Origin of the sequence: Adlercreutzia shanghongiae (assembly GCF_035830635.1) — a bacterium.
Taxonomy (GTDB): Bacteria; Actinomycetota; Coriobacteriia; order Coriobacteriales; family Eggerthellaceae; genus Adlercreutzia; species Adlercreutzia shanghongiae.
This window is the reverse complement of sequence record NZ_JAYMFI010000003.1, coordinates 230,686-288,356: the sequence shown is the minus strand read 5'-3', so window position 1 is coordinate 288,356 and position 57,671 is coordinate 230,686. Positions and strand designations below refer to the sequence as shown.

At 62.0% G+C, this 57,671-nt stretch carries 50 protein-coding genes and 1 tRNA gene (2 of these 51 only partly in view); 14 read left to right on the top strand and 37 right to left on the bottom strand.

Annotated features, from left to right (window positions below):
• Positions 1-601 carry the 3' portion of a response regulator transcription factor gene (locus VJ923_RS03245; protein ID WP_326438476.1) on the top strand. It extends 371 nt beyond the left edge of the window, so 601 of the gene's 972 nt are visible here — the last part of the coding sequence; the start codon falls outside the window, past its left edge; the stop codon is at positions 599-601.
• Between the two features lie 51 nt (positions 602-652).
• Here VJ923_RS03245 and VJ923_RS03240 read toward each other — a convergent pair whose 3' ends face one another.
• From VJ923_RS03240 to purE, 19 genes are all read right to left on the bottom strand, one after another.
• Positions 653-2,077, bottom strand: coding sequence for an amidophosphoribosyltransferase (locus VJ923_RS03240; RefSeq protein ID WP_326438474.1), 1,425 nt, complete (start codon positions 2,075-2,077; stop codon positions 653-655).
• A 99-nt stretch (positions 2,078-2,176) separates the two neighbouring features.
• On the bottom strand, positions 2,177-4,900 hold the full coding sequence (locus VJ923_RS03235) for an AMP-binding protein (RefSeq protein WP_326438472.1): 2,724 nt from the start codon (positions 4,898-4,900) through the stop codon (positions 2,177-2,179).
• A 13-nt stretch (positions 4,901-4,913) separates the two neighbouring features.
• Positions 4,914-5,753, bottom strand: coding sequence for a 1,4-dihydroxy-2-naphthoyl-CoA synthase (gene menB, locus VJ923_RS03230; RefSeq protein ID WP_326438470.1), 840 nt, complete (start codon positions 5,751-5,753; stop codon positions 4,914-4,916).
• 42 nt (positions 5,754-5,795) lie between these two features.
• Entirely contained in the window at positions 5,796-6,869 is a 1,074-nt protein-coding gene (locus tag VJ923_RS03225; protein WP_326438468.1) for a type IV pilus twitching motility protein PilT, read from the bottom strand.
• A 21-nt stretch (positions 6,870-6,890) separates the two neighbouring features.
• Positions 6,891-7,451, bottom strand: a complete 561-nt coding sequence (locus tag VJ923_RS03220; RefSeq protein WP_326438465.1) for a S4A5 electrogenic sodium bicarbonate cotransporter 4 — start codon at positions 7,449-7,451, stop codon at positions 6,891-6,893.
• Positions 7,452-8,111 (bottom strand): hypothetical protein, encoded by a 660-nt coding sequence (locus VJ923_RS03215; protein ID WP_326438463.1) that lies wholly within the window; start codon positions 8,109-8,111, stop codon positions 7,452-7,454.
• Complete coding sequence (locus VJ923_RS03210; RefSeq protein ID WP_326438461.1) at positions 8,111-8,737, bottom strand: DUF4860 domain-containing protein; 627 nt, start codon at positions 8,735-8,737, stop codon at positions 8,111-8,113. The genes VJ923_RS03215 and VJ923_RS03210 overlap by 1 nt, the downstream gene beginning before the upstream one ends.
• Positions 8,734-9,057, bottom strand: coding sequence for a hypothetical protein (locus VJ923_RS03205; RefSeq protein WP_326438459.1), 324 nt, complete (start codon positions 9,055-9,057; stop codon positions 8,734-8,736). Before VJ923_RS03205 ends, VJ923_RS03210 begins: the two co-directional genes overlap by 4 nt.
• Positions 9,058-9,062: 5 nt before the next feature.
• Positions 9,063-10,115: a type II secretion system F family protein gene (locus tag VJ923_RS03200; protein WP_326438457.1), complete on the bottom strand. Its 1,053-nt coding sequence runs from the start codon at positions 10,113-10,115 to the stop codon at positions 9,063-9,065.
• Between the two features lie 19 nt (positions 10,116-10,134).
• On the bottom strand, positions 10,135-11,109 hold the full coding sequence (locus VJ923_RS03195; RefSeq protein WP_326438455.1) for a transglutaminase-like domain-containing protein: 975 nt from the start codon (positions 11,107-11,109) through the stop codon (positions 10,135-10,137).
• Positions 11,110-11,113: 4 nt separating this feature from the next.
• Entirely contained in the window at positions 11,114-14,095 is a 2,982-nt protein-coding gene (locus tag VJ923_RS03190; RefSeq protein WP_326438453.1) for a hybrid sensor histidine kinase/response regulator, read from the bottom strand.
• Between the two features lie 78 nt (positions 14,096-14,173).
• Positions 14,174-14,536: an Hpt domain-containing protein gene (locus VJ923_RS03185; RefSeq protein ID WP_326438451.1), complete on the bottom strand. Its 363-nt coding sequence runs from the start codon at positions 14,534-14,536 to the stop codon at positions 14,174-14,176.
• Between the two features lie 30 nt (positions 14,537-14,566).
• Positions 14,567-16,642 (bottom strand): GGDEF/HDGYP domain-containing response regulator, encoded by a 2,076-nt coding sequence (locus tag VJ923_RS03180; RefSeq protein ID WP_326438695.1) that lies wholly within the window; start codon positions 16,640-16,642, stop codon positions 14,567-14,569.
• 79 nt (positions 16,643-16,721) lie between these two features.
• Positions 16,722-17,957 (bottom strand): phenylacetate--CoA ligase family protein, encoded by a 1,236-nt coding sequence (locus VJ923_RS03175; protein WP_326438449.1) that lies wholly within the window; start codon positions 17,955-17,957, stop codon positions 16,722-16,724.
• Between the two features lie 316 nt (positions 17,958-18,273).
• Complete coding sequence (locus VJ923_RS03170) at positions 18,274-18,585, bottom strand: type II toxin-antitoxin system RelE/ParE family toxin (RefSeq protein WP_326438447.1); 312 nt, start codon at positions 18,583-18,585, stop codon at positions 18,274-18,276.
• Entirely contained in the window at positions 18,578-18,883 is a 306-nt protein-coding gene (locus VJ923_RS03165; protein WP_326438445.1) for a type II toxin-antitoxin system Phd/YefM family antitoxin, read from the bottom strand. Before VJ923_RS03165 ends, VJ923_RS03170 begins: the two co-directional genes overlap by 8 nt.
• A gap of 326 nt (positions 18,884-19,209) precedes the next feature.
• The gene (locus VJ923_RS03160; RefSeq protein ID WP_326438443.1) at positions 19,210-19,911 is read right to left on the bottom strand and encodes a 2-oxoacid:acceptor oxidoreductase family protein; all 702 of its coding nucleotides are present in this window, start codon (positions 19,909-19,911) and stop codon (positions 19,210-19,212) included.
• The gene (locus tag VJ923_RS03155) at positions 19,908-22,253 is read right to left on the bottom strand and encodes a thiamine pyrophosphate-dependent enzyme (RefSeq protein ID WP_326438441.1); all 2,346 of its coding nucleotides are present in this window, start codon (positions 22,251-22,253) and stop codon (positions 19,908-19,910) included. Before VJ923_RS03155 ends, VJ923_RS03160 begins: the two co-directional genes overlap by 4 nt.
• 265 nt (positions 22,254-22,518) lie before the next feature.
• Positions 22,519-22,986 carry a 5-(carboxyamino)imidazole ribonucleotide mutase gene (gene purE / locus VJ923_RS03150; protein WP_455423867.1) on the bottom strand — a complete coding sequence of 156 codons (468 nt, stop codon included), beginning with the start codon at positions 22,984-22,986 and terminating at the stop codon, positions 22,519-22,521.
• Between the two features lie 163 nt (positions 22,987-23,149).
• Between purE and VJ923_RS03145 the strand changes: the two genes are divergently transcribed.
• A complete protein-coding gene (locus VJ923_RS03145) occupies positions 23,150-23,380 on the top strand; it encodes a hypothetical protein (protein WP_326438437.1) in 231 nt (76 codons plus the stop codon).
• Positions 23,381-23,463: 83 nt separating this feature from the next.
• Positions 23,464-23,550: transfer RNA gene (locus tag VJ923_RS03140), tRNA-Leu, on the top strand.
• A gap of 870 nt (positions 23,551-24,420) precedes the next feature.
• Here VJ923_RS03140 and VJ923_RS03135 read toward each other — a convergent pair.
• The 7 genes from VJ923_RS03135 to VJ923_RS03105 all read right to left on the bottom strand — a co-directional run bounded on the left by VJ923_RS03135 (position 24,421) and on the right by VJ923_RS03105 (position 32,334).
• On the bottom strand, positions 24,421-25,497 hold the full coding sequence (locus tag VJ923_RS03135) for a hypothetical protein (RefSeq protein ID WP_326438435.1): 1,077 nt from the start codon (positions 25,495-25,497) through the stop codon (positions 24,421-24,423).
• Positions 25,498-26,414: 917 nt separating this feature from the next.
• Positions 26,415-27,020 carry an AAA family ATPase gene (locus tag VJ923_RS03130; protein ID WP_326438433.1) on the bottom strand — a complete coding sequence of 202 codons (606 nt, stop codon included), beginning with the start codon at positions 27,018-27,020 and terminating at the stop codon, positions 26,415-26,417.
• A complete protein-coding gene (locus VJ923_RS03125) occupies positions 27,020-27,430 on the bottom strand; it encodes a helix-turn-helix domain-containing protein (RefSeq protein ID WP_326438431.1) in 411 nt (136 codons plus the stop codon). Before VJ923_RS03125 ends, VJ923_RS03130 begins: the two co-directional genes overlap by 1 nt.
• Positions 27,431-27,582: 152 nt before the next feature.
• On the bottom strand, positions 27,583-28,266 hold the full coding sequence (locus tag VJ923_RS03120; RefSeq protein ID WP_326438429.1) for a PspA/IM30 family protein: 684 nt from the start codon (positions 28,264-28,266) through the stop codon (positions 27,583-27,585).
• 109 nt (positions 28,267-28,375) lie between these two features.
• Positions 28,376-29,575 (bottom strand): hypothetical protein, encoded by a 1,200-nt coding sequence (locus tag VJ923_RS03115; RefSeq protein WP_326438427.1) that lies wholly within the window; start codon positions 29,573-29,575, stop codon positions 28,376-28,378.
• A 408-nt stretch (positions 29,576-29,983) separates the two neighbouring features.
• Positions 29,984-30,454 (bottom strand): universal stress protein, encoded by a 471-nt coding sequence (locus VJ923_RS03110; RefSeq protein ID WP_326438425.1) that lies wholly within the window; start codon positions 30,452-30,454, stop codon positions 29,984-29,986.
• Positions 30,455-30,681: 227 nt separating this feature from the next.
• On the bottom strand, positions 30,682-32,334 hold the full coding sequence (locus tag VJ923_RS03105) for an ABC1 kinase family protein (protein ID WP_326438423.1): 1,653 nt from the start codon (positions 32,332-32,334) through the stop codon (positions 30,682-30,684).
• A gap of 223 nt (positions 32,335-32,557) precedes the next feature.
• On the opposite strand from VJ923_RS03105, the gene VJ923_RS03100 reads away from it, so the two are divergent.
• The 5 genes from VJ923_RS03100 (at position 32,558) to pknB (ending at position 39,941) form a co-directional block, all read left to right on the top strand.
• A complete protein-coding gene (locus tag VJ923_RS03100; RefSeq protein WP_326438421.1) occupies positions 32,558-33,400 on the top strand; it encodes a DUF3662 and FHA domain-containing protein in 843 nt (280 codons plus the stop codon).
• A gap of 39 nt (positions 33,401-33,439) precedes the next feature.
• On the top strand, positions 33,440-33,853 hold the full coding sequence (locus VJ923_RS03095) for an FHA domain-containing protein (protein WP_326438419.1): 414 nt from the start codon (positions 33,440-33,442) through the stop codon (positions 33,851-33,853).
• Positions 33,853-35,163, top strand: a complete 1,311-nt coding sequence (locus tag VJ923_RS03090; protein ID WP_326438418.1) for a Stp1/IreP family PP2C-type Ser/Thr phosphatase — start codon at positions 33,853-33,855, stop codon at positions 35,161-35,163. The genes VJ923_RS03095 and VJ923_RS03090 overlap by 1 nt, the downstream gene beginning before the upstream one ends.
• Positions 35,160-37,943: an FtsW/RodA/SpoVE family cell cycle protein gene (locus tag VJ923_RS03085; protein ID WP_326438416.1), complete on the top strand. Its 2,784-nt coding sequence runs from the start codon at positions 35,160-35,162 to the stop codon at positions 37,941-37,943. The genes VJ923_RS03090 and VJ923_RS03085 overlap by 4 nt, the downstream gene beginning before the upstream one ends.
• A gap of 96 nt (positions 37,944-38,039) precedes the next feature.
• A complete protein-coding gene (pknB, locus tag VJ923_RS03080; protein ID WP_456049072.1) occupies positions 38,040-39,941 on the top strand; it encodes a Stk1 family PASTA domain-containing Ser/Thr kinase in 1,902 nt (633 codons plus the stop codon).
• Between the two features lie 412 nt (positions 39,942-40,353).
• On the opposite strand, the gene VJ923_RS03075 is transcribed toward pknB, so the two are convergent.
• The 3 genes from VJ923_RS03075 to VJ923_RS03065 all read right to left on the bottom strand — a co-directional run bounded on the left by VJ923_RS03075 (position 40,354) and on the right by VJ923_RS03065 (position 44,528).
• Positions 40,354-41,868, bottom strand: a complete 1,515-nt coding sequence (locus VJ923_RS03075) for an alanine/glycine:cation symporter family protein (protein WP_326438412.1) — start codon at positions 41,866-41,868, stop codon at positions 40,354-40,356.
• Positions 41,869-42,128: 260 nt separating this feature from the next.
• On the bottom strand, positions 42,129-43,223 hold the full coding sequence (locus VJ923_RS03070; RefSeq protein WP_326438410.1) for an ATP-binding protein: 1,095 nt from the start codon (positions 43,221-43,223) through the stop codon (positions 42,129-42,131).
• Positions 43,224-43,436: 213 nt separating this feature from the next.
• Positions 43,437-44,528 (bottom strand): FAD-binding protein, encoded by a 1,092-nt coding sequence (locus tag VJ923_RS03065; RefSeq protein ID WP_326438408.1) that lies wholly within the window; start codon positions 44,526-44,528, stop codon positions 43,437-43,439.
• A gap of 5 nt (positions 44,529-44,533) precedes the next feature.
• Between VJ923_RS03065 and VJ923_RS03060 the strand changes: the two genes are divergently transcribed.
• On the top strand, positions 44,534-44,965 hold the full coding sequence (locus VJ923_RS03060) for a hypothetical protein (RefSeq protein ID WP_326438406.1): 432 nt from the start codon (positions 44,534-44,536) through the stop codon (positions 44,963-44,965).
• Here VJ923_RS03060 and VJ923_RS03055 read toward each other — a convergent pair.
• The 8 genes from VJ923_RS03055 to VJ923_RS03020 all read right to left on the bottom strand — a co-directional run bounded on the left by VJ923_RS03055 (position 44,878) and on the right by VJ923_RS03020 (position 53,124).
• The gene (locus VJ923_RS03055) at positions 44,878-45,405 is read right to left on the bottom strand and encodes a shikimate kinase (protein WP_326438404.1); all 528 of its coding nucleotides are present in this window, start codon (positions 45,403-45,405) and stop codon (positions 44,878-44,880) included. The genes VJ923_RS03060 and VJ923_RS03055 overlap by 88 nt on opposite strands.
• A gap of 35 nt (positions 45,406-45,440) precedes the next feature.
• Positions 45,441-47,192 carry a DUF2207 family protein gene (locus VJ923_RS03050; protein WP_326438402.1) on the bottom strand — a complete coding sequence of 584 codons (1,752 nt, stop codon included), beginning with the start codon at positions 47,190-47,192 and terminating at the stop codon, positions 45,441-45,443.
• Between the two features lie 149 nt (positions 47,193-47,341).
• Complete coding sequence (locus VJ923_RS03045; protein ID WP_326438400.1) at positions 47,342-48,013, bottom strand: potassium channel family protein; 672 nt, start codon at positions 48,011-48,013, stop codon at positions 47,342-47,344.
• 9 nt (positions 48,014-48,022) lie between these two features.
• Positions 48,023-48,685 carry a potassium channel family protein gene (locus VJ923_RS03040; protein WP_326438398.1) on the bottom strand — a complete coding sequence of 221 codons (663 nt, stop codon included), beginning with the start codon at positions 48,683-48,685 and terminating at the stop codon, positions 48,023-48,025.
• Between the two features lie 164 nt (positions 48,686-48,849).
• Positions 48,850-49,620: a CMP-2-keto-3-deoxyoctulosonic acid synthetase gene (locus VJ923_RS03035; RefSeq protein WP_326438396.1), complete on the bottom strand. Its 771-nt coding sequence runs from the start codon at positions 49,618-49,620 to the stop codon at positions 48,850-48,852.
• Between the two features lie 281 nt (positions 49,621-49,901).
• The gene (locus VJ923_RS03030) at positions 49,902-50,753 is read right to left on the bottom strand and encodes a hemolysin family protein (RefSeq protein WP_326438394.1); all 852 of its coding nucleotides are present in this window, start codon (positions 50,751-50,753) and stop codon (positions 49,902-49,904) included.
• A gap of 22 nt (positions 50,754-50,775) precedes the next feature.
• Positions 50,776-52,632 (bottom strand): PH domain-containing protein, encoded by a 1,857-nt coding sequence (locus tag VJ923_RS03025; RefSeq protein WP_326438393.1) that lies wholly within the window; start codon positions 52,630-52,632, stop codon positions 50,776-50,778.
• The gene (locus VJ923_RS03020; protein ID WP_326438391.1) at positions 52,633-53,124 is read right to left on the bottom strand and encodes a PH domain-containing protein; all 492 of its coding nucleotides are present in this window, start codon (positions 53,122-53,124) and stop codon (positions 52,633-52,635) included.
• A gap of 229 nt (positions 53,125-53,353) precedes the next feature.
• On the opposite strand from VJ923_RS03020, the gene VJ923_RS03015 reads away from it, so the two are divergent.
• From VJ923_RS03015 to VJ923_RS03000, 5 genes are all read left to right on the top strand, one after another.
• Positions 53,354-54,028 (top strand): response regulator transcription factor, encoded by a 675-nt coding sequence (locus VJ923_RS03015; RefSeq protein ID WP_326438389.1) that lies wholly within the window; start codon positions 53,354-53,356, stop codon positions 54,026-54,028.
• Entirely contained in the window at positions 54,025-55,173 is a 1,149-nt protein-coding gene (locus tag VJ923_RS03010; RefSeq protein WP_326438387.1) for a sensor histidine kinase, read from the top strand. Before VJ923_RS03015 ends, VJ923_RS03010 begins: the two co-directional genes overlap by 4 nt.
• A 262-nt stretch (positions 55,174-55,435) precedes the next feature.
• A complete protein-coding gene (locus tag VJ923_RS12260; RefSeq protein ID WP_407651364.1) occupies positions 55,436-55,693 on the top strand; it encodes an AlbA family DNA-binding domain-containing protein in 258 nt (85 codons plus the stop codon).
• Positions 55,581-56,756: an ATP-binding protein gene (locus VJ923_RS03005; RefSeq protein WP_326438385.1), complete on the top strand. Its 1,176-nt coding sequence runs from the start codon at positions 55,581-55,583 to the stop codon at positions 56,754-56,756. Before VJ923_RS12260 ends, VJ923_RS03005 begins: the two co-directional genes overlap by 113 nt.
• A gap of 739 nt (positions 56,757-57,495) precedes the next feature.
• A protein-coding gene (locus tag VJ923_RS03000; protein ID WP_326438693.1) for an ABC transporter ATP-binding protein crosses the window boundary here: on the top strand, positions 57,496-57,671 show its 5' end (the start). It continues 583 nt past the right edge of the window; 176 of the gene's 759 nt are visible here — the first part of the coding sequence; it begins with the start codon at positions 57,496-57,498; its stop codon lies beyond the right edge, outside the window.

Below are 57,671 nucleotides of genomic sequence, written 5' to 3'. Positions count from 1 at the left end.
CTCTTTTCTATCCTCTTTCGTCAGCTTTGTTGTTCTTTGTACCTTATTTCTCCCATCTCAGCATTTCTCGCTTGCCGGGCTCATGTTTGCAAGTGCCTGGTTCCTTCTTGTTTACACCATAGCGTCATCAATATGGCTCGGAGGCTTGCACTCTGCCAACCCTTCTGTCTTTGCCTGCGCCATAATTGGGTGGTTTTTCTTCCTGACTGAGGCGACGGCATACTTTACAAAATTTTTCCCCATGCACGACACAAGCCTCTTGATAATCGCCGTCGTTCTACTAATGATATCGCTTGCTCTCATGATGATTGCGAGCAATCTGCAAGCTACCCGCTCCGACAATAGCGGCACAGCCTCCTCATTGAAAAGCCCTGAGGAAACTGACATTATCGAACACTGTCGAGCAATCGCCGGCCAGTATGGCCTCACCGAGCGAGAGTATGATGTCCTTACCCTGCTAGCAAAAGGCAATTCCCTTAAGAGTATTGCAGAGAAACTAATCGTGTCAGAGAATACGGTGAAGTCTCATCGACGGCATGTTTACCAAAAATTGGGAATCAACTCCCGGCAGAGCCTTATCGATATGATCGAAAGAAACTAAAAGGCGAGCCGACCAATCGACTCGCCTTTCGAAAGCGTTCCAAAACTGCACCTACTCCCGGCCGTCCCAACAGTAGGTGCAGATCTTCTCCGGGTCGATGCCGATGGCCTCGATCATGCCCTGGAGGCTCTGGTAGCTCAGGGAGTCGAAGCCCATGTCCTCGCAGATGGTCTTCAGCAGGCACTGGCCGCGCTCGGTGTTCGCGTCGGCGTACTCGGCCAGATGATCCAGGCCCTCGTCGCCCTCAAGCTGATCCACCACGCGGCGGGCGATGAGGTCCATGTCCGACTTGCTGGACGAGAAGCTTAAGTACTTGCAGCTGTACATGATGGGCGGGCACGCGCTGCGCATGTGCACCTCGGCGGCACCCGAGTCGTACAGGAAGTTCACCGTCTCGCGCAGCTGCGTGCCACGCACGATGGAGTCGTCCACGAACAACAGCTTCTTGTCGCGGATGAGCTCGGGCACGGGCACCTGCTTCATGTTCGCGATCTTGTTGCGCAAATCCTGGTTGGCCGGCATGAACGAGCGCGGCCAGGTGGGCGTGTACTTGATGAACGGACGGCCGAAGGGCATGCCGCTTTCCGTGGAGTAGCCGATGGCGTGCGGCACACCCGAATCGGGCACGCCGGCCACGTAATCCACCTCGGGGCAAGCGCCGCGGGCGGCCTCGTTGCGAGCCATGACGGCGCCATTGCGATAGCGCATCACCTCCACGTTCACACCCTCGTAGTTGGAGTTGGGGTAGCCGTAGTACACCCACATGAAGGCGCACATCTTCATCTCGTCGCGCGCCGGCGAGAGCACCTCGATGGCGTCGGGCGTGAGCCGCACGATTTCCGCCGGGCCCAGCTCGTACTCGTCGTGGTAGCCCAGCTTGTGATAGGCGAACGACTCGAAGGCCACGCAATGGCCGTTGTCGTCGGCGCCCACCAGCACGGGCAGACGTCCCATGAAGTCGCGCGCGGCAATAAGGTCACCGTCTTCGGTCATGATGAGCAGCGTGAGCGAGCCGTCAATCTTCGACTGGGCGTACTGAATGCCGGAAACCAGGTCGTCCTTCTGGTTGATGAGCGCGGCCACCAGCTCGGTGGAATTCACCGCGCCGGAACTGAGGGCCATGAACTGGCTGTTGGCCTGGGCAAAATATTCGCTCACCAGGTCCTCGGCATTGTTGATGGCGCCGATGGTGGTAATGGCGAAGGTGCCCAAATGGGAGCGCACCAGCAGCGGCTGCGGGTCGGCGTCCGAGATGCAGCCGATGGCGCTCGTGCCGTGGAAGCGCACGATGTCGTCCTCGAACTTCGTGCGGAAGGGCGTGTTCTCGATGGAGTGAATCTGCCGCTGGAAGCCGTCCTCGCGATCGCGCACGATCATGCCCGCCCGGCGCGTGCCGAGGTGAGAGTGGTAATCGACTCCGAAGAAAACGTCCAGCACCACGTCGCGCTTGGAAACTGCACCGAAAAAGCCGCCCATGAAGTCCTCCGTCTTCGCGTTTCAACGATGAATGAAAGTATATATGGTGCACCTGCCCGAATGTTGCCCGATGGTTAAAAGGGCAAAGAAAATGGTGAGTTACTCGATAACGTATCGACGCTGGCGCACAGCGGCCAGCGTCGCGGAATCCAGCGCACAGCCCAGACCGCTCTCGTGGCCGGGGGCATTCAGCGTGATGATGCCGTCGGGGGCCGTGTAGGCGGGCACCGTGAGATTGGCGTCGAAATAACGGGCCGTGGCGCCCAAATCGCCGGGAATGACCACGCCGGGCAGCGTTTGGAAAGCGGCGTGGGCGAAGCGGGACACGCCCGTGTCGTACATGCCGCTCATGCAGACCTCGCGTCCCTCGGCCAGCGCCCGATGCACGAAGGCGAGGGACCGCTCGATACCGCCGAACTTCCCGATCTTCACCATGGCACAGCGCAGCTCGGGATGCTCGAAGAGCCCCGCGGCCTCTTCGGCGCTGGTGAACGACTCGTCTAGGCAAAGGGGCATGGCCAACGTGTGCTGGAACGACGCCAACCGCGCAAACGGATCGCGCTTCGCTCGCTCGCCGCCGGCCGCCGCCAGGTTGAGCGGCTCTTCGATCCAGCCGATATCCAGCTCGTCGTAGGCCCGCAGCTCGGCGAGGTTGTGCAGCCCGAAGCTCTGGTTCGCATCCAGCGTGATGAGCAGGCGGGGGAAGGCCCGGCGCACGGCGCGCACCGCAGGCAACCCCTTGCCCGGCGCCACCTTCAGCTTGATGCGCTGGTAGCCCGCGTCCACGCATTCGCGCACCTCGGCCACGGTTTGGGACGGCGTGCCGAGGCCCACCACCGCGCCGCTGTACACCTTGCGCGTGGCACCGCGGCGCTCGCTCGGGCGCGCCCAGCCCACGGCGGGCTCTTCGCCCTCGAGCGCGGATGCCGCCCGAGTCATGCGGTCGAACTCCTCGCCGAGCAGCTTCCACAGCGGCTTGTCGGCAATCTTTCCGTACAAGTCCCAGCAGGCCATCTCAAGAGCGCTCACCGCCATGGGGAAGTCCTGCGCCCCCTCAAGGGCAAGCAGGTCGGCGGCCACTTCGCGCGGATGCAGGTACGTGGCGGCAATGACGCGCGGACCTAGCACCTCGCGCATGACGTGCACATCATCGCCGAGCGTTTCGGGTAAATACCAATCGGTGTCGAAGGCGGTGCACTCCCCCAAACCCACACGGCCCTTGCGGTCAATCACCTCAACGATGACCGTGTCGCGGTAGGTGAGCGTCTCCTTCGGTGTTTTGAAGGGCTTGGAAAACGGCAGGCGCACATGGTGCAGCACCACGCGCTTGATGTTGATATTCTGGCTGAATAGCGCCTCGCAAGCCGCGCGATCGATCTTGCCGATGCCGGTGCGGGGCAGCTCGTCGACAATGGAAATCTGCTCGGGAACGTACAGCTTCGAAAGACGCCGGGCCAGCGTGTCGCGCAAACGCCGCGTGCTGATCAGCGGCGCGTCGGGGGTGAGCTCCACCACCGCGGCGGGACGACGCCCCCAGCGGGCGTCGGGCAGGCCGAACACGTAGGCATCGGCCACGCCGGGAATGCGCACGAGGGCGTCCACGATCTCGGCCGGGTACACGTTCTCGCCGCCGGAGATGAACATGTCGCTCGTGCGCTCGCGCACGTAGAGGCAGCCCTCGTGCAAAGCCGCCGTATCGCCGGTGAGGAAGTACCCGTCCACCGTGAAGGCCGCTCGCGCGTTCGCATAACCGCCGAACACACCGGGGCCGCGCAGGGCAAGTCGGCCAAAGCCCTGGGAGTCGGGCTCCACGATACGGGCCGAATAGCCGGCTAAAAGCCGCATGCCGCCGGTGAACTGCGCCGTAATGGGCGAATTCGCCACCTGACTCGAGGTTTCGGTCATGCCGTAGCTCGCAAAGAGGCGCGCTTTGACCTCGAGGGCCCGCGCCACCGTCTTCGCATTCAGCGGGCCGCCGCCGAGAAGAATGCACTCGTACTGGGCCAGGGCGCCAGGGCGCACGTTCAGCATGTCCTGCAGCATCTTGTCCACAACCGAAATATGGGAAGCGTGCATAACCTCGGCATCGCGCAGCACGGTTTTCGCGTCGAAGCGCTCGTAGAGGCGCAAGGGCCAGCGACTGCAAACGCTACGCACGATTACCTGAAAGCCGCCGACATGGAAAAAAGGCAGCACCGCCTGCCACAGCCCGCGCCCGCGCACGCGTCCGGAAAGCACGCGATTCGATGCTTTCGACGCCTCTATCAGGTTGTTCCACGTAAGCTCGGCCGCCTTAGGCTTGCCCGTGGTGCCGGACGTGAACATGATGAGGGCCCGTTGACCGGAGTCGAAAATATGGGCCGCGCGCTCGGCGAAGTGGATGGCGTCCTCCACCGAACCGCCGAGAGAGTCGTCCACGCGTCCGGCGCGCTCGTCGCGCAGAAGCGAGTTGGTCACCGCCTCGAAGAGCTTGGGCTCCCCGGCCTCATCCACCGTGTAGGCCACGCGCACACCGGCCCGCTCTAACTCGAGCAGCCGCGTGAGCTTTTCTGCATCGGAGAGCCGATGGTTAAGCGCCACCAAACCGAATCCGCCGTAGGCCGCAGCCAGGGCGAGGAACACGTACATGGGGCAATTCGGCAAATCCACCGCCACCATGTCGCCCGGGAACACGCCCTTGTCGCGCAAACGCCGCGCCAACTGGGAGGCCACGAGCCGCACCTGACGATAGGTGTAGGCCGTCTCGTTCCCCCGCCTGTCGACATAGCTGAAGAACACGGCATCGGGCCGCAGCTGCGCAGTGCTTTCAAAAATGTCGATCATGGGCGATTAGATCCTACGGAAACTTCGGGAACTGGGTGAAGTCGGGGGCACGATGCTCCTTGAAGGCGTCGCGACCCTCCTTGGCCTCATCGGTGGTGTAGTACAGAAGCGTGGCATCGCCGGCCAGCTGCTGGATGCCCGCGAGCCCATCGGTGGCAGCGTTGAAGGAGGCTTTCATGAAGCGCAGGGCAGTCGGCGAGAACTGCATCATCTCGGCCGCCCAGCTCATGCACTCGTTTTCCAGCTCATCGAAGGGCACGACTTTGTTCACAAGCCCCATCTCCAGGGCTTCGGCAGCCGTGTACTGGCGGCAGAGGTACCAAATCTCGCGCGCCTTCTTCTGGCCCACGATAGCAGCCAGATACCCCGCGCCGTAACCGGCGTCGAAGGAGCCCACCTTGGGACCGGTCTGGCCGAACTTCGCCGTATCGGCGGCGATGGTGAGATCGCACAGAATTGAGAGCACGTGTCCGCCGCCGATGGCATACCCGTTCACCATGGCGATAACGGGCTTGGGCACCACGCGGATGAGCCGCTGCAGGTCGAGCACGTTCAGGCGCGGAATGTTGTCCTCGCCCACGTATCCGCCGTTGCCGCGAATCTTCTGGTCGCCGCCGGAGCAGAACGCCTCGTCCTCATGACGGCCGCCGTGGTTCACGCCCGTCAGCAAGATAACGCCCACCGACGCGTCGTCGCGCGCCTCGGAGAACGCATCGTACATCTCTGTCACCGTCAGCGGTGTGAACGCGTTGCGGCGCTCGGGCCTATTGATGGAAATCTTCGCCACACCATCGCACAGCTCGTAGCGAATCTCCTTGTACTCCTTGCCGCACTTCCACTCGTAGTTGCTCAAGACTGATACTCCTCTATCGTGTCAATCGCTCAGGGCGATTACTTACATGCCTTCGGATTCGAAGCGCTTCTTCAGGGCTTCCTGGTGAATGGCATGCTGCAGGGCCACTTCCTTGCTTACGATGCCTTCCTTCACCAGGCGGTGCAGGCTCTGATCCATGGTGCGCATGCCGGCGCCGGCGGAACTGGCGATGACCGAATCGATCTGATGGGTCTTCTCCTCGCGGATGAGGTTGCGAATAGCCGGCGTGGCGGTCATGATCTCGAAGACGGGCACGATGCCGCCATCAACCGTGGGCACGAGCTGCTGGGACACCACGGCCTGAAGCACGAGCGACAGCTGCATGCGAATCTGGCGCTGCTGGTTTGCCGGGAAGGCATCGATGATGCGGTCGACCGTGGAAGAGGCACCCGTGGTGTGCAGGGTGGAGAAGAGCAGCTGGGCCATCTCGGCAGCGGTCATAGCCGTACCGATGGTCTCCGAATCGCGCATCTCGCCGAGCAGAATGACGTCCGGCGCCTCGCGCATGGCGCTGCGCAGGGCCTCGGCGTAGGTGGCCACATCCGAGGGAATCTCACGCTGGGTGACGATGCAGCCCTCGTGGCGGTGCACATACTCGATGGGATCCTCCATGGTGATGATATGCCCCGTGCGCGCCTTGTTCAGCTTGTCGATGATGCAGGCAAGCGTCGTGGACTTGCCAGCGCCGGCCGGTCCGGTCACCAGTACCAAGCCCTTTTGGAAGTCGGCGCAAGCCATGACGTCGGCGGGAATGTGATAGTCCTCGGGGTTGGGCAGCGCGAAGGGAATGACGCGGATGACAGCACCCAAGCTTCCGCGCTGACGAAACACATTCACGCGAAAACGCCCCATGCCGGCCACGGCAAAGGAGAAGTCGTCGTCGTGGTTGTGGCCGTTCATGAACACCATGACATCGCGGCCGGACAGCTCGTAGATGGCCTCCACCAAACCGCGGGTATCGTCGGGCATAAGCGGGGCCATGTCCATGCGGTTCTGACGGCCGTCGGCGGTGTAGGTGAGCGGCAGGCCCGCGACGATGAAGACGTCCGACGCCTTCTTGTCAATCATTTCCTGCAACAGTGCCTTCAGTTTCATAGAAGCTCTCTCCTTGTCTTTCTAGCCGAGCCACAGGTTCTCGCCTGTGCCGTCGTCGGTCCATTCTGTTGTGACTTTCCACTGCTCAATGGTGTAGGTTGCGTTGTCGTTCAGGCGCAGCACGATATTCAGTGTACGGCCGCTTTCCACCGAGAACGTGACGGCGACTTCGTCGCCCGAGCGCTGGCCGAAGGAGGCGACCGGCGCGCCTTCGCCCTCCGCCAGGGAAATCTCGACGCTTTCGGTTGCCGCCTCGCCGGACAGGGACTCGTCTTCGATAATGAGCTCTTCAGTCGCGGCGGCTTCAGAGGATTCGGACCCCTGAATTCCGTAGCGCGCAAGCACGTCGTCTACTGCGGCATCGCCTTGAGCGAGAGCAGCATCCACGTTAGCCACGAACTGCTGACCCACGTCTTCAAGCTGATAGGTTTCGGTCGTGGTAGCCGCTTGGCGCTCGGTAGTGGAAAGCTCGGCCAGCGAGGTGGTCACGGAAAGCACCGCGAGCACCGCCAGGCACAGCACGATGATAAGCGTGAACAGGCTGATAGGGCCGATACGCACCGATCCGTGGGGTTTCGCCACTTAGCTCACCTCCCCGTCGCGCGCCGCGCCGCCTACCGGCGTGCTGGCCAAAGGCGTGCCCGCAGGCTCCGCCACAACATCGCCGCTCACGTAGGCCGCCGTTTCCACCTGATAGATTGGCTCGGCGCTCTCGTCAGCCAGCGTCACCTCATAGGAGGCGGCGTTGGCGTTCGGAGCAGAGATGCTGCTCACTGCATCCTGGTCCCACACGGTGATGACCGCCCGGTACATCACGCCGGCCCCGGTGGGCTCGGCCGTCACGTCGCGCACGAGCACCAGATCGCCCTCGTAGCACAGGTTCGCATCGGTGTCTTCGGCATCCAGAGTCTGGGCGCCCGTCACGGCCGCCGGGTCGGCCGCGAATTCCTCGGCGGAATTCGACGCCATCACAAGGGCGTTCATAAGATGCGCCGACTCGCGGCCGATGCGGTCGGATTCGGCGTTCAGGTTCATGAGCACCGCCAGCGAGCCCGTGAGAAACACGAGCAGCAGCAGGGCCTCCACGATGAAGGCCGCACCGGGCCACACAGCGCGCTCCTTGCGTACCCGGCCCAAGCGGTCGTTGTAGCGGTCCAGGCGCGCGTCGGCCACGTTGGCCTCGCGATGGGTCGCAACGGAATAATCCGCCATAGAGCGGCGGCTTGCAGATCCACCGGCCATCAGGCATCACCTCCCGCGCAGCGCAGGGCCACCACAGCCTCGCCGGCGTCGGTTTTCAGCGTGAGCAGCCCGCCTGTGTAAGAGAAATCGAAGATGGAAGACTTCACGATGGGCGTGGCCTTCTCGGGATCGTAGGGAGCGCCCTCCATGGCGTACTCCTCCATGATGGTGCCGTCGTAGCGGTACAGGCGCGTCTCGTACACGCCGGAGGGCAGCGTCTCGCGCAGCACCAGGGCCGGCCCCTGAAGCAGGCTTCTCGCCTCGGTGCTGTTCTCGTCGGCCATGGCCGGCTGGCCCAGGTCCTCGTCGCCCTCGGCGATGACCATATCCACGCCCTCGGCAGTCACCCAAGCGCGGGCCACCGCATCAACTTGGTCGTTGGCCCTCACGTCGTTGGCGAGCAGCGTGAGCGAAAGACGCTGGTCGTCGGCGAGAGCGCTCTCGCGATTCAATCCGCGGTACACATCGGTGCCCGCGAGGATGGCCATAAGGAGCGTCACCACGAACAGCGCGAACAAAAGCCCCGTGAACACGCGGCCAAAATCGCGTTCGCGATGACGCGGGCGGCCACCGTAGGCCTTGCCGGACTGGGCGAGCTGGGTCGTGCCCGCTTGCTTCATGCTCATCGCGGCACCACCACCACGCTGGGAGGCACGTTCGAAGCGAAGGCCTCGTAGGTGACGGCGTAATCCTCGTGGTTCACGATGAGCCCGTAGTGCTCTTCCAGATAGCTGAGCCGCGCAGGATAGGCGCCTTCCACGGCCGCGCACTGCATGGCCGCATCCAGCACCGCCGTGCGCACCGAAGCGGCGGACTGCGCCTCAGTTTCGATGTTCACCGTATCCCAGGTGAACCACAGCAGCACCGCCAGCACTACGGCGACGATGATGGCAACCACCCGCCGCGTGCGGCGCCGCTGCATGTGGGCTGTCTTACCGTGAATCATGGCTCTTACCCGATAGATCCCATGATGCCGATAAGCGGCAGCATAACCGAAATGAGCGTGGCGCCCACAGCAATGGTGAGGAAGGCGGCCAGCGCCGGCTCAATGTTGTCGATAGCCGAGTCAATCTGCAGAATAGCGTCGTCGAAGAAGTTCGCGGAAAGGCGGTCGAGCGCCGCATCCAACGAGCCAGAGCGCGTGCCGATGGTGAGCAGGCGCGCGTGAATCTGCTCGAACACCTCGGCCTCGCTGATGGCCTGGGCCAGCGAGCGGGGGTGGGCCGCGTCGATCATGAGCGCATAGGCGCTTTGGGCCTTGGCCTTAAGCCCCTCGTGCTCCACAATTTCCATGGCCCGCTGCATGGCCTCATCGGTATTGATGCCCGAGGCGGTATAGGCCGCCAAAGCCGAGGTGAAGCGGGACACCGCCAGCTGCTCCATGGCGGGGCGAGTGGCCGGGAACTTCTCCATGAGGTGCATGACCGAGATGCGGCCCGATTCGGAGCGGCAGGCAAGGGCGCCGGCCACCGCCACAATGGCGCAGACGAGCGTGATGCCTAAGGCCACCCAGCCAATGCCGACAGAAAGACCCACGGCGCCGGACGAGCCGCCCGTAAGCGAGCCGGCCATCGAGACGTAGACGTCTTCGAACACCGGCAGAATGATGACGACCGTGAAGGCCAAGATGATGCTCATGATGCACAGAAGGGCCGCCGGATAGCCCACCGACGAGCGAATCTTCGCGAAGAGGCGGTCCTCCTCATCGTAGTAAACGCCCAGCGCCCGCAGCACCTCTTCCAAACGTCCCGAGGACTCGCCCACGCCCACCATATCCACGGCGTAGCGCGGGAAGGCACCCGAGGCCTTCATGGCCGTGCCCAAATTCTCGCCGGCGTTCAGGCTCTTGTAGACGTTTTCGCAGGTAGCTTGCAGGGCCACGTCTCCGATGTCCTCGGAGAGCATGCCCACTGCCTCATCGGTCTGGATGCCCGCCGCCAGCATCATGGCGACGCTCTCGCAGAAAAGGCTGATGCCCGCGCTGTCGAGTTTCGGTTTGGCCATGGCGTCCCTCGTCTTCTTCCTAATAGGTGTATCGGTCGGTATAGCTGGTACCGTCGCCAATGGTGCTCGCGGCACCACTGGCGGCGAAGGTTAAATCTACGCGCGTCCAACTGTTCGGCTTAATGCTGATCTCGACGCTTACCCATTCCCCATCAATATATACCATGTTCCACGCATGGTAGACATCGTCGGGAGAAACGTAGCCGGTGATGACCTGGCACGGAATGCCCAGGCTGCGCAGCATCGCCGCGCCCAAAGAAGCGTAATCGAAGCAGATGCCCGTGCCCGAGGCGAGCGTGGCATCGGGGTCGGGCACATAGCCGGTGGCCGAAGCGAGCTGGGCGGCCTTGTCGTGGTCGTAGGTGATGTTGTCCACCACCCACTGGTAGATGTTGCGCACCACGTCGCCCTGATTGGCAGCGCCGCTGGCCAGCTCGCGGGCCTTGGCCACCACCGCCGAGGACTCATCGTAGTTCACGAACAGATTCGGCACGAGGAAGGGCGCCGTATCGCTCGCAAGGTTCACGTTGTCGATGACGCTGAACAGCTCCACGTAGTTGTTGCCCGAGGTGTTCTGCATAACGCGGAAATTATAGGGGCCGTCCCCCATGTTGATGGGCACGATGATGGGCGTGCCGTCGCCGGGCAAGTCGTAGTTGTAGCTCATCTCGCCCTTGCTCACTTGGAACTTGAGCCGGGAGTCGCTTTTGGCCGAGGCCCCCACAAACCCCTGGGCGAGCTGAGAGGTGTCGATGGCGCAATCGTTGCCCGTCTGGGCCGCGCCCTCGTTGAACGACGAGAGGGCAAGCGACTCGGGCGCCGTATAGGCCGGGCCCGACGTGGTGCTTTCTCCCCCGCCGCCGTTCGGATCACCCGAGGCGCTGGACCCCGAGCCCTGAGAGCCGCCGCATCCCGCAAGCGCGCACGCAAGCGCGAGCAGTAAAGCCGCGCCGAGCGCAGCCGCCAGCCGGCGGTATGTCAGCAAGCGCGCCAAGCGCCTACAGCCATTCCTTCAGCGTCTTCACCAACAGGTCGATTTCCATAGGTTTGGACATGTGGGCGTTCATGCCGGCGGCGCGAGCGCGGGCCACGTCATCGGCAAAGGCGTCGGCCGTCAGCGCCACGATGGGAATCTCGCCCAAATCGGGACGCGGATCGATGGTCGTGTCATCAAGACCGCGGCCCTGCGCAGCAGCGCGAATGGCGGAGGCGGCCTCGTAGCCGTTCATCACGGGCATCTGAATGTCCATGAACACGAAGTCGTAGTGCCCCGGCTCGGCATCGAGCAGCTTCTCCACAGCAATGCGTCCGTTCTCGGCATGGTCTACCTCAAGGCCCGTCATACCCATGATGTCGAGTGCGATAGCCGCGGCGATGGAGTTGTCCTCAGTGAGCAGCACGCGATGCCCGCTGAAGTCGGTCTGCTGGAGCATCTCAAGCTCGCTGGCCGCTTCTTCCTGCTCGTCATCGAGCAAGCCCTTCATCACATGGATGAGGCGGCTGCGGAACAGCGGCTTGGAGATGAAGGCGTCCACGCCCACCGAGCGCGCCTCCTGCTCCACGGCCGTCCAGTCGTAGGCCGAAAGAATGATGATGGGCAGATCGTCGGCAACGATCTCGCGAATCTCGCGGGCCGCCTCGATACCGCTTTTGCCGGGCATCTTCCAATCCAGAATGATGGCCACGTAATCGCGGGCCTCTTCCACGGCCCGACGCACCGCCTCCACGGCCTCTTCGCCGGAAAGCACGTAATCGGGATCCATGCCGACGCTCTTCAGCACCTCGCAGGCGCCCTCGGCCGCGTCCTCTTCGTCGTCAGCCACAAGCACGCGCAGGCCCTGGAAGCTCGACAGGTCGTGGTCGTCGCCCTCGCGCAGCTTCATGTACACAGTAACGGTGAACGTGGTACCCTCGCCGAGCTTCGACTGCACGTCGATGGTGCCATTCATGAGGTTCACCACCGAGCGCACGATGGACATGCCAAGGCCCGTCCCCTCCACCTTGGTGACGCGGGAGTCGTTGGCGCGGCTGAAGGGCTCGAAGACCTTCTTTACAAAGTCCTCGGACATGCCGCAGCCGGTGTCGGAGAAGGTGAACTCGTAGCAGCCCGACCCCTTGATGCGGCTCGGCAGCTCCTTGATGCGCAAGGACACGGTGCCACCTTCGGGAGTGAACTTCACGGAGTTGCCCATGATGTTCACGAACACCTGCTGCAGGCGCATGGGGTCGCCTACCACGTGCTCGTGCTGGATGTCGGCAATCTCCACCTTCAGATCCAGATGCTTGTCGTTGATCTGGGGCGTCATGATGGAAAGGAGGCTCTCGACGGTTTCGGGCAGATCGAAATCCTCTTCGGAAAGACCTAAGTTGCCCGACTCGATCTTCGCCATATCGAGCACCTCGTTGATAAGGCCGAGCAGATGGCGGCTGGAAGTGGTGATCTTGGTGAGGCAGTCCTTCACGCGCTCCGGATCGTCCAGATACATGGTGGCGATGGCCGTAAGCCCCATGATGGAGTTCATGGGCGTGCGGATGTCGTGGGACATGGAGTTCAAGAAGTCGCTCTTGGCCTTCGAGGCGCGCTCGGCCTCGCGGAAGGCGTCTTCCAGCGCGTTGTGGTTTGCGATCTCGCGCTCCTTCACGTCGGTAACATCCTGCACCGACATGAGCACCGACTGCACCACGCCGGATGCGTCGCGCACCAGCGGAAGCATGGAAGCCTGGTTCCACGACACCTCGCCCGTCTCCGGGTCGACCAAGCGGTACTCCAGATGCAGGTAGCTCACATCCTCGGTCAGATGCGCCTGAATGTACTCGGGCGTGAGCATCTCCTTCATGCGCTCGGCCTCCTCCGGGTCGGCGAAGCGCATCTGCCAGTAGTAGCGGAACATGTTGTACTCGCCGTGGCGCGGCAGGTCGTCCTTGATGCCCTCGTCCTTCAGGTACTCGTAGGTGTTATTGGCCATGTCGATGACGGCAAAGCGCTGGAACAGAGCCAGCGACGAGTTCACGATGCCCGTCGCGTGCTCGCTCTCGCTTAAGAGCTTCTTGCGCTGGCGCATCGTCTGTACCAGGAAGAATGTGCCCACACCAGCCAGGGCAAGGCCCACCAGGCCTGCGAACACCAGGCCCGCGAAGCTGGCGCGAGACATCATGCCATCGGTAATGGAAGACGGGAATGTGCGCATGAGCATCCAGTCGTACGAGGGAAGCTGCATGACATAGGCCATGCCAGACCCGGCGTTGCCTTTGTAGTCGAACGTAATCGAGGTGCCGTTATGGAAAGCGGCCTCCAAATCGGCACGGGTGATATCGCTTGTGGTGCTCTCCTCGAAATAGAGGTCCTGGGCGTAGCCCACATCGCTGAACGAGGTGGAGGAGTGCGCCACCACCACGCCATCGCGGGCGCACAGATAGGTGGACGTCTGCTCGCCAAAGAAGTAGGTGGCCAGGAAGTTCTCCATGGAGTCTTCCCGGTACGCGCCCGTGACCACGCCGACGACCTCGCCATCGAAGTACAGCGGCGTGTAGAAAATCACAGAAAGGTCGCCGTAGAACAGCGAATCATCCGTGGCGCAGACGCCCGACTCGCCCTCGATGCCCTGAGTATAGTACTCGCGATCGGACGCGTCGCCCTCCTGGCCGCGGTCATCGTAGGTCAGGCCCCCTTTTTCCGAGAACGCCACGTAATCGAAGTTGAGGGAAGCGGCCAGCGTCATCAGGCCCTCGACGCTCGCGTCATCGGCGCTGGCAAGCGTCGCCTCGTACATAGAGGCCAAAAGCTGCACCTTGGTTTGGGAGTCGGTCATCCACTCGTCAATACGACGGGCCGACTGCTCCGTGGAACCTTGAAGGTACTTGGCGTTCTGCTCGTTGATGCGCTCGGTGTTCATGGTGAAGAACAGCACAAAGGCCAAGATGACCACCAAAATGGCGAGCATAACCGCGATAATGCGACCGCTTTTTGTCTTGTTTTCCATTCCGGTCAGGAACCTTTCCTTCTTTGGGGCCTCGCACCCCTGGCGCCGCGGGCGCCATCGCGCGCAAGTTCGTCTCAGCTAGATAATGGCGATGGAGTCAACCACAAGGGCATAGGCGTCGCGCACCTTCGGCATAAGCTCCGGCACGGCCGCCAGATTCGCCGGCGTGCCGGCGTCGTCAAGGCGCAGGGCGTCGGACAGCTCGCAGGACGCCTCGAACAGCGGCGTGAAACCCAAATCGCGGCTCACGCCCTTCAGCGTGTGGGCGCCACGGAAGGCCTCGGAGAAATCCCCTGCTTCCAGGGCGGCCTCCAGCGTCTGCATCGAGGTATCCTGCAGAAAAATCTTAGCGAACTTCTCGATGCGCTCGTCGGTGAGCAAACGGCCTCGCACCGTCTCCAAATCGCCGCCCATGGCAGCGTAGGCAATTTCCAAAGACATTCGTTACTCCTTTATATAGTGCGTTGCAGTCTACTGGTCATCATCGTCACTGTCTATGCCGGAAAGGGCCGTGTGGCCGCCTTCGAACAAAGAGCCCCGCTCCTCTTCGCTCAAATCGTCGTAGAAAACGTAGCCGCCACGTCCTGAACGCTTCATGTGATAGAGCGCCATGTCGGCCTGGCGGAACAGCTCGTCGTAGTCGCGCACGCCGTCATCGGTGGTGGCCACGCCCATGGAGACCGACAGTGGGAAACCGTCAACCTCGCCCTCGAGAGAGCCATGGATGCGCGCTACCAGCGGACGCGGGTCCGGCGGGCATTCCATGCACACGAGGAATTCGTCGCCGCCCACGCGGGCCACCACATCGGTGGTACGAACGCTTTCCTGCAGCAGGTGCGCAAAGTGCTGGAGCACTTTGTCGCCGAACTGGTGACCGTAGTTGTCGTTGGCCTGCTTGAACAGGTCCAAATCACATACCAGCATCACGAAGCGGTCATCCGACCGCTCGGCCCCGTGGTCTTCCCCGAGGCGCTCGGTGATGACCTTGCGGGCGAAAGCGCCGTTGACCACCTCGGTCAGCGGGTCGTGGTAGGCCTTGAACTGCAAATCGCGCAGCTGGGCCTGCTGGTCGTCGATGTCGATGAACTTGCCGATAGACCCCAGGTAGGCCGGCGGATTCTCGTCGGACCACAGGGCCTGGGCAATAAGGTGCAGCCAGCGCGACTCGCCGTCGACGTTGACTTCCATCTCCATGTTGACGGTCGGGCTCTCCGGCGTGGTGGCGCGCAGCATCTTATTCAGCTTATCGATGTTGGCCTGGCCGAATACGGAAAGGAACGCCTCGTCGCTGTACGGGTCCATGATAATTTCCGGCAGCCCCAGCTTACGATCGCCCCAATCGGACAACACGATGATGGAGGGCTCGGCGGTGTACTCGAACTGCACCTCGTTACTCATGCTGGCGAAGAAGTGGTACTTCATGCGCTCGTAATCGAGCAGCTCCAAGGTGCGGGACGACGCCTCGGCATCGGCGGCGAAATCGGTCACGTGAAGCGTGTCAACGTTGATCTCGCGTCCCGTGACGCCACGGTTCAAACGGCTCTTCAGCTCCTCGGCCACCTCGGTGAGGCACTGCAGAATGAGCGGGTTGAAGCTGCCACACTCGCCGTCGCGAATCATGCGCAGAGCTTCCTCGTGGCTGAACGGCGGCTTGTACACGCGCTGGCTCGTGAGGGCGTCGTACACATCGGCCAAGGCAACGACCTGGGCCGATATGGGAATCTCATCGCCGGAAAGACCATCGGGATAACCGCGGCCATCGTAGCGCTCGTGGTGCCATCGGCAAATGTCGCGAGCCACGCGCACCAGCTTCTCGTCCTTGTACAGCTCAAGGTCGTCCAGCATGTCGGCGCCCACGGCAGAGTGCGTCTTCATGACCTCGAACTCTTCGTCGGTGAAGCGGCCGGGCTTGTTCAGAATCTCCTCGGGAATGGCGATCTTGCCGATATCGTGCAAGCTGGAGGCCATGGATATGAGTGAGATGTCCTCGGGCGTCAGCTCGTACTGGTCGGTCAAGCGCACCAGATGCGTGAGAATCATCTCGGTCATGGCCTGCACGTTCAGCACGTGCATGCCGCTCTCGCCGTTACGAAACTCCACGATGTGCGACAAGATGTACACCATGAGGTTGTTCGACTTCTCGCGCTCGTACACCTGGTCGGCCACCATGCCCATGAGCGTACGCTGCTTCTGGTACAGCATGAGGGTGTTCATGACGCGGCGACGCACGATGTTCACGTCGTAGGGGCGGTTGATGAAGTCGGTCACGCCCAGCTCGTAGGCGCGCTCCACGTAGGCGGCGTCGGATTCGGCGGACACCATGATGACCGGGATGTCCTTGATCCAGCCGTTCTTGTTCATCAAATCCAGCACATCGAAGCCGTTCATATGCGGCATCACGTAATCGAGAAGCACGAGTGAAATACCCGTGCCCTCTTTCTGCAGCTGGGCAACGGCCTGCTTGCCGTCCTCGGCCTCGATGATGCGGAAGCTGTCGCCGATCATGTCGGCAAGCAGCGCTCGATTGAGCATCGAGTCGTCGACGATGAGAATCGTCTGCTTGGTGTTGTTAAAGCTCGTAGTGATGGCTCTCTCCTCCCATCTGGCGGGCTTTCGTGAATATCCTCTAGTAACGGCTGTCGAAGATGCGCTTGGTCTTCTTCTCGGAGCGCGGCAGCTCGCCCACAGGCACGCCCTTGGCCTCCGGCGTGCAGCCGAGCTTCGCCTTGAAGATGAGCGCCAGCTCCTCCTCGCAGCGGGCAAGCGCCTCGCCTTCCAACGGCGTCTCGAACAGCACGGTGAGCACGTCGTGGCCGTTCACTGCCTCGATCATCACCTGGTATTCCGAGCTGGTGCCGTCGGTGGCCTTGATGACCTCCTCCACCTGAGCCGGGAACATGTTGCAGCCCTTCACCTTGAACATGTCGTCGGTGCGGCCGGTGAGCGTGGCGATGCGCGGATGGCGGAGACCGCAGGAGCAGGTGCCGGGAACGATGCGCGTGAGGTCGTGGGTGCGGTAGCGGATGAGCGGCGCACCCTGCTTGCGCAGGGTGGTGAGCACCAGCTCGCCCTCCTGGCCGTCGGGCAGCACCTCCCCGGTTTCCGGGTCCACGATCTCGATGTAGACGAAGTCGTCCCAGATGTGCATGCCGTCATGGGCGTCACAGGAAATGCCGATACCCGGACCGTACACCTCGGTGAGGCCGTAGATGTCGTAGATTTCGATGCCCAGCTCGTCCTGGATGCGGTTGCGCATCTTCTCGCCCCAGCGCTCCGACCCGATGACGCCCTTCTTCAGGTGAATCTTGTCGCGCAGGTTGCGCTTGGTGATCTCCTCGGCGAGCAAGAGCGCGTAGGAGCTGGTGGCGCAGATGACCGTGGACTTTAGGTCCTGCATCATCTTCAGCTGCTTCTCCGTGTTGCCGGGGCCCATGGGAATGGCCATGGCGCCCAAACGCTCGGCTCCCAGCTGGAAACCGATGCCGGCCGTCCACAGGCCGTAACCCGGGGTGATCTGGATGCGGTCGAGTGGCGTGATGCCGGCCGTCTCGTAGCAGCGGGCGAACTGGATGGCCCAGTCGATGACGTCCTGCTGAGTGTAGGGGATGATGACCGGCGTGCCCGTGGTGCCCGACGAACTGTGGATGCGCACCACTTCCTCATCAGGCACGGCCTGCAAGCCCAGCGGATACACCGCGCGCAGGTCGTCCTTCTCGGAGAAGGGCAGCTTCTCGAAATCGGCCTGGCTGCGCACGTCGGCGACATCGATGCCTTCGAACTTCTTCGCGTAGAACGGCGAGCGTTCCTTGATGGTGGCCAGCTCGTGCGTGATGAGGTCAAGCTGCTCAGCGGTCATTTCCATGAGTATCGCGTCTCTCCTTTGGGCACAGTATTGCGAATTTGAACCATTCTAACAAACTGGCAACAAATGAGACACCCGTTTCACGGTAACGACGCAGGTAAATTAAGGGAAACCGCCCCCATTCGCTGACATGGAACATCAGCGTTCTCTCCCCGTTTCTCCTTTACTCAAGCGGTTAACTTACTCGTTAACTTAAAAAGGTTAATAACCTGCCCTCTCGCAAGTCCCCCGTAGGGGGCGATTTCAGTCGCCCCTCCCTACGCAAGACCATCGCACCTGAGGAGGACGGACTGAAGTCCGTCCCTGCGGAGCCTGATTAAAACTCGATGAGGCTGTAGGTATCCATATTCTGACGCTGGTGCATGACGCGATAGATTGTGAGCGTCGTGGCGTTGTAGCGGTAGTAGATGATATAGGAGCCTGCGAGGGTGGTGCGGTACTCGTGCTCGAGATGGTCATCGGTGAAATGCCCGCCCACATCAGGAAACGTGCGCGCCATATCGATGGCTGCGTCGATAGCCTTGATGGCATCGAGTGCGGCCTGAGGGGCGCGCCTCTCGTGACCAAGATAGATGGCGATAGACTCGCGGTCGAGGTGGGCGCGCGGCCTCCACGCCAAATCAAGCATAGTCGAGCCCCCACACGTTGAAGATCTCGGCCATGCGCGCATCCGATTCCTCTGCCGTGAGGGCCTGCGGTCGGTAGCGTTCCTCTATCTCCGCCTCGCGCAACGCGAGGAACATGCGGTTGCGCTGCGCCGCCGCCTCGTAAGCCGCGCAATCTTCCAGCACGTAAGCCGGCACACCGTTCTTCGTGAGAATGATGGGCTCCTGGGTTTCCGTTGCCTGAGTGCACACGTCGTTGAACTGCGTGCGCAAATCAGTAATGGGCCGAATAAGCGGTAGCGCCGCCGTTGCAGATGCCATAGTATGCCTACTTTCCTACTATGAATTATGGTAGGAATTATACTATTTATAATTTCTACTAATAGCAATTATTTTGCGTGATTCCCAGCAAACGCTTGCAAACTTAGAGAAACTTAGAAGAACTTAGAAGAACTTAGAGGCCGCCCATGGAAGAGAATCCCTTCACGCTGAGCTTTAGGGAGATTCCCCTGCATCTTGCCGGACGCTCGGAGATTGTTCGTTCGTTTTGATGCGGGCATCATCGGCCGACGCGCTCACGGCGTTGTTGGATTCGATCCGCCCTTCTTCCGCGAGTATTTAATTGAACGCTTGGAAGACGAAGGGGCCTAGCCGTAAGCTTGGGCGGCGTGGTCGATGGCCTCTAGATTCATGGCTACGTACTGGGGTTTTACGCAGGCTTCCACGGCGCTTTTCACTTCGTCCAAGGTGAGAGGCACGCGCCCCTGGGCCACAGCCACAGCCAGCAGCATCATGTTGAGCGACTTACGAGAAGCAGCACCCAGCTCGCGCATGAGGGCCTCGTCATCCACCGGCACGAACAGGGGCACCGGATAGCCCTCCACGCTCGGCGCCTGAGCATCTTGGCTATCGGTCGCTACGTTCGGGCGCGCAACCGCATCGGCCGCCTGCTCGCAGGGCGCCTGCGCCTGTAGAGCGCTCGCCAAACCCGCCACCACATCGCCGACGCGGTAGGGTACGCCCGCCAGGGCCGCCGTTACGGGCTGAATGGCCGTCGTGGCCGTTACGAGCACGCCGCCCGGAGCCAGATACGGCAGCGCGCGAGCAGCCTCGCCGGGCTCCAACGCGATGACCATATCAGCCGTGCCCGGCGTGATGAGCGGCGAGAACACCTCTTCCCCGTCCGAGCCCATGCGCACATGGCTCGTCACGTTGCCGCCGCGCTGGGCCATACCGATGGTCTCGGCCGTGCGCACCTGCCAACCGCGAGCCGCAGCAGCGCTGGCCAGCACCTTCGCGGCCAGCACCGTGCCCTGACCGCCCACGCCCGCCAGAAGAACGTTAATCATCGGGCACCCCCTTCTTCCGCCGTTTCCGTGGCTTCCGCTGCACCCAGCGCCGCACCGGGCGTCTCGAGCGGCTGGTCGGCCAGCTCCGTTTCCTGGAAATCGTTCACCTCGTCGGCCAGTACACGCGGAATCGGCCCCGTCTGGAACGGATCGGGGTCGGGCGCGTACACCGCCGGCTCCACCGGCGCCGCGCCGCCGAAGCCCGGCGCGCCCTGAATGGCGCCGAAGGGGCACACCTGGACGCACAGGCTGCAGCCGTCGCAGAGACTTGCATCCACGAATGCCTGGCCACGCTCGCCCGATTTCGGACCGCGCCGCGCCCCGTCGAAGCCGATGCCCGGGCAGCCGATGGAGGTGATGCACTTCTTGCAACCGGTGCACGCATCGGCGTCGATGACCACGGGTGCATCGGGCTTTTTCAGCTGGATGCACGGTGCGCGGAAGATGATGGCCGAGGGGCCTTCGAAGTCGATGGCCGCCCGCGCCGCTGCCACGGAGCCTTCCAAGCTGTGGGGGTTCGCGAAGCCGATATGCTGGACACCCAGGCCGTGCAGCACTTCCTCGATGACGATGGGTCGGCGCCGCTCGCCCATGAGGGTGACGCCCGTGCCCGGATGCGGCTGGCTGCCGGTCATGGCCGTGGTGGCGTTGTCCAGAATGGCGAAGGTGACGTCGTGGCCGTTGTACACGGCGTTGGCGATGCCGGTCATGGCGCTGGCGAAGAACGTGGAGTCGCCCACGAAGGCCACCTGCTTCTTACCCGGCTCCACGATGGAAAAGCCCTGGGCCATAGTGATGCCCGCGCCCATGCACAGGCAGGTGTCCACCGCATCGAGCGGGGCGGCGTTGCCGAGAGTGTAGCAGCCGATGTCGCCGCACAGCACCGCATCGCGGCCACGGAGCGCCTGCTTCACGGCGTAGAAGCTGCCGCGATGGGGGCAGCCCGCGCACAGCACCGGCGGCCGCACGGGCAGCGGACCCTCGTAGCTGAGGTGGTTCGCGCCGATGGTAGCCGCCACGAGAGCGGCAAGAGAATCCGTCTGTCCGCGAGCGGGGAGCGAGGCTCCCTCGTGCTCAAGCAATGGCTCGCTTTGTGGAACAGTCCACTGGACTGTTCCAGTCGCTGCGCAACCTGCGCGCGAGGGAGCCTCGCTCCCCGCTCGCTGCTCAACGCAGCTCGATACACTCGTGCGGCCGAAGAAGCGGCCGAGGCGACCGGCAATGCTCTCCGTGGTGTTCTCGCCGCGGTCGTTGGCGGCGCCGGTCAGCTTCCCGTGCACGCGCAGGGGCAGATGGCGCACGCCCGCGAGCTTCAGCATCTCCTCTTCCAACACCGAGTCCAATTCCTCGAACACGATGACGTCGGTCAGCCCCTCGGCGAAGGCCGCGGCCGTCTCGGCCGGGAACGGGTAGGGCGTGCCCACGGCCAGCAGGCGCCAACGCGGCACCGCCAGGCCCGCTGCGGCGGCCTCGGCTTCCATAAGCAAGAGCGCCTCGCGGGCGTAGGCCGTCGAAACGCCACCCGTCACAATGCCCACGGCGGGGGCTTCGGGCGCAGCACCTTCCGCAGCATCCCGCTCTGCCACGGCGCCTTCCACGCCACGCCGCTTGGTCGCGGCTTCCTCCCCGCCGCCTTCTACTACCTGGTTGAACTGGGCAAAGGCGGGATCGTGGTCGAAATCCCAGGCGATTTGGGCCAGCCGGCGGTTGATCTCGCCATGGCCCTCAAAGGCGCGTTTCGGGAAGATGATCCACCTCGGGTCCTTCTGGAAACCCTCCTCGGGCAGCGGCCGCCCGTGGGTTTCCTCAGCCACGTCGAAGAAGGTGGAGGCGTGGTTAATGCGCGTGGTGGGACGCACGATAACCGGCGTATGGTAGCGCTCGGACAGCTCGAAGGCCGCTTTCATCATGGCGAAGCCCTCGTCGGGCGAGCTGGGGTCCAGCACCGGCACTTTAGCGAAAGCGCCGAAACGACGCGTGTCCTGCTCGGTCTGAGACGAAATAGGGCCCGGATCGTCGGCCACGAACAGCACGCAGCCGCCGCCCGCGCCCACGTAGTTCAGCGACATAAGCGCGTCGGACGCCACGTTCAGGCCCACCTGCTTGCAGGTGAACAGCACCCGCGCACCGCAGTACGAAGCGCCGGCCAGAAGCTCTAGCGCCGCCTTCTCGTTGGTGGACCATTCCACGTGCACGTCGCGCGCCGCACCGTCGGCATGCAGTTTCGCCACGGTTTCCACCAGCTCGGACGAGGGCGTGCCGGGATACCCCGCCACCACGTTCACCCCGGCCTCTAAGGCCGCGTGCGCGAACGCCTCGTTCCCCATCAGAAGTTTCTTCATAGCACCTCTTGCTCTCTCGTCCATCCGCCGAGCCAACAATGTCGAGCATTTTTGCCTAAAAACGGCGTTTGTTTGCAGTCGCCTTCTTGCCCAAGGAGCCTATCGCTCGCTTTTCCCACGTGTTTTCCGCGATTTGCACGCCATGCGCCCTCAAATGATCAGTTTTCGTAATTTCTTCCAGGAGCGCTCAAGCAGCAAGTGCAAACAAACGCGCTTTTTGAGCAAAAAATAGCCTAAAAAGTCATCTGGGCGAAAGCCAAAATGCCTAGCGGGCCATATCCGCCTTCAGGTCGGCCACCTTCTGCAGCATGGCCGCATCATTCGTGCCCATCATCTGCACGGCCAAAATGGCGGCGTTCTTCGCGCCGTTGATGGCCACGCAGGCCACCGGCACGCCCGAGGGCATCTGCACCATGGACAGCAGCGAGTCCAGACCGCCCAAATCGCTCGTCTTCATAGGCACGGCGATGACCGGCAGCGGCGTGAAGGCGGCCACCACGCCGCCCAGGTGCGCAGCCTTGCCCGCTGCGGCGATGATGACCTTGATGCCGCGCGCGACGGCAGTTTCGGCCCACTCGTGCACCACAGCCGGCTTGCGGTGGGCGCTGGCCACCTTCACCTCGTAGGGCACGCCCATGGCGTCCAGCTGGGCCATGCACGGCTCCATGGCCGGCATGTCCGATTCCGATCCCATAATGATGCCGACCACCGGCGTCGCGTCGCTCATGCGCAGGTCCTTTCCCCACAGGGCCGCGCGGGCTTTCCGCTGCGGCCGGAAACAATGCCCTCCATTATAGAACCGTCGCGTTGCAAAACGCCTACGAATGGCCGCGACGGGTCGCGCGGGGCAGGCGCTGGTCTAAGGTTGGGGAACACATCCGATGGAAGGAGCCACCATGAGCACCGAGACGCTGAAGCAGCACGAAAAACAGCAGGAGAAGCACGTCGAAGATCACGAGCGCGAGGAAAAGCACACTGAGAAGGAGCACGAGTACCGCGAGGATCACGGCATGCACGACTACATCGGTCGCGAGATTGCCCACGAGGAGCGCGCCGAGCGCCGCCAGCAGGACGAGACCAACGCCGCCCTGACGGAAACTGCCGACACAATTTTGCGCGAAGGGTAGCTTTCCCGAAAAAACTCCTTGCACCGATGCTACAAGTCGGGTATTATCAACTACGCTCTTTTGGCGCAGCCGAAACAGCACCTGCGGGCGTGGCGGAATTGGCAGACGCGTACGGTTCAGGTCCGTATGGGGGCAACCCCATGGAGGTTCAAGTCCTCTCGCCCGCACCATTTTGAAACAAACGCCCTCCTCGGAGGGCGTTTTTGCTGTCACGACATGCACCGGGGCAATCAAGCAGACGGGCCGACATGGACTGGGTATCTAGCATGCGTAAATCTATAGGGATTTGACGTACGGAAAACTACTGGCACGGTGGCCCTCCAACAACACGGCCAACCCGTGCTATAATGCAAAGCAATCGGTGCCCCGCCGAGCCGGGCAGCATCGGTTGTTAGATCAAGCCGGGTTTACCTTTGCGCAGGGCCCGGCTTCTTCTTTGCCAACACTGTCCGTCACTCCCTTCTCACCAGGACGAGCCCGATGATTCCGATCACCACAAGCAAGAGGTCGCACAGGGCGGTTACTGTCTGGGTATCCAAAGGCAAGCTCCTTTCGTGAAGCTGCCCGGACGTGACGGAGCACCTGCCGATACTGTAGTGCACAGAAACAGATATACGGCGGCGCATTGAAAAAGCGCGAGCTCCTCGCAACAAGGAGTTCTCTGCTTCGAAAAGCAGCGACAAGGACGGAAACACAGCATTCAACCGGGGGCCAAGTGCGGCAGCCTTCGGCTTGAGCCCGCACCCAGACACGCCGGGAATTATATATCTCGATTGCTCAATCCAAGAGCGCATCATTTTGAGCGTCGCTCTGGATCAAGCGAACAAGTTTGCGACAGTACCAAATTCAGGAAATACTGCGATGATCGTTATTTGAAGTGAGACAAGTTCGACATAATCTGTTGGCAGTTTCTAGAATACTTTGGCTAAAGGACGCCTCTACCGCATGGCTTTTCAAAAGGCGTGATCGAAAAACCCGACGATTAGGAGGGTCGCCAGAAGCGAGAAGGCTGCTTTACGCGCAAGATGCCCAATACAAGCCTACCCATAAACCACACTCTCGACCATCTCTATGAAGTCGCTGTAGTATCTCGAGGCATCCTGCCCCTGCGAGTAATCAAGATACTGGAAGGAATATCCAAAACCGTTCTCGAAGCTCATGAGGAAAGTTGCCGAAACAGGCAATGCGAATTCCTCTTGCACGTTGATTCCCGTACCGGTAATCATCCAATAATCGGTTCCCCCAATGTTCACCCGCTCGACAGCCTCGTCCTGGCAGTCTTCTAGGATCTCGGAGATAATGCCTTCGAAGTCCTCGGCTACTAAATCGTCTGGATCAACCTCTTCCGCTAACGAAGCACCGTAGGTAATCCCCGCTGTTGCGTTGTCGTTGGGGTAGGCTTTCCACCTGATAAAGTGCCGCTCCTTCATCAGGTCTGCTCCGTGCCACCCCTTGGGAACCACGAAAGAAACTCCAGCAGCCGTGTCGACAAGCCTGTCTCCTTCATCACTTTGGGACATTGATGGCGAGGCCCCCTTGATGGAATACGACTCTACTTCGTCATAGTCGCTGGCTAAGTTGGCTTCAGGCATTGACGCATCAACGAGATAAGGGACGTACATGGCCAGATAAAAAACCAAAACGATGACCTGCAGGACAACCATGACAATATGAGACACGCCCTTTTCGGGCCGCTCTATCAAGTGACTCCTCTTTAGATTGCTGTTCCAGCACCAGCCGAAAACGACACCGCCGAGCAGGTAGTTCAGGAAGGAGATTGCCCTGCTCGACTTGAGCGGCGGTTTCTCCTTGTAGTAGGACGGGTAGAACAGCAGGGCATACACGGCGACGATTGCAACCTGAAAGACAAGGGCCGCAACAAGCCCCAACATGTATGACCGGTCATCTGAGCCAAGCGCGAGGCTACTTGCGAAGATGCAAAGCAGGGCAAGGAAGCGCCAGACGAACAACCAGCATAGAGCGCCTAGGGCAGAGAATACCGGCGCAGGTTTCCAGTTTTTCAGAACAGGAATGCCCTCTATCTTAGATTCCTCTAACTGTTGTACGGATATCTCCTGGGAATTCGCTGGAACCTCTACGGTGATAGCGTCAGCCAAGTCATTGCCCATTGCCGCAACCTCCATGTTCAAATATCGATTTCCTGGATGTCGCGCTCTGGCGATAGCGAAGGAGGACATCCACCCTTGTCGCCAGACAACCCTGTGAATACGCAACCACGTATTAGAGGACGGATAGATGTCCTCCTCAACCGTGGTTGGCGCAAAGCTAACTGATCTTATTAGGTTGTCTGGCATGTTCCAGTGTAACATAGCCACTCGCGCACCAACCTCAAACCTCTATGAGAAGCGGAAACAAGCAGACAGGCCGACATGGATTGGGTATCTAGCATGCGTAAATCTATAAGAATTTGACGTACGGAAAACTACTGGCACGGTGGCCCTCCAACAACATGGCCGACCCGTGCTATGATGCAAACCGATCGATGCCCCGCCGAACTGGGCAGCATCGGTTGTCAGATTAAGCCGGGTTTACCTTCGCGTGGGGCCCGGCTTCTTCTTTGCCAACACCGTCCGTCACTCCTTCCTCACCAGCACGAGGCCGACGACTCCGATGAACACAAGCATGAGGTCGCAAAGCGCAATCATAGTTTGTGTATCCATGGGTAGCTCCTTTCTCGAAGCTGCCCGGGCGTGACGGAGCACCTGCCGTCATTATAACGGGAGCTGATAGCCTCACCCTTACAGTTTGCTGAGTGCCCCCAAGTCTTGTGCTTGCTACAAGCCCAATCCTCAAGCGCAAAACATCTTATGGCGGCCGTGTCCCACGAACTTATCGCAACGTTGACGGATAGTCTCAGCAATGGGAACTTGGTCGTTGCCTGACGTACCATGGAGGCTGCGCAGGCGAACGTGGGCGGCCGCATCAATGCGTAAGGAGCACCTATGAACCGCATCTCTTCTGCCGCCTTTTGGAATGGAGCATATGGGGACGAGCAGCCGAAACACTGCGCCCTCTACGCCCTCCAGAGACTTTCGTCGCGCACCGCGTCCATCAGCCACGTCCCGTGCTTCGCGACGTTTCCCACCCAAGAGAGAACGCCGGCCCTCCAACGGGCAATGGCGACGAACTCAACGGTGTTGTCCAGCACCGTCACCTCGTCGCACACATCGAGCGCGTGGGAGAAATTTCGCAGCGAGGCGCGATAGCGACGGCGCACCGCCGCGTCATCGATGTCATGGCCGCCCACTGCCACGCGGTGCGCGATACGGTCGATGGCCACGGCGGGAGCGTCAACGCCGATGTAGTACAGCACGACCCGATAGCCCGCATCGCGGGCGCGGCGCATGTTGCGCAGCACCGCGTGGCCCGTCAGCGTGGTCTCCTGGTTGAAGCTGCGCCCGCGTGAAAAGTGCTCCTCGATAAGGCGAACGGCCTCGCGGCCTGCGCGCAGCTGATCGGAGCTCGAAGCCGGATCGCCGCCTTGGGCCACGACGATCTCGTCCGAGTTCACGCGCGCCATCGAAGTCGGCATGCTCTCCTCGCGCCACAAGCCCGTCCGGTAGAACGTCGATTTCCCCGCTCCGTTCACCCCCGCGAACACCGCGTAAACAGGCCGCATCAGAAAACCCCCTGCTTTACCAGCTCCCGCTGCCGCTGCTGCAGGAAGAAATCGAACGCAGCCATATAGAAGGACGCCTCCTCCCTGGTGCGCGCCGCGGCCATCAGCTCCTCGGAGGGAAGATGGGCGAACATGCGCCGACACTCGTCGTAGAGCTCATGGGCGCGGTCGGCCCGCTCCGCGGACGGCACCCCGCCCTCCTCCTGCCGTCGGAGCAACCGAGGTCCTGTGCCGGCGCGGCGCGGGCGCCCCGCGCGGGGAGCTTCCATCAGACGCGCCAGCACATCCTCCTCGCGCAGCACCCATTCGCGGCCGTTCTTCGCAGCAGAGAGCCGTCCGTCCTTGATAAGCGCCCGTACGCGCGCAGGAGTTACCCCCAGCTGCCGTGCAGCCTCCTCCACTGAAAGCATGGCCGGCTCCTTCCCTTAATTATTGCGTTGACGCAATAATATCATAGCCGCGCGAGAAACGTCCTTCTGCCTGCTTGCGAAAAATGCGAAAGGGCGACCTCCTCTCGGAGGCCGCCCGGGCATTTTGGGACTATCACGCGAAACGGTAGATTCTACTCCAGGCCCATTTCCTTCTTGAGGCGGGCCAGGTCGTCGTCTACGGCGGCGGTGGCGCCGGCCTCGGCATACTTCTTGGCCAAGTCCTCGGTGGGGTCGGCCGGCTTCTCAGACAGCTCGGCCACGGCGTTGGCGCGGTCGAGCATCTCGTCGGCCTTGGCCTCCATGCGGTCGAAGGCACTGCGGGCGCCCTCGGCGCGGTCGCCGGCCGAGGTCATCTCGTTCACCTTGCTCTGGGTCTTCGCCACCGCAGCCTTGGCCTTGATGGCGGCCTTGCGGGCATTCAGCTCCTCGATGTCGGAAACCAGCTTGTCGTGCATCTGGCGCATCTTGTCGGCGTTGGCCTTGGCGCCCTCGTAGGCCACCACAAGCCCCTCGGTGCGGCCGGCCAGCTCCTGCTTCTTCGCCAGGAACACACGCGCGTCGGCCTCGTTGCCCGCGGTCAGGGCCTTGCGGGCCAGTTCCTCGTACTTCTCCGCTTCGGCCTTGTTCTCGTCCACCAGCTTCTTGCAGCGCTTCTCTTCGGCCATGACGCCGGCGGTGGCCTCGCGCACCTCGGCCAGCGACTCGGTCATCTCGCGCAGGTACTGGTCGACCATCTTCTCCGGGTCTTCCGCCTTGTCGAGCAGCTCATTGATGTTAGCCTTCACGATAGAGGTGAAGCGATCGAGAATACCCATGGTGGGCGCTCCCTTCTGGCCTTAAGGCCCCGTTCGTGGCCCCACGGGGCCGGGTCAACTTCGCAGGTAGCGAAGAGGTTTCCTTGCAGGTGCCGCGCAATCCGTTGCGCTACGAGCGCTGAATCGGGTCGTCGGAAATCAGCTTCGCGGAGGTCACCGGCGGCGCGGACGAAGCATCGGCGTACTTCTTTTCCAAATCCGCGAGGCTCGAGTCCCCGAAGGTTTCCAGCGGCGTGTTCAAAATCTGCTCCATCCGCTCGGCTTCGCGCTGCTGGGCCAAACGCCGATTGCGCACGACAACGAACGCGATTGCGGCAACGATGAGCACGGTACCGCATATGGCCAGCGGAACCACAGGCGACGGCGTAACTGTCATGATACGGTCAGCCGTGTCGCTGAAGGCATCGGCGAACACGCCCTCATCGGTAGAGGCGTTATCATAGGCAAGCCGGAAATTCGCCATGAGAATCTGGAAGGCTTCCTCATCCATTACGCTTCCACCGAGGTTGCCCAGGGTGTAGGCAGCATTGAATCGTCCGTTGCCCGTGTCGCAAAACACCACAAGCAGATGGGCCTCGTCGGTAAAGAGCTTGTCGTACTGCTCGTCGGCAATCTTTTGCAGCTGCTCATAGGACGTCGTCTGACCGTTGGGCAGGATGTAGACGTAAGGCTGAATGCCCGTTTCCTCGTAAAAGTGACGCATGCCCTTTTCGAGGATGGCGGGATTATGAATCCAGTCACCGTCGGCATCGGTGTAGTACCCGGTCAAGTTGACAGAGCCCGCAGGCAAAGGCTCGCGGTCGACCGTGGACGCCGGCACCGATGACGCTGAGCAACCGCCGCTCCCTAACGCCACTACCAGCAATACCACTAGAAAGAATGCCGCCACGATGATGAAAACGGTGCCGCAGCCGCTGCCAGGCGCCTTGCCCTGCTGACTGCCTGATGACGCATTATTCGGCTGGTGGGATCCGCCAGGCCCCGGCTGCAGCGGCCCGCCCGACCCCGGCTGTTGAGGGCTTTGGGGCATTTGCGGTGGCACCGAACCACCTCCGCCACTGCGGCTAGAACCCATGAGCCCACCCAGGAATCCTCCCCAGAAGCTTCCACCTCCGAAGCCGCCACCGTAGTAGCCCCCGGGGTACCCGCCGAAGCCACCCGAGCGCGGGCCCGATCCCGGACCGCCGCTGCGCCCTCCGCCGAAGCCCGAGCCGCCAGAAAATCCACCGGTTATGCGACCGCCGCCGCTTCCAAAGCCTCCGCCGGAACGACCGCCGCCGCTAAATCCGCCGCCACCTGATCGTCCCATAAGCTATCCCTTCTGCGTTCACGCTGCATATGAACTTGCAACGGAAATTTCGCGGGCGGAAACGCCGCCGTTCCCGACCGCTAATGCCTTTGCGTTCGTTCCGTGGGCGGAAACGAGGCCGTTCCCGCCCAAACCGCGGCTTTTCTTGCCCGGCGGGGCGGAAACGAGGCCGTTCCCGCCCCGCTAATGCCCTTGCGCCCATTCCGTGGGCGGAAACGAGGCCGTTCCCGCCCAAACCGCGGCTTTTCTTGCCCGGCGGGGCGGAAACGAGGCCGTTCCCGCCCCGCTAATGCCCTTGCGCCCATTCCGTGGGCGGAAACGAGGCCGTTCCCGCCCAAACCGCGGCTTACCTTATGCGTATGGGCAGAAACGAGGCCGTTCCCGCCCGCCTTCCACAGCTCTCTCGCTTTATTTCACGATGAGCACAGGGATGTTGGTCTTGTGCAGCACCGAGTAGCAGACACTGCCGAGCATGCCGCGCACAGCGCCCAGGCCGCGATGGCCCATGACAATGCAGTCGTAGTCTCCCTCATCGGCGTACGCGGTGATGGAGTCGTGGGGAGAGCCGTTCACGACAGCGATGCCCACGCCGTCCACGTCGCCCACCAAAGGCTCGATGTTCTCGGCGATGGCGTCCATGTCAGCCTTGATGGCCTCGCTCTCCACCTCGGAGATGACCTCCATATCCATGGTGTCGCCCATGACGCCGGACATACGCGAGGCAATTTTGAAGGTTTCCGCGTTGAAGTCGTGCCAATCGACGACCGACAGCACCGTAATCTCGCCGCCGGGTACCTCGGACACCAAATCGATGGCGGCCTGCAGGGCGTTCTTCGCCGGCTCGGACTTGTCGTAAGGGACGAGCACTTTCTTATACATGAGGAACCTCCTTAGCCCCTGAAGCGGGCGCATCCTACTGAAAACCTTACTCGCCCGCTCATATTTATAAGCAGCAGAGTCATTTTATCACTGCGCCCGCCTTGTCCGGCGACCTGTAAAGACGGCGTTGAACTTACCCGGCGCCCGATAAAGCCGGCGACATCGCGCACCGGCAAAGCAACGACGCCACCTTAGTCAGCAGCGGGCACACGAGCACACCGTCAGCGCTACCGGGGCTCCTCGTTGTTCAAGAGGCGGTGGCGGGACACCATAATGCGGAACACGCAGTAGGACCCCAGCACAAAAGCGCCGATGTATCCAAGTACGCCGAGCAGGGGAACTTCCAGAAGTTGGGGCTGCATGTTGGTAGTGCACAAAATGGACGACCCCAAAAACAGCCCCGCCGACAGCAGCGCCAACGACAGACGCCCCACCGAGGCATACAGGGTGGCCAGCACGCGCGAGGACACGTCCACGTTGCCGTTCAGCTTAATCTGCCCGCGATCGACCATCTCCAGGGTGTTCGAAAGCTGGGTAGGCAGCTTGGCCAGCGCCTCCACCGATCCAGTGCCCGAGATCATGAGGTCCACCAGGCGCGTGGCCACGTATTTTGGGTCGCCCTGCTGGGCGATGACGTGCCTGGACACGATCTCGATGACGCTGATATTCGGCGCCACCTGGGCAATAACGCCCTCAATGGTCACGAAGCCACGGGCAAGCATAGTCACCGACGACACCATGACCATGTTCTGGCTGCGCAGAAGCTCGATGACCTCGGTGAGCACGGTGCCGACGTTAATCTCCTTCACCTCGGCGGTGCTGTACTCGGCAAGAAGCCGCGACAGGGCATCCAGCAGCGCGCCGTGGTCCACCGGCCCGATGATGCGCACGAGTCCCGTTACCGCCTCCTTCAGCAAGTAGGCGTTGTCCGTGGCCACAGCCGTGAACGCCTGCCCCACGAGCATGCGCTCCGACGCCGTGAGCGAACCCACCATGCCCAGGTCAATCCACACGACCTCGCCATCGCGAACGAGGATGTTGCCCGGGTGCGGGTCGGCATGGAAAAAGCCGCAGTCGAGCACCTGGGTCACGTAGCTTTGGCACACGCGGCGCGCCAAGGCATCCACATCTACTCCCTGCTCGCGTAGCGCCACCGTGTCGGAAATCTCCACGCCCTGGACGAACTCCATCACCAGCACCGACTCCGTGGAGTACTCCGGATAGGCGACCGGACAGGTAACGCCCTCCTGATGGGCGATTTCCCTGCGGAAGCGCTCCAGGTTGTGCAACTCGATGGAGAAATCCACCTCGTTGATGGTAGTGCGCTCGATCTCTTCCACGAAACCTTCCAGCGATAGCAGAATCTCGCGATGGGAGTTGCTCGCCAGCTCACCGGCGGCCAGCAGGTGCTTCATGAGCGTGATGTCCTCGGCCATGGACTCGGCCACGCCCGGGCGGCGCACCTTCACGGCCACCACCGTGCCGTCGAGCAGCGTGGCCTTGTGCACCTGCGCAATGGAAGCAGCGCCCAAAGGCACCGGGTCGATAGAGGCGAATACGGTATGCCACGAGACCTGGTACGCCGTGTCAATTTGCTCGATCACGGTCTCAAACGGCATGGGGTCAGCATCGTCGCGCAAGGTTTCGAATGCGTCGCAGTACTCCTTGGGAAGAAGGTCGGAGCGGTTCGACGCCAGCTGGCCTATCTTCACGTAGGTGGGGCCGAGAGCCTGCAGCACCTCCACAGCGCGCTGGGGCGTGAGGCCCGAGAGCACATGGTACTCGTGCATGATCTTGACAATCTCGTTCATGCGCTTGTGCGACGTCTTGTCCTCCAAGCTAATTTTGGCAAGACGCATGAACTCTTGGAACGTGGCCATGGTACGCCTCCTTTCGCTGGCCCCATACTAGCTTGCGAAACGACGAGCATACAGCTCAACAATTGACCTGCCATCAAGCTGTTTTCCAGGAATTCGTACGAAATTGTCACTATGGCGATTAAGTAAAGTGGCCCGTCGTTGAGGCGAAGGCACAGAATTTATGGCAAAATATGCTGATGTGCAAACGAACGCAGCTTAAACACGCAAGAACAAGGAGAAGCACATGGGACTCCTCTCAAAATTCGAGGGCAAGATGGAAGACACCGTGGAAGGTGCCGCCGACCGCATGGGAGCCGCGCCGCTCTCGCCGGTGCAAATTGCCAAGAAGGCCGAGAAGCAGATGCGCCGCGAGAAGATGGTCGGCGCAGGCAAGCAGTACGCCCCCACCCTTTACACCGTTCTGGTAAACGCCGACGACGACCGTCGCCTTCTGGGCTACTACCCCACGTTGGCCGGCGAAACGGAAACCTATCTTTCCGCCAAAGCCGCCGAGCAGGGCCTCGTCATGGACGGCCAGCCCCTCGTGCGCTTCATCGTGGACGACGATCTGCGCCACGGCAAGTTCGACGTCATCGCTGAAATGGTGGCCTCTCCGCTCGTTGAGCAGCTGCGCCAGGAAGAATACGCCCGCTACGGCATCGGACGCCCCCAGGCCGGCATGCCCCGCGCCGCAGCGCCGGCCCCGGCGGCCGGCTACGGCTATCAGGCCCCGGCTGCGGCCCCTGCCGCCGCCCCCGTTGAAGAGTACGTGGAAGAGGACTACTACGAGGACGACGAGCCGCGTCAGGCCTACATCTACGACATCACCAACGACCGCGCCTTCACCCTGCCCGGCCAGGCCGAGACCATCGGGCGCGAGTCGAAGAACGACATCGTCATTCCCGACATCAACGTGTCCCGCGTCCATGCGGAAATCCGTCAGGACGAGTCCGGAGCCTGGATTCTCACCGACCTGGGCTCCACCAACGGCACGTTTGTGAACGGACGCCAGATTAAATCCACTGCCCTCCACGATGCCGACCGCATCATCGTGGGCACCACCAACCTCGAGTTCCAGCTCATCTAAGCCCGTGGCCGCGACCCCGCGAGCTAAAGGAGGCTATCGGTGATCGATCTCGTTCTGCTAATCGCACGCCTGTTGTTCGTGGCGCTGCTCTATCTGTTTTTGTTCGCCATCATGCGCACCGGCATCGGCATGGTCAAAGGCTCCCGTAAAAAGGAGCGCGGCTGGACGGTGTCGGTGGAACGCGGCCCGAAAGAGCTGCGCGGCGTGTCCATTGCCGTGCACGGGCCCGTTATCGTGGGCCGCTCGCCGGGCGCCGACATTGTCATCGGCGCCGGCTATGTGTCCGGCCGCCACGCGCGCTTCCAGCTGATGGGCCAGAATCTGTTCGTGGAGGATTTGGGCTCGAAGAACGGCACCGCCGTGAACGGGCGGCCGGTCCATGAGCCGGTGGCCCTGCGCAACAAGGACCTCGTCACCATCGGCGACGTCGATATCCGCGTGAGGAACCAGTAATGGCTCGGGCAAAGCGCCGGAAAAGCGGCGCCACCTTCGGCAGCCGCACCGATGTCGGCTGCGTGCGCGAGCACAACGAGGACTCGCTGGCCGTAGCGCCGCCGCTCTACGTCGTCTGCGACGGCATGGGAGGCCACGCTGCCGGCGAAGTAGCCTCGGAAATTGCCGTGGACGTCATTTGCGACCGCGCCCCGGCCCATCCGGACGCCTCGGCCCTCGGCCAGGCCGTGGAAGAGGCGAACCTTGCCATCATCCGCGCCGCTCGCGAGGGAGTCGGCAAGGCCGGCATGGGCTGCACCTGCACCGCCGCCATGTTGGAGAAAGAAAAGCTCGTCATCGCCCAGGTGGGCGACTCGCGGGCCTATCTGCTCCACCGCGGCGAGATGCAGCAGCTCACTCGCGACCATTCGCTCGTGGCCGACCTCATCGAGGCGGGCCAGATCACCGAAGCCGAAGCCCGCGTGCATCCCCAGCGCTCGGTCATCACCCGCGCCCTGGGCAGCGACCCACGCACCCAGCCGGACCTCTTCGAGATTTCCGTGGAAGCAGGCGATCGTCTGCTTCTGTGCTCCGACGGCCTGTCCACGATGCTGGAGGACGACCAAATTGCGAAGATTCTCGCGAACAACAGCGAGCCCCAGCGCTGCGCCGCCCAGCTGGTGAACGAGGCGGTGGCCCGCGGCGGCTACGACAACGTCACCGTCATCGTCGTGGACGTAACGGGCCTGGCCGAGCAGCGCCGCCGCAAAATGACGCGCAAGAGCCGCGCCACGGCCATCATGCTGGCACTGCTGCTTGTGGCCATCATCGCCGGTTGCGCCTACGGTTTCAACTATCTCGCCTCGAATTCCGCCTATTTGGTGGAGCAAGACGGAAAAGTCGCTATTTACCAGGGCGTTCCCGGCGATTTGTTCGGCATTTCGTTCAATCATCTTGATCGCGTGACCGAGGTTGCCTTAGACGATCTGCAGCCCGGTACCGCCAACCGCCTGCGCGAAGAGGGCATCAAGGTTGACTCGCTGGCCGCGGCCGAAAGCCTCGTTGCCGGATACGAGCAGGAGATTGCCGAGCGCAAAGCCGCCGAAGAGGAGGCCGCCCGGGCCGCAGCCGAGGCGAACCAGCCGACCGAGCCCGAGAAGGGCGCCGAAAACCAGAACGATTCAGCGGGAACCCCGCGTCAAAACGGCCGCGGCGAGGGTGGCGACAATGAGAGCGGCAACGCGATCGACGGCAACGCGACCGGCACCCAGCCTCGCGGCGATTCCGCCGATGCGCAGGCCTCAGACAGCGCGAAAGGCACCGGCCGATGACGCGCCGCAACATAGAGCTGATGCTTTTGCTCATCGCCTCGCCCATCGTCATCGTGCTTTTCGCCATGATGGTGGTCACCGGCGGTCAGGAGCTTTCCTTCAACACGCTGGGCGTGCCCCTGGGCATTTTCGCCGCGTTCCTCGTGGCCCATATTGCCGTGCGCCTGCTAGCCCCGGCGGCAGACCCGGCCATTCTGCCCATCTCCTTCGCGCTGTCGGGCATCGGCATCGCCTTTGTGACCCGCATCGTGCCCGATTTGGCCGTGAACCAGCTGTTGTGGCTGTTCATCGGCGTGGCGGCCATGATCGTCACGCTTGCCATCGTGCGCAATCTGGACAAGCTCGCCAACTATAAATACACGCTGATGATCATCGGCATCTTGCTGCTCCTGTCGCCCATGCTGCCGGTTATCGGCTACGAATCCGGCGGCGGCCAGCTGTGGCTGCGCATCGGCTCTTTCAGCTTCCAGCCCGGCGAGCTGGCGAAGATTCTCATCGTGTTCTTCATCGCCGCCTACCTGGCCGCTAACCGCGAGATGCTCTCGGTATTCACGTGGAAGGTGGGCCCGCTGTGGCTTCCGAGCCTGGCGACCCTGCTCCCGCTCATCGTCATGTGGGCTCTGGCCTTCGTGGTTGTGGTGCTGGAGAAGGACCTGGGTCTTGCCCTGGTGCTGTTCTCCGTCTTCGTCATCATGTTGTATGTGGCTACGGGCAAAAAACTCTACCTTGTCGTGTCCATCGGCCTGGCCGCCATCGCGGCCGTGGCCCTCTACGGCATGATGGGCCACGTGCAGACCCGTGTGGCCATTTGGCAGGACCCCTTCGCCGAAGCCCAGGGCGGCGGCTTCCAGCTGGTGCAGAGCTTGTATTCCATCGCCGACGGCGACCTGTTCGGCACGGGCATCGGCCGTGGCATGGGCGGCGAGCCGGTGGCCCAAGGCGGCATCCCCGTGGCTGAAAGCGACTTCATCTTCCCCGTTATCGCCGAGGAAGTGGGCCTGCTCGGTGCGGCCGGCGTGCTGCTGCTTTACCTGTGCTTCGCCATCCGCGGCATCGTGACCGCGGCCCGGGCGAAATCCGACGTCAGCTCGTTTACCGCCGTGGGCCTCACTTCCATCATCGTGCTGCAGGCCTTCATCATCGTGGGCGGCGTTACGCGGCTCATCCCGTTGACAGGCATCACCCTGCCCTTTATCAGCCAGGGCGGCTCATCGCTCATCGCCAGCTTCATCATCGTCGGCTGCCTGCTGCGCTGCGGCGACGAGGGCACCGGCGTCGATTCCGAAATGCGCCAGACCGGGGCCATCGGCGCCCACGGGTCGGATGCGGTGCTCGGCCGCGTGGCCTTGGGCAAGCGCCTTACGGGCACCATGATCGTGTTCTCTGTGCTGTTCGCCGTGCTGGTGGCAAACCTCACCTACCTCATGGTCATCAAGGCGCCGGAGTACCAGAACATGCCGGCGAACAACCACACCCTGGCCAAGGAAGCCCGCATGGAGCGCGGCACCATCTCCACGGCCGACGGCACCGTGCTCGCCACCTCGGTGCGCCAAGACGACGGTTCCTATAAGCGCGAATATCCCGCGGGCGATTTGGCGGCCCACATCGTGGGCTACACGTCCCAACGCTTCGGCACCGCCGGCATCGAGGCAGCCTACAACGACACGCTGCGCGGCGAGCAGAACTTCGCCAGCTTCACCGATGTGGTGAACTCGCTTGCGGGCATTCAGACCAAGGGCAACGACGTGGCCCTCTCCATCGACAGCCGCATTCAACAGGCGGCCCAAGATGCGCTGGCCGGCCAGGTGGGCGCCGCGGTGGTCATGAACCCGGAAACCGGTGCCGTGTACGCCCTGGCCTCCTCCCCCACCTTCGACGCGGCCAACTACGAAGAGCTGCTAACGGCTGCCGCCGATAACGCCAACGACTCCTCCGAGCTGTTCAACCGCGCCACCCAGGCGCTCTATGCCCCGGGCTCCACCTTCAAGATAGTGACCCTGGCCGCAGCGCTGCAGGACGGCATCGCCAAGGCCGAGGCGGTCTACGACTCTCCCGGCGAGATGGACATCGGCAACGCGCCCGTGACCAACGTGAAGAAGCGATCCTACGGCAAAATCACGCTGGAACAGGCCATGTGGTACTCGTCGAACACGGTATTTGGCCAGGTGGGCGTGCAGCTCGGCAGCGATCTGCTCGTGAACATGGCCTGCAGCTTCGGCTTCAACGAGGATATCGCCTTCGATTTGCCCCTGGCCACCTCGCTTATGCCCGACCCCGAGGAGATGACCACCTGGGAAACCGCATGGGCCGCCTGCGGCGAGCCGGTGGGCGAACACGAGAGCCCGGCCGGCCCTCAGGCTACGGTCATGCAGATGGCGCTTGTGGGCTGCGCCATCGCCAACGAGGGGGCCATCATGCAGCCCTACTTGGTGGACGGCATCTACAACGCCAACGGCGAGCGCAGTTTCTCGCCTATTCCCGTGAAACTCAAGCAGGCCATGGACGCCGAAGTGGCCGCCCAGGAGATTGAAATCATGAAGGGCGTCGTGACCGAGGGCACCGGCGGCAAGGCGGCTCTCGACGATGCCGCCGTGGCCGGCAAGACCGGCACCCACGAGCGCGGCGACGGCGACGACGACAGCTGGTTTGTGGGCATGGCCCCCGCAGCCGACCCGAAGGTCGTTGTGGCCGTCATCATCGAGCGCGGCGAATCGGGCGCAGGCGCGAGCGCCGCCCACGACGTTCTGGAAACGGCCCTCGAAGTGACGGGGGCGCTGTAGTACAATGGCAAGACTCACGAGAGTTCGCATAACCAAACCGCAAACGCACTCGTACGTGGAACTTTAAGGAGTATCAACGTGACCGGACAGGGAACAATGACGGGCAAGGTCTTCGACGGCCGTTACGAAATTAAGGACCGCATCGGCATCGGCGGCATGGCCGAGGTCTATCGCGCCCAAGACAGCACACTGGGCCGCGTGGTGGCCGTGAAGGTGATGCTGCCGCAATTCGCTGCCGACCCCTCGTTCACCCAGCGATTCCGCCAGGAAGCCGCTGCTGCGGCCAACCTGCAGAGCCCCTATATCGTGAACGTGTACGACTGGGGCCAAGATGACGACACCTACTATATCGTCATGGAATTCGTGCGCGGATCCGACCTGAAGACTGCCATTCAGCAGCGCGGCGCCATCAACCAGCGCAAGGCCGCCGAAATTGGCGCCCAGGTCTGCCAGGCGCTCACCGTCGCCCACAACCAGGACATCATCCATCGCGACATCAAGCCGCAGAACATCATGGTGCAGCCCGATGGCAACGTGAAGGTGATGGACTTCGGCATTGCGCGGGCGAAGAACTCCGTCAACGACAAGACATCCGCGGTGCTGGGCACGGCCCACTACATTTCGCCGGAGCAGGCCCAGGGCAAAGACCTCACTGCCGCCAGCGACATTTACTCGCTGGGCATTGTGCTGTACGAGGCCACCACGGGCAAGCTGCCCTTCGATGGGCCCGACGCCGTATCGGTGGCCATGCAGCAGGTGAAAGACGATCCGGCGCCGCCCTCGTCTATCAACCCGAATATCGACCCGGACCTTGAGGACATCATCATGGTGGCCCTCTCAAAGGACCCGGCTCAACGCTTTGCCACGGCCAACGACATGCGCATGGCCCTGAACGACTATCTGGCCGGCCGTCCCGTCACCCTGCCTGCCGGAGTCGTGAGCTCGCAGTTCACCGAGGCCCAGACGCGCATGATGGGTGCCGTGCCCGCGACGGTGCCCGGCATGACGAGTACCCAGGTCATGCCTCCCGTGGCTGGCGGCACCGCGGCCATCCCGCCGAGTTCTACCGGCGCGTTCCAGGCGACGAACTACCATGACGCCAACACGAAGAAGAGCAAGAAGCCCGCCATCATCGCTGTTTGCGCGGTGGCGATTATCGCCCTGGTGGCGGCCATCGCCTTCGCGGTGTCCGGCGGCTTCAACCCCGGCCCCGCCGACGACGAGCCCATCGCCGTTGAAGACGTCGTGGGCAAGAGCCTCGATGAGGGCACGTTCACCCTCGAGCAGCTTGGCTTCCAAGTTAACTCCGTGCCCAAAGAGGACGAGTCCGTCGAAGAGGGCACCATTCTGCAGCAGGACCCCGCCGCCGGCACGAAGCAGCCGAAGGACACGGTCATTACCCTTACGTACGCCGTTGGACCTGATACCGTGGAGGTTCCCAACTTCAAAAACATGACTATGGACGAGGCCCGTCAAGAGGCGGAAGCTGCGGGCGTTAAGGTTGTGGAAGCCGAGAGCAAGTATTCCGAGGACGTGGCCCAGGGCAAGATTATGGAGCAGAGCCCCAGCGCCGGCGACCCGGTGAAGCCCGGCGCCACCATCGAGGTCGTCACTTCGCGCGGAAGCGAGCTGACCACGGTGCCCAACGTCATCGGTATGACCGAGGAAGAGGCCATCGACAAGCTGCAGTCCGAGGGATTCGGCGCTGACGTGAAGGCTCGCGAATACAGCGACAAGCAGGGCGAGGGCCGCGTCATGAAGCAGGATCCCCTGAACGACAAGGTGAAGCCCGGCGCCACGGTGCAGATTACTATCTCCAAGGGTCCCGAGCCCGAGCCCGAGCCTGAAGAGCCCACCAACCCCGACCCGCCCACGAATCCGGGCACCACCGATCCGGACCCGTCGAACCCCGGCGGCGAAGGCGGCACTACCGACCCGGGCGCCACCGATCCGGACACAAACGGCACGGGCGAGGGCGGCACCACACCGGCCAACTAACCCACCCGCAACCCAGAGGGGCGACGACGTCGCCCCTCTTTTTATGCGAAAAAGAGGGACATAGGCGGTGGGCCTATGGGACAAAAGTGCGCCTGCGACGATTTAACCTTGGGAGATAAACCGGTCAAATATGGGCGATATGGACGCGCAAATCGCAAAAATGACCCCGAAATGACGTCCATATCGCGCATTTTTGCCAAAACGACGTCCATATCCGCATTATTTGCCCGATTTCCCGGAGGACCACAGCCTGCAGTCTTTCGATGTCGGCAGTCCTTTGGCGGAAAGCGGAAGAGGCCCTGGGGCAAGATGCGGTCTGCAGCCCAAAGATTCTAAGAATCTCGTTTAGGCACGAAAAAGGGGCGGCGACCCGAGCAGGTCGCCGCCCCTTTGCAGGTGACTCAAAGAGAGCCTACTTCAAGCCCTCGGAATCGAGCGCCGCAGCCTCTTCGATGTACTCTTCCACCGGGCTGCCGCCGTACTCCGGCAGATCCTCGGTAGTCCAGCACTCGCAAGCCGGCATGCCCGGCACCGATGCTGCAAGGAACACCGGGTCCTTGCCCGCCTTGCGCTGGGCGGTGTAGTCGTCGAGCGCCTTAAGAGCCCACTTGCCGAGCAGCAGGATGGCAACCAGGTTGATGATAGCCATGAAGCCCATGAAGATGTCGGCCAAGTTCCACGCCAGATCGAAGCTGTTCACGCAGCCGTAGAAGATGGCAGCCAGGCACAGCACGCGGAAGATGAGCATGCCCCACTTGGTGTTGCGGAAGATGTAGCGGAAGTTCGTCTCGGCGTAGAAGTAGTTGCCGATAAGACTCGAGAACGCGAAGGCGAAGATGGCGAACGTGATGAAGTGAATGCCGAACTCGCCCACGGAGTTGTTCACGGCCAGCTGCACGAGCGGCATGCCGTTCAGGGCCGCAGCGGCCTCGGGATCCTGCACCCAGAAGATGAGAACCATCATGGCCGAGCAGGTGCAGATGAGCAGCGTGTCAATGTACACGGACAGGCTCTGCACCAGACCCTGCTTCACCGGGTGAGACACCGAAGCCGTAGCAGCGGCGTTCGGCGCCGAGCCCATGCCGGCCTCGTTGGAGAACAGGCCGCGCTTGATGCCGAGCATAACCACCGAGCCGGCAAAGCCGCCGGCGATGGACTGGAAGTCGAAGGCGTTGGTGAAGATGAGGGCGAACACGGCGGGAATCTCGCCGATGTTGGTCACCGTCGTCCACACCGCCAGGACGATGTAGGCAATGGCCATGATGGGCACGACGATGGAGGTGATGATGGAAATGCGCTTCGCGCCGCCGAAGATAACGAAGGCCGTGAACACGATGAGCACGATGCCCACGCCGATGGCGGTGCCGTTGGTGGCGTAGTCGGGGATGTAGTACTCGAGGGCCGAGGTCATATTGAAGGCCTGCAGACCGTTGAAACCGAAGGCGAAGCACAGGATAAGGGACACCGCGAAGATGATGCCGAGCCAGCGCTGACCCAGGCCCTGCTGGATGTAGTAGGCCGGACCGCCGCGGAACTCGCCTTCCTTGCCGCGCACCTTGTAAATCTGGGCCAAGGTGGACTCGATGAAGGCCGAAGCGGCGCCGATGATGGACATGAGCCACATCCAGAACACCGCGCCCGGACCGCCCGTGGCGATAGCCGTGGCGATGCCGGCGATGTTGCCCGTGCCCACGCGCGAGGCCGTAGACACCATGAGGGCCTGGAAGGAGCTGATGGACTTCTCACCCTGGACGTGCTTCTTCTCCGTCAGCTGAGTGAACATATCCTTGATGTAGCGGATCTGCACACCCTTGGTGCGGATGGTGTAGTAGATGCCGACGAACACGAGAAGGATTACCAGAATGTAGGTGTACATAAAGGAATCGATCTCGCCGGTCCAGTCGACAAGCATCTGATTAATATCCATAGATGCTTCCTTTCCGAGAACGCGTCGAGAACGTTACTCGACTGCCTCACTGAACGGGGGCGCGCCTTTCTGCGCGCGAATCCGACAGGACATGCGAGTTTTGAAACGTCGCGTCGATTCGTCGCAGGAAAACGGCCTCAAGGGATACGCGCCGGCCCTTTCCGACGCAAAACTTGCCCGTATTCTACCCTACACCACACTAAAGTAGCGCGAGGAAGTCATCTTTTATAGGCGAGCTTGCGTTAAACCTTCTAAACCTTCTAAAGACTCTGCTCACGCAAATAGTCTTTGAACATGGGAAGCTCTATGCGAATGCGACCCTGTCCCACTTCTCCAACAATGCCCTGCTCTTGCAAACGTCGCTTGTATTGGGAGGCGTAATTGCTTTTCTTGCCCAAGCGCCGCGCCACATCAGACAGCTCACTGGGACCCTCATCTTCCAGCATGGCGGCAAGAAAGCGCACATCACCTTTTGAGAGCTCGCGTAAAGTCGTATCGAAAATCTTCCGCTGCAAGTCATTGCGCGCGAATCGAGAGCCCTCAAGAACATCCTCTTCCGAGACGAGCGGGCTATCCGGCGAAGCATTCCAAGCGCGATAGCCAATGAGCTGCATCATGTAAGGAAATCCGCCAATGAGCTGAACAGCTTCTTTGAGGGCAGCAGGCGTCGCCTCACGGCCGCCTTCGTCGAATGTCTTGCAAAGCGCCTCTTCCACGTCGAAGTCGGAGACGATACCGATACTGTAGAAATTAGCCCGCCGCAGGAATGAAACGGATTTATCCTGTAAAAGAGCACTGACGTGCCCTGGCAGACCGGCCATGAACAGGGCTACTTTGCGGCGCTCCCGCACAAAGTGTTGGAAGGCAGAAGCCAATTGGATCATTTCGTCAAGATCGCCACGCACCTCATCCACCGTGATGAGAAGCCCTGTATTTGTATCCGCAAGAGCATCAAGAAGCTCACCCATGCGAATACGCCACGTAGGAGCTGCTTCCTGGGAGTCAGTGAATTGCACCTCGGCAATATCGCCCAGCTTTAAGCTCGACAGCTTAGCTGACGCACCTGTATCGATAAGGTGGGCACTGGCGACACGAGCCTGCTGGGCAATTTCCTCAAGCATTCCCGGAAGAGCTGATACGTTAACCGATATCCAGCCCTGCGCTTGAGCCGCATCAGAAAGATAAGTGAGCAACGCTGTCTTTCCTGTGCCACGTGCGCCGGAGATAATCGTCGTAAGGTTAGGATTGCCCACACCTTCCTCCAGGGCCGCAAGCAACTCACTCGTAATGTCCTCGCGTCCCGCCATAACCGCAGGCACAACTCCAAAGGTGGGGGTAAAAGGATTGCTCGCCATCATTGCTCCTTGACATCTTTTGCATCTTTTGCAATTTTTGCATCTTTTGCAATTTTTGCCAAGAGAGCACAGCGCTCATACACGAGACGCGAATAACGCCCGAAACAATCGTGGCGGCACAAGGCCCCGTCGGCATCAGCCGGCGAGGCCCTTTGTCCATGGCAGGTGCCCGCCTTTGAGGGAGGGGTGGGGCGGGCACTGTCCATCGGAACGCTATTTGCCGAGGTACTCCTTGGCGTTCTTGATAGCTAAGCGACCGGAGTTCACTGCCCAAGCAGCCTGAGAGCCAGGAGCGAACTTCACATCATAGGAGTCGCCATAGAGTCCACCCGCGTCGGAACCACCAGCGTAGAGACCCGGGATAATCTGGCCTTCTTCGTCAAGTACCTCGGCGTTCTCGTTCACCTTGATACCGCCGCACGTGGTGTAGAAGCCGTCGCCCACCTCGCACAGCCAGTAGGGGCCGGCATCCACCGCGTGCATGTACCTGGCGCGCTTGCCGAACTCTTCATCGGCCGAAGTGTCTTCGCCGTCGAGGCCGGCCGCAGCGGCGCAGGCCTTGTTGTACTCGTCCACGGTAGCCTGCACGGCAGCAGCATCCAAGCCGACCTCAGCACACAACGCAGCAAGGTCATCGCCGATATGGCAGCCCTCGGACGCCTCAAGCACCTCGCGGGCTTCGGCCAAAGGGGTACCCGGCGTGCCGAAGGAGAAGACCTGGCCATCGGGGCCTTCGGTTTCCCAGCGAACCATGTCAGCTTCGGTGAACAGCACGAAAGTGCGCTCTTGGTTGCGCACGGCAATACCAGCGCCAGCGAAGTCATCAATCCACAGGTCTTCCTTGCAATAACGCTCGCCGTTCTGGTTCAGCCACAGCGTCGGCTGCACACCAGCGGAGTAAGCATCGGTGGTCCAGGTAGCAGTCACAGCGCCCAGGGTCACCGGTCCGCACCACATGACGGTACCGAGACCCTCGGCCATAGCAGCGCCGGCAGCCTTAGCCATCTTGATGCCGTCACCATCGCGGCAATCCATGCCCAGCGCCTGGATGTTCACGTTCTTCGTCTCAGACACGCCATAGAGGAACTCGGAGTTGTTGGCATAGCCGCCGGTGCCGATGACGATGGGCTTGAGCCCCAAATCGATGGCCTGAACTGCCGCAGCCGTACCCGTGCCACCGGCGCCTACGATGCAAACGTCAGCCTGAATGGTCTCGGTCGGCTCGCCCAGCTCGGCAATCTTCCAGATGTCGGACTCAGCAGAAGCCGCAGCCTCGCCCTCGCCGGTAGCTGAGCGGGCAAACACTCGCCATGCCAGGCCACGGATTCAAGTGTTACCAGCATCTGCTCATGCGCATGATAGACGAGGGCATCGAGTCACCCGCCATTATCGAACGCAGCGAGCTTATGTGGATCTACGAGGAGGTAGCTCGCGGACGGGCGATTGGCTTTTCTCTTCCCTACATGAACGCACTGGCCGCGTTCTCTTGCCATGACAACATCAGACCTATCCCGCTGGAGAACTCAAGCTGGGGCTTCGGCGTTGTTCACGATAAGGCCCCGGCGGAAACCTCGCACGAGGCCGCCTTCGAACAGTGCGTCATCGACTGCGCTCGCCAGCTGATGGCGCAGGAGGCACGTAGCCGAAAGCCCCCCTACTTCAAGGCGGCGGCTACCTTGCGGGCGGCGGCGGTGATGGAGAGGTCGTCTACGTCGACGGTGATGTCGGCGTACTGCTCGTAAAGGGGCAGGCGCTCGTCGTAGAGGTCGCGCAAGCTCATGCCGATGCCGTCGCGCATAACCACGCCGCGGTCGGAAAAATCGGCTAGGCGGCACTTCAGCTCGTCGAAGCTGATCTTCAGGTACACCACGCGGCCGATTTGGGAGAGGTGGTTCATGGCCGGCTCGCTGTAGATGGCCGAGCCGCCCGTGGCGATGACCGAGTGCTCGAAGGACATTTCGGAAAGCACCTGGTTCTCAATCTCGAGAAAGGCATCGGGGCCCAGCGTGTCGATGAGGCGCTGCAGCGACTTGTCGCAAGACTGCTGGATGAGCAGGTCGGCATCGACGAAATCCATGCAGAGAATCTTCGCCAGCACGATACCCAGGGTAGACTTGCCCGCGCCGGGCATACCGATGAGCACGATGTTATCCAAACCGGGTTTGTAGGACTTCTCAAGCATGGCGGGGCCTTTCTCGTAATGTTCGCGGTCAGTGCCTATGATACTTCAGCGCGCTTATGGGCTGCACGTAACGCTTCGTCCAAAGATTTGGAAAGCTTGGGGGCAAGAGCGACCAGAGAATCGGCCTCTTCATCGACGCCAAGCGATTTCACCACACCGAACAAGTAGGCATAGGGAATGAGCGCGGCACGCTCTTCGGCGGTCAAGCGGTCGCCTTCAATCTGCCAGCCGCCATCGCGCATCCAGTTGCGCAGGGCCTTGGCGTGGGCGGCGATATCGTTGCCCTCGGGGGAACGACGCGTGGTGTAGTTGCCGAGCACTCCTGTGGCCGCAGCCGCCAGCAGCGCCAGCACACCAGAGCGCCAGCCTATCCAGATGATGCCGGCAACGCCGAGCAACGCAAGAGCCGCGGCGGCCCACAGCACAATGTGCTGGGCGCGACGCGAAGCTTTGTCGAAGAAGCCGTAGGGTTCGACAAGCGCCGTGAGTTGTCGCTGCCAAGCGGCGTTCGCCTCAAGAAAATCGCGCGGATGCTCGTGCGCGAGAGCGGAGAGCTTAGCTGCCGTGAGCGTTCGACCGCCCGTCGAGATGGTGCGCAAAAAGCGCAGCGTAGCTTGGTCGAGAACAGCCTCGTCGGGGCAAGCATCCTGTTCGGTGGCCACCTGCTCGTCGGAGAGCCCCTCCCCTGCCGAGGGAATGACCAGCGCGTCATCCTTCACCTCAAGCAAGCCTCGACGCACCATATCGAGCACCGTGGCCACTAAATCGTCGGGGCTCTCGTGGTTCCAGCGCCACAGGCGCCCGAGCACCGCCGGAGCCAGGGCGTCGACTGGCGGGTTCATCCAGTAATCGTCACGGAACGCCGGCGGGCGCTCGCGGCCCCAGCGCCACCACGCGAACAGTGCTCCCAAAAGCAGCACGGCGGAAAGCGCGAGCAGGCCCTCGGCAAGGCCCAGACGGATAACCTCCCGGGAAGTGTCCGTATCAACCCAGGTCTCCTCGTAGCGGCTCGTCCAGTAGTACTGCAGCGAGCCCTGGTTCGCCAGCTTCGCCTCTTCACTGAGGTTAGTAAGCCACTCGACGGGGAACATCACGCGGGCCTTGGCGTATTCGGAAGGCTCCACCCCAGGGTCTTCGAAGACAATCGTTCCGTCGGAGCGAATGTCCACCGACCCATCGGCGGGACCATGACCCCAGGCGTACACGTTGTCCATGGGCTTCACCAAATCGTCTGCTGCCACGGGCAGCACCACCTCGGCGCGCACGTTGGCGAGCGCCACGTCGTAATCTTGGGGAACGTAGAGCCACTGGAAATCGGCCGCATCATCGAAGGCTTCGATGGCGTTTTCCACGCGATAATCGACTTCGAACATGACGCGGTCGGGCATAGCGTCCACGAAGGCGTACAGCGTGTGCCGGAACTTGTCGTAGGCCCAGGCGTCGTGCTCGGGCGCTCCGCCGCCGCGCCACGACAGCTGAAACGTCGTCTCCGGCAGCTCGACCCACTCGGTCTTGAGCGCTCCCGCCTCATCCACCGGCGCCATGCGCACCCGGTCGATGGCAATCTCCGAACCTTCGATAAACCCATCGTAGAGCCACTTCAGCCGCTCGTGGGACCCTTCTTCTTCCGTCAGGTCGAAGATGCGCTGGTCGGTCATCTGCACCGACCCATCGGTTTCCACCGAAGCCAGCAAATCAACCTCAGCACACCGATAGTCAGCCGCAAAGGCAGGGGTCGCCCACCCAAAAACCGGAATGAGCATGACCACCAGCAAGATAAGGGCCAAAAGGAAGCAGGGGGTGCCCTGACCGAGCGAGTTCCGCAGCGAACAGAACAGTCCAGTGGACTGTTCTGCAGAGCGAGGACTGTCTGAGCGAATTAGGGCACCCACCGCTTCCGCTCCCGACGATATGCAAGCAGTCCTTTTCACCGTGGCTAGAGCCCTCGAAACGCCTGACGCACCTCGTCCAGCACGTCCTCATCCGCCACCACAATGGCCTTGTCCCCCGGATACAGCACCGTCTCTTCACTGGCCACTTCCACATCGCCTCCACTGGCCACCGCCGCGATGATAGCGTTGTCCGGCAAGGGCACCTCTTCAATGAGCACGCCGTCTTCGTTGGAGAAGCGGCGCATGCGCGGCACCATCACCTCGGCCAAAGCCACGTTGCCGTGGGTGAGCGACGACACGACGGACACCGAGCCCAGCAGGGCCTCTTCCTCGATAAGATTCGCGATGAGCGTCGTAGAGGACACGCATTCGATGCCTACCTCGCGAAAGATGCGCTCGTTCTTCGGGTTGTTCACGCGGGCGATACAGCGGGGCACGTGGAACACGCGCTGGGCAATCTCGCAGGACACGAGGTTGGAGTCGTCCTGGCCCGTGGTGGCCACGAACACGTCGGCCTGGCGGATGCCCGCGTCCTCCTGGTAGCGCGAATCGCAGCCGTCGCCGTGAATAACCAGATAGGGGCCGGTAAGCTGCACGGACAGGCGGTCGGCCGCCGCCAGCTTCTCTTCGATGACGGCCACCTCATTGCCGCTCTTCAGCATGATACCAGCCAGATAGGAGCCGATTTTTCCGCCGCCGGCGATGACGATGTACATAAGCGTCCCCTAATCCAGAATGTAGCGCGAGAACTGCGCGATGACGTCATGGCGCACGCAGGCGAGGATAGAATCGCCCGCATACAGCAGTGAATCCGGCGTGGGAATGGAAGAGGCGGAGCCGTCGGCGCGCTCGAAGGCGATGATGCGCACCTCGTGGTCGCGCTCGAGCTCGGACACGCGAATGGTCTTGGAGTTGTCGCGGCTGGAAAGATCGAGCGTAAAACGGAGCACTTCGAACTCTCCGAACGTCTCGATGTGAGAACCATGGCCGGATACGATCTTCGAAAACACGTCCTCGGCCACCAGCGACGTGCCGCAAACGTAATCGATGCCGAGCTGCATGTAGGCGCGCTCGTGGTCGGGGTTGTACAGGCGGGAGATAACGTGAGGCACGCCGAACAGGTGATTGGCCACCTCGGCGCACATGAGGTTCGCGTTGTCGAACTGGGTGACAGCGGCAAGCACGTCGCATTCCTCGACGCCGGCGCGGATGAGCACGTCCTCATCGAAACCCACGCCCTGCACCGTGCTGCCATTGAAGTTGCGGCCGAGATTGGCGAAGGCGTCGGCATTCTTATCGATGCAGCAGACGTTGTTGCCGTTATCCGAGAGCATGTTGGCCAGCTGCGACCCCACGCGCCCGCATCCAACCACGATCACATTGCTCATTCCCTACCTCTTTCTAATTTATCGTGTAGGGTCATTATAGATGCACCATAACGCCCAAGGAAGTCAGCGAGGTTTCGACAGGTGCCTGTCGGAACCGCAGCGTCGGCCGGTCCGTTCGTTCCGTCAGGGCGAACGGAGCACAACGGCGGCATTTTCTCACTAATTTAGATGAGCGTCATCTGATTCAGCGTATCCCGGTACCAGTTGTCGTAGTTCGGGGGGCAGTAGCGCTGCGCGAAAGAGTAGCTGATGGTGAAGCCGTAGCCGCGGGCCAAGCCCGCCACGTGGGCACGGATAGCCGTGTCCCAATCGGGCCAGTTGGTCTGATCCCAGCCCCAGGCGTTGTGGGACTTGAAGCAAACGCGGCCCTTGGTGGACTCGGTGTTGGAAATAGCCGGCGACCAGCGCGGATCGATGCCCGCTTCCCACGCAGCCTCGGCGAAGGTCTCGCCGTGGCCGGACAGGGGACTGCCAAACAGGTAGTCGTTGATGCGCGCGCCCCACTTCTCGATAAAAGCCTCGCGGCCGATGGAGAAATCGACGTCACCCGCCGGCAGCGTGCCGAACATGGTGTAGTAACGGGAGCGCGTCTCGTCGGCGCGAGCGATGGCCTCCTGCTCGGCGATGCGGGCGGCCTCTTCGGCGGCCAGGCGCGCGGCCTCCTCCTCTTCAGCGATTTCCTGCACACCGGCGCTTACATCGCGGGACGAAGCGGTCTGCAGCGACGCCTCTTCGGCGACGTCTTCCACAGCGAGAATGTCAGCGTCGGATTTATCCTGAACGGTGTCCGGGGAAACCGCAGAGGCATCGTGAGCCTCGGCGGACTGGCGCTCGAGACCGAAGGTGGTGGCGGTGGTATCGTGAGAACCAGCGGAGGCCCAGTCGGTGCCCAAAAAGCCCGCGGCGAGCATCGGCAGCACACAGAGCGCAGCCATCGCCAACACGACGGCCTTGCGATGACTCTGTTTGCGCCTTGTTACCACTCATATCCCTTTCTCAACAGCACGATACTAAACCGCACGAAGCGGCGCAGCGTGTTGGATTGAGGTGTGGGATTGCTGCACATAAAGAAGGCTATGCTGTTTTTCAACTCGGCTATTTTACCTTAGTTCGCCCGAAGCGGGGCAAAGCTTTGGCCGACATCCACGCTTTGTTCGCTTGACAAAGCGTGGTTTCTGAATTCCCGCAGGTGAATCGCCTACGCCTTCGGACCCCGTTAGTCAGTTGTTACCGACTCTTCACAACTCTCCGGCGGCAGTTTCTTCACGCGCACAATGGAGATGCGCGAGCGGCGCATCTTCTCCACCTTGAAGGCGTAACCGTCGACCACTAGCTCATCGCCCACCTTCGGCACGAAGTCCAGCGTGTGAATAATCCAGCCGGCAATGGTCTCGTAGTCGTCGGACTCCTCCATGGGCCAGCCGAGCTCCATGGCGTCTTCCACGGGCAAGCGGCCGTCGACGCGCCACAGACCCGGGCCGGCGAACACGACCAGGTCGCGATCGTTGTCAGTCTCATCGGCAATCTCGCCGACGATTTCCTCGACGATGTCCTCCATGGTGATGAGGCCGTCGGTTCCGCCGTACTCGTCCACGACGATGGCCATCTGCATGTGGGCCTCTTGCAACTCGGAAAGCAGCGTGAGCACGTTTTTCGTCTCGGGCACGTAAAGGGGCTCGTACATGAAGTCGGCCACCGTATCTTCGATGCGGCCATCGAGCAGCGGCCCGATGAGGTCTTTGTAGGAGACGATACCGATAACCTCGTCGACCTCTTCGTGGTAGACGGGCAAACGCGAGTAGCCGGTGCCGCGCATGCGGTCCAAGGCGGTGCGGGCGGGCTCGGTGTCCTCGGCCATGATCATGTCGACGCGCGGCTTCATAATCTCGCGCACCGTCATGTCGGCCAGATCGAGGATGTCGTTGATCATGCGCTTCTCGTCTTCGAGAAGCTCTCCGTTCTCGGCCACCATGTCCTTGATCTCGTCCTCGGAAATGCTGTCTCGCTTCGGGCGAAGGAAACCGAGGAAGGGCGGCTTCGAACTTGCGGTGTCATCTGTTTTACTCATGGGCGGTACTTTACCATATTTTCTACGGGCGGTTGCCGCCGGGCTTGAGCCAGTCGAGCCAGGCCATGGCTTCGGCATGGGGAACATCGATAAGGGCCGTGGTGGTCCCACCGGAGCCGGCGGCCGTGGTGGCCAGGATGGTGTCGGTGCCCGCACGGCGCTGCAGCGGGTTGCTTCGGGTGCAACCGAACTGAATCTTCTGGCGCGGGAAGCTCACCGTCTCGCGGGAGAGACCGCCGTTGCTCACCTGCATGAAGCGGCGGTTGTAAGCGAAGCTGGACTCCCGGGCCCACAGCACCGCGCCAATGATGTCGATGATAAAGAGAAGCGCCGACAGTACGAGCAACACGAGAAGCAACCCGCCGCCGAAGGAATTCACCATAGCTAGGGCCAAGGCATCCTCCACCTCAAAGGCCCCCGCTTCCGCAGCGCTTACCATCAGCTTCAGGCCAATCATGCAAAGGAGCGACACAACCGCCAGCCAAAAGCCGCCGCCTTGGATGACGCCGCGGCGAATGAGCGCCCGGCGCAGGGCCACCTTCGCCACGGGCTTGGCCTCTTGGGGCAAGTCGGCGAACTCGGGAACAAGTCCGGCGAGAAGGGCGGGCACGCGGTTCATCTTCACGAAGGGATGAATGACGATGCCCTGCTGGGCCAGGGTGTTCTTCTGGTTGCTCGCGTCGCTGTCCCGGGCCGCGTCAATCTTGCCGAGCGACAGCTCGCAGAACCCGAACAGGCGGCGAATGAAGCTCTGCTTCACCACCACCGATTGCACGCGATCGACATCTACGCCCTGGAAGGTGTGCTGGAGCAGGCCGTACTCCACCTCGATGCGGTTGTTGCGGCGGCGTGCCTTGAAGCCACCGTAGCCGATGCAGGAACCGAGGGCGGAAATCAGCCACAGCACCAGCACGAGCGCAATGACGCCCGCCGAAACAGCACCAATAATATAGGCGGCAGCTTGGGAGCCGGCAAACATCATGGCACTTTCCACCGCTCCGTTGGCCGCATCGCCCATCACATCGAAAACAAAGCCGACGATCTGCAGCACGCCAACGATGAGACCGGCGAAGATGAGGCCCACCGAGGTGGTATTGGAAAGCCCCGCGAGGAACAGCTCTTTGTTCGTGAGCCCGTACTCGTAGGAAACGCGCCCCGTATCTTGGGCCGGGCCGGCGAACACGCCGCCCACCTGGTTCCAAGCGTCGGCGCCCATGTCGAGCACGTTGCCCGAAGCCGCGGGCAGCTGCGCTCCTTCGACAAAGGTTGCCGCGCCCTGGGCCATGGCCGTCGCGCCGGCGATGGCCGACTGCGCAGCCGGCGCCGCCGCAACCGCCGCGGCCGCCGCCTGGGCAGCCAGAGCGTTCTTGCGGTTATAGAGCTCGGCGCGCAGCCATTCGGCCTGGGCCTTGGTGAGATAGGGCACCACCACGGCCTTGTTCGCCGCGCCGCCGGCCGTGTCGATAGACACCGTGCACACGCCGAAGATGCGCTGAATGAGCGTCGCGCGCTGATCGACGGACTGCACGCGCTGGTAGGGCACGTGCACCTTCTGCTTGTTGAAAATACCCGAGCAGAGCGTGAACTCGTCGGGCCCCACGGTGAAGTAGAGGTGCTTGTAGCCGAGAACGCGCGTGGCGGCCACAATGCCGAACACTACGAGAATAAGCAGCAGCGTGCCGCCGCCCACAATGGCCATGATCAGGCCCGCCTCGGCACCGCCGAACCCCTCTTCTGCCACCAGACCGGCGATAGTGGAGAAATTCGCCACCATGACGCAGACGGCGATGATGAGAATGGTGCGCACGCTCTCCAGCCAGATATAACTGTGGTGCACATGATGACGCGGCAGCGGGGCCGCCTGGGTCGGGGCGGTCATTTACACGTCCTCTCGGGCCAGACGGGCCAGCTCGGCGGCGCGGTCGCGCAGCACGTCGGCCTCTTCATTGGAAAGGCCGGGAATCTCGTGCTCGCCGGCGGCCGTGGCCACCGTGACGCTAGAAAGCCCGAAAGCGCGCAGGATGGGCCCTTGGCGCGTGTCGGTGTTCTGCACGCGAATGAACGGGATGACGAAGCGCTTGCGCCAGAAGATGCCGCGGGCGATGTCCAGATAATCCGGCGTCAGCTCGTAGCGCCAACGCGCGTAGCGGATGGGCGGCAGCACGACAATCAAGAGCACGAGGAGTACCGCGAACACCGCCGCAACGATAAGCGCCACAACGCCCGCCCACTCTTCGCTCGGATCGACCGCCGCCACGACGGCAAACGGAAGAAAGCAGCAGAGAAACGCGACGACGATCCAGATGGCATCGTTGATGCGCCATACGTTCTTGATGCGCGGGTTCAGCTGACTGGCGGGCATGTCTCTCATGGTCGTCCTTTCACCCTTAAACCTGCAACAGGCGCCTGGCGCCCGGAAAAATACGGTGACCATACTACCCCACTTATCGCCATTCGCGGCAACGGCTCAGCAATTCTTAAGGAATGGAGGGGGCGCCCGCGCCTTACGCTCTTGTAAGGATGGGCATCTTCAAGATTGTGATACAGAAGGGAGCGGTAGAATGGATGCGGCATGGTCGTACCCGCGGAAGGAGAAGCCGGTGGCCCAGCGCATTTACATCATTGAAGACGACACGGCCCTGCGCACCGAACTGGCCCACGTGCTGGAGCTTTCGGGCTACGCCGTGGCAGCCTACGAGGGCACCTGGGCCGACACCGCCGCTCGCGCCCTGGCCGCCGAGCCCGACTGCATCGTGCTGGACCTGAAGTTGCCTGGTGCCGACGGGCACAGCATCTGCCGCGACATCCGCGCGCACAGCGACGTGCCCATTCTCATGCTCACCTCTTCGGAAAGCGAGTTCGACGAGGTAATGGCTATGAACCTGGGCGCCGACGACTACGTGGTGAAGCCCTACCGCCCCGCGGTGCTGCTGGCCCACCTGCAGGCGCTTCTGCGCCGCAGCGCCACCCCTGCCTCCGACATGATCATCCGCCACAAGGGCGTGGAGCTCAACGTCGGCTCGGCCACGGTGAGCTTCGCGGGACGCACCGCCGAGCTCACCCGCAACGAGCTGCGCATTTTGCAGACGCTCATGCGCAACCCGGGCATCGTGGTTCCGCGCAGCGAGATCATGTGCGCGCTGTGGGAGTCGGATGCGTTCATCGACGACAACACGCTCACGGTGAACGTGAACCGCCTGCGCAAGACGCTGGGCACCCTGGGCGTGCCCGACGATTTCCTCGCCACCCGCCGCGGCGTGGGCTACACCGTATGAGCAAGCGCATCAACAGGAATGGCGCGGCGGAAGGTCCCGCCGGCACCGAAGCGCCGATGGCAGCGGCCCCCGTACCCGAGAGCGCACAGCCATCGCCCGACGACTTCCCCGTCTTCACGCCGGCCAGCTACGTGCGCGACAACGTGGCAGGGCTCGCGGCGCTGGCGCTGTGCCTGGCGAGCATCGTCATCGTGCTGCCCGCCCTGGGCGTGAACCCCGCGGGCACGCTGCTTACGGCCGATATTCTCACCTTGGTAGCCCTGGCCGCGGGCTTTCTGGACTACCGGCGCAAGGCCGCCTTTTACCAGGAGCTGCACGGGCTGCTCGCCCAGCTGCGCCAGGCCTGCGTGCTGCCCTCGCTCATTCCCGAGCCGTCGTTTCTGGAGGGCCGCATCGCCTTTTGCACGGCCGCCCGCCTGGGACAGCTTTCCTCCGAGGAAACCGCCCTGCTGCGCGACGATGCGGCCGCCTACCGCCGCTACATCGAGCTGTGGATTCACGAGACGAAGACGCCCATCGCCGCCATCAAGCTGATGTTGGCCAACGAGCCCAGCCCCCTTTCCGCAAAGGTCGCCCGCGAGCTGGAGCGGGTGGAAGCCCAAGTGGACCAGGCGCTGTACTACGCACGGTCCACCTCCGTTGAGCGCGACTACGCCATCCGCGAGGTAAACCTGGCCGCAGCCGCGCGCGAGGCTTGCAAGCGCAACACCCGCTTCCTCATCGAACGCGGCGCCCTGCCTGCCTTCGACATTCCCGAGGACCTAACGGTGCTCGCCGACGAGCCATGGCTCGTGTTCATGCTGGGGCAGGTGGTCACGAACGCCGCGAAGTACGGCGCCACCCGTATTCAATTTGCCGCTCGCGAGGAGGAGCCCGGCACCTCCCGCGGCCGCACGGTGCTTGAGGTGCGCGACGACGGCTGCGGCATTCCCGCCGCCGATGTGCCGCGCGTATTCGAGCGGGGCTTCACCGGCCAGGTGGGCCGCGCGGCGGGCTCTGCCACCGGCATGGGGCTGTACCTGGTGGCCAGCTTGTGCGCCTCCATGGGCCTGCACGTAGGCCTGGCCAGCGAGGAGGGCGTGGGCACCCGCGTCATCCTCACCTTCCCCCACGACCGCACCCGCAAAGATCTCTTCGGCGCGTAGGGGCCTTCAATCCGACGACCCCGGCTTTCGAGGACTGCGTCCATTTTGCGGCGCGATTTCCCGATTTCCACCTCCCATGCGCGTGATACGAGGGATCAGCGAACTAGCTCTTGAAGTTTCTCCAGTTCAGAATCGCGCGTTTGGCAAGCGCCCCCTCGCTGTGACCCGCTAGAGGTGGAAATCGGGAAATTGGGCCGCATTTCTTCGCACATAGGTAGAATCAGGTAGAATCAGGTAGAATCAGGTAGAAAGCGGGACGGTCATGCATGAGGGAATGAGCGTTGAATTCAAGAGCGAGTGGTCCGAGGGCGTTAAGAAGACCATGGTCGCTTTCGCCAACACCGAAGGCGGCACCATCTACCTGGGCGTCTCAGACGATGGGGAGCCCCTGGGCCTTGAAGACCCCGATGGCTGCCGTGAAGGCCATGCAGGCGGCGTCAAACGCCATTCGCCCGGACATCACCTTGTGCACCCGAGCAAACATCGTCGAGAAAGACGGGTGCACTCTCGTGGAAATTAAGGTTCAACGCGGTACTTCGCGACCTTATTACCTTGCTGAGAAAGGCGTGAGGCCCGCAGGCGTGTTCGTGCGCCAAGGCGCCATGACGGCACCTGCATCCGAAAGCGCCATTCTCGCCATGATCAAGGAGTCTGCGAACGATGTATTTGACGCAGAGCGCTCCCTTGAGCAGGACTTAACCTTCGAGGAAGCCCAGCGGTTCTTCTCCGAATACGAGGTTGCTTTCGGCGAGCAACAAATGCGCAGCCTCGGCTTTATCGATGAGTTCGGCACATTCACGAACACTGGGTTGCTCTTCTCCGACCAATGCCCCATCACCGTGAAGGGCGCCGTCTTCGAGGGGGATACGAAAAGTGTTTTCAAAGACCGGTTCGAGTTTTCCGGATCCATCTTACGACAGCTAAAAGAAACGCTGGAATTTCTCAACCGGTACAACGCCACACATTCCGAAATCGGGTCCGACATGCGCCGCGTCGACCGGCGCGACTACCCCGAAAACGCCATTCGCGAGGCGTTACTCAACATGTTCGTCCACCGCGACTACTCCGTCCCGGCACCGGCACTCGTCAGCGTATTCGATCATCGAGTTGAGTTCGTCAACTTCGGAGGGCTCGTTGCGGGCATGTCCGCCGATGACCTCATGATGGGCGTCTCCCTGCAAAGAAACCCCCACATCGCCGCGATCTTCTATCGCCTTAAATTGATAGAGGCCTACGGAACCGGCATTCCGAAAATCTTGGAGAGCTACGCCTCCGCCAATTCGCAACCCGCATTCGACGTAGCCTCAAATTCATTCAAAACGACGCTGCCCTCGCTTCTACCTTCCCCACAGGAGGGGATCGAGACCGTAAGCGAATACGCAGCAGCGCCCCTGTTTGGAATCCAGGAGAGTCGCATCCTCGACTACCTCAACGAGAACGGCTCCATTTCCCGAACAGAGACCGAGGCGCTGCTCCGTATCACGCGCTCACCCGCAGGAGAGCTGCTGTCGCGCATGGAGAGGGACGGCTATCTGGACAAAATCGGCTCCGGTAAGAATACTCGCTATACCCGAGCGCGTTAATGCGCTGCGCTTCGCGCAGTGCCGAGAATGCCGTCGGCACCTAAGCAGCGCAGATAGAAACAGGTGGAGCTGCCACACCCCAACCTGACATGTTCGTAAGGTAAGCGTAAGGCCAATCGATGGAGCGGAATGCGCCCTTTCCGTAGGATGAAATCAGGCTCGAAACCAACCCGAGTCTCCAGCTAAGCAGGATTCGAGTTCGGGATGCTTCGACCGAGCGAGTTCCGCAGCGACTGGAAATGCCCCGTGGGCATTTCCACCAAGCGAGGACTGTCTGAGCGAATCGAAGTATCCCGAACTCGGATCCGAAGGGACGGAATGCCGCGTAGCCGACTCCGGAGGGATGGAACGAGCCGCATTCGCCGAGAGAAAGGATCGTCGTGAACATGCCCGGGAAAATCATTCTCGCCGTTGCTATCATCGGAGCCATGGGGGCGCTTATCGCCCACCAGCTGCCCAAAACCGAGAGGAGCTACTAATGGCCGAAGTGTACACCGAACCCACTCCCTCGGCTTATCGTCCGCAGCCCGCCGACCCCGGCACGCCCCTGCCGCTTGACGCCGATGACCGCGGCACCCTGGACGGCATCGCCACCGCCTTCTCCCGCGACGCCTACGGCGCTGGCGCTTCCGCAGCTGCCGCAGCCCACGGCGCTCACGCCGCCGGCGCAACCGCCGCCCACGCCGGAGCCCACAGCGCACCCGGAACCGCTCCCGGCGCCGTTCGCGGCGGCTCCCCCATCCTGTCGGTGCGCTCCATCGAGAAGGTCTTCGGCAGCCGCGATTCGGTCACCCATGCCCTGGCCGGCATCAGCTTCGACGTGGCCGCCAGCGAGTTCGTGGGCATCATGGGCCCCTCCGGTTCCGGCAAGACCACGCTTTTGAACTGCGTTTCCACCATCGACACCGTCACGAG

Bases quoted from the DNA above. Each gene is read 5' to 3' on its own strand.
- VJ923_RS03075 (WP_326438412.1), bottom strand. From the start codon at position 41,868: ATGGATATTAATCAGATGCTTGTCGACTGGACCGGCGAGATCGATTCC.
- VJ923_RS03115 (WP_326438427.1), bottom strand. From the start codon at position 29,575: ATGGGACGATCAGGTGGCGGCGGATTTAGCGGCGGCGGTCGTTCCGGC.
- VJ923_RS03005 (WP_326438385.1), top strand. From the start codon at position 55,581: ATGGCTGCCGTGAAGGCCATGCAGGCGGCGTCAAACGCCATTCGCCCG.
- VJ923_RS03010 (WP_326438387.1), top strand. From the start codon at position 54,025: ATGAGCAAGCGCATCAACAGGAATGGCGCGGCGGAAGGTCCCGCCGGC.
- VJ923_RS03025 (WP_326438393.1), bottom strand. From the start codon at position 52,632: ATGACCGCCCCGACCCAGGCGGCCCCGCTGCCGCGTCATCATGTGCAC.
- VJ923_RS03190 (WP_326438453.1), bottom strand. From the start codon at position 14,095: ATGGAAAACAAGACAAAAAGCGGTCGCATTATCGCGGTTATGCTCGCC.
- VJ923_RS03070 (WP_326438410.1), bottom strand. From the start codon at position 43,223: ATGGCGAGCAATCCTTTTACCCCCACCTTTGGAGTTGTGCCTGCGGTT.
- VJ923_RS03020 (WP_326438391.1), bottom strand. From the start codon at position 53,124: ATGAGAGACATGCCCGCCAGTCAGCTGAACCCGCGCATCAAGAACGTA.
- VJ923_RS03110 (WP_326438425.1), bottom strand. From the start codon at position 30,454: ATGTATAAGAAAGTGCTCGTCCCTTACGACAAGTCCGAGCCGGCGAAG.
- VJ923_RS03085 (WP_326438416.1), top strand. From the start codon at position 35,160: ATGACGCGCCGCAACATAGAGCTGATGCTTTTGCTCATCGCCTCGCCC.
- VJ923_RS03035 (WP_326438396.1), bottom strand. From the start codon at position 49,620: ATGGCTGCGCTCTGTGTGCTGCCGATGCTCGCCGCGGGCTTTTTGGGC.
- VJ923_RS03045 (WP_326438400.1), bottom strand. From the start codon at position 48,013: ATGTACATCGTCATCGCCGGCGGCGGAAAAATCGGCTCCTATCTGGCT.
- VJ923_RS03030 (WP_326438394.1), bottom strand. From the start codon at position 50,753: ATGAGTAAAACAGATGACACCGCAAGTTCGAAGCCGCCCTTCCTCGGT.
- VJ923_RS03165 (WP_326438445.1), bottom strand. From the start codon at position 18,883: ATGGCATCTGCAACGGCGGCGCTACCGCTTATTCGGCCCATTACTGAT.
- VJ923_RS03240 (WP_326438474.1), bottom strand. From the start codon at position 2,077: ATGGGCGGCTTTTTCGGTGCAGTTTCCAAGCGCGACGTGGTGCTGGAC.
- VJ923_RS03145 (WP_326438437.1), top strand. From the start codon at position 23,150: ATGAGCACCGAGACGCTGAAGCAGCACGAAAAACAGCAGGAGAAGCAC.
- VJ923_RS03215 (WP_326438463.1), bottom strand. From the start codon at position 8,111: ATGGCCGGTGGATCTGCAAGCCGCCGCTCTATGGCGGATTATTCCGTT.
- VJ923_RS03105 (WP_326438423.1), bottom strand. From the start codon at position 32,334: ATGGCCACGTTCCAAGAGTTCATGCGTCTTGCCAAAATTAGCTTGGAG.
- VJ923_RS03235 (WP_326438472.1), bottom strand. From the start codon at position 4,900: ATGATCGACATTTTTGAAAGCACTGCGCAGCTGCGGCCCGATGCCGTG.
- pknB (WP_456049072.1), top strand. From the start codon at position 38,040: ATGACGGGCAAGGTCTTCGACGGCCGTTACGAAATTAAGGACCGCATC.
- VJ923_RS03060 (WP_326438406.1), top strand. From the start codon at position 44,534: ATGCCAGGCCACGGATTCAAGTGTTACCAGCATCTGCTCATGCGCATG.
- VJ923_RS03175 (WP_326438449.1), bottom strand. From the start codon at position 17,957: ATGGAAATGACCGCTGAGCAGCTTGACCTCATCACGCACGAGCTGGCC.
- VJ923_RS03185 (WP_326438451.1), bottom strand. From the start codon at position 14,536: ATGTCTTTGGAAATTGCCTACGCTGCCATGGGCGGCGATTTGGAGACG.
- VJ923_RS03225 (WP_326438468.1), bottom strand. From the start codon at position 6,869: ATGAAACTGAAGGCACTGTTGCAGGAAATGATTGACAAGAAGGCGTCG.
- VJ923_RS03170 (WP_326438447.1), bottom strand. From the start codon at position 18,585: ATGCTTGATTTGGCGTGGAGGCCGCGCGCCCACCTCGACCGCGAGTCT.
- VJ923_RS03160 (WP_326438443.1), bottom strand. From the start codon at position 19,911: ATGATTAACGTTCTTCTGGCGGGCGTGGGCGGTCAGGGCACGGTGCTG.
- VJ923_RS03055 (WP_326438404.1), bottom strand. From the start codon at position 45,405: ATGCTTGAGAAGTCCTACAAACCCGGTTTGGATAACATCGTGCTCATC.
- VJ923_RS03040 (WP_326438398.1), bottom strand. From the start codon at position 48,685: ATGAGCAATGTGATCGTGGTTGGATGCGGGCGCGTGGGGTCGCAGCTG.
- VJ923_RS03100 (WP_326438421.1), top strand. From the start codon at position 32,558: ATGGGACTCCTCTCAAAATTCGAGGGCAAGATGGAAGACACCGTGGAA.
- VJ923_RS03090 (WP_326438418.1), top strand. From the start codon at position 33,853: ATGGCTCGGGCAAAGCGCCGGAAAAGCGGCGCCACCTTCGGCAGCCGC.
- VJ923_RS03120 (WP_326438429.1), bottom strand. From the start codon at position 28,266: ATGGGTATTCTCGATCGCTTCACCTCTATCGTGAAGGCTAACATCAAT.
- VJ923_RS03155 (WP_326438441.1), bottom strand. From the start codon at position 22,253: ATGAAGAAACTTCTGATGGGGAACGAGGCGTTCGCGCACGCGGCCTTA.
- VJ923_RS03130 (WP_326438433.1), bottom strand. From the start codon at position 27,020: ATGCGGCCTGTTTACGCGGTGTTCGCGGGGGTGAACGGAGCGGGGAAA.
- VJ923_RS12260 (WP_407651364.1), top strand. From the start codon at position 55,436: ATGCATGAGGGAATGAGCGTTGAATTCAAGAGCGAGTGGTCCGAGGGC.
- VJ923_RS03205 (WP_326438459.1), bottom strand. From the start codon at position 9,057: ATGATTCACGGTAAGACAGCCCACATGCAGCGGCGCCGCACGCGGCGG.
- VJ923_RS03200 (WP_326438457.1), bottom strand. From the start codon at position 10,115: ATGGCCAAACCGAAACTCGACAGCGCGGGCATCAGCCTTTTCTGCGAG.
- VJ923_RS03125 (WP_326438431.1), bottom strand. From the start codon at position 27,430: ATGCTTTCAGTGGAGGAGGCTGCACGGCAGCTGGGGGTAACTCCTGCG.
- VJ923_RS03210 (WP_326438461.1), bottom strand. From the start codon at position 8,737: ATGAGCATGAAGCAAGCGGGCACGACCCAGCTCGCCCAGTCCGGCAAG.